Raw genomic sequence first — 55,084 nt, 5'->3', positions numbered from 1 at the left:
GATCAATCCGCATCGACCGACACCTCCGCGACCGCCAACGCGGCCGGCACGACCGACGCGAACGCGATGACCAACACCGCCGCGGCGGGTGCGCCGGCGACCGCAGCCAAGGTCGCCGCCGACGACACCACCACCACCGACGGGACGAAGCTCGCCAGCTTCAAGGGCGATGCGGTCCACGGCAAGGTCATCTTCACCCAGTGCCAGGCCTGCCACTCGGGCGATGCCGGCAAGAACATGATCGGCCCGTCGCTCCACGGCGTGATCGGTCGCAAGGCGGGCACCGAGGCCGGCTTCCAGTACAGCGACGCCAACAAGACCAGCGGCATCACCTGGACGCCCGACAAGGTGTTCCAGTATCTCCAGGCGCCGCAGCGCGTGGTGCCGGGTACCAAGATGACTTTCGCGGGCCTGCCGCAGGCGCAGGATCGCGCCGACGTCATCGCCTATCTCGAAACGCTCAAGTAAGCGCCAATCCGAGAGGAATAGGGGGCGCGGGCCGATCGGTCCGCGCCCCTTTTTTGTGCGCCGCGAAGGCGCGTCGACCGTCGCTCAGGCAGCCTGCGCCCCGCGTGCCAGTTCGCACTGCGACCAGATGTCGCTGAGCGCGTCGATCAGCCGTTCGACATCGCCGTCGTCATGCACCGGCGAGGGGGTGATCCGCAGCCGCTCGGTGCCACGCGGGACGGTCGGGTAGTTGATCGGCTGCACGTAGATGCCGTGGTTGTCCATCAGCCAGTCGCTGATCCGCTTCGCCTTGTGCGCGTCGCCGACCATCACCGGGATGATGTGGCTGGGGTTGTGGAGGTGCGGGATGCCGATCGCGTCGAGCTTGCGGCGCACGGTGGCGACCCGCTCGCGCTGCGCCTCGCGTTCGGCCTCGCTTTCCTTCAAGTGGCGGATGCTCGCCGCCGCGCCCGCCGCCAGCGCGGGGGGTAGCGCGGTGGTGAAGATGAACCCGCTGGCGAAGGTGCGGACGAAATCGCACAGGTCGGCCGACGCGGCGATATAGCCGCCCATCACCCCGAACGCCTTGCCTAGCGTGCCCTCGATCACCGTGATCCGGTCCATCAGCCCCTCGCGCTCGGCGACCCCGCCGCCGCGCGGGCCGTAAAGGCCGACCGCGTGGACCTCGTCGATGTAGCTCATCGCCCCGTGCTTCTCGCACACGTCGAGGATCTCGGCGATCGGGGCGATGTCGCCGTCCATCGAATAGACGCTCTCGAACGCGACCAGCTTGGGCACCTCGGGGCCATAATCGGACAGCTTGCGGTCGAGGTCCTCGGGGTCGTTGTGCGCCCAGATCTTGTACGGCGCGCGCGAGTGGCGGACCCCCTCGATCATCGAGGCATGGTTGAGCGCGTCGGAAAAGATCACGCAGCCGGGGATCTTCGCGCCAAGCGTCCCGAGCCCCGCCCAGTTCGACACATAGCCGCTGGTGAACAGCAGCGCCGCCTCCTTGCCGTGAAGGTCGGCGAGCTCGCGCTCAAGCAGGACGTGGTGGTGGTTGGTGCCGCTGATGTTGCGGGTGCCGCCGGCCCCGGCACCGCAGCTGTCGAGCACATCGTGCATCGCCGCGATCACCGCCGGGTGCTGGCCCATGCCGAGATAGTCGTTCGAACACCAGACGGTGACCGGGCGGGTCTCATCGTCGACGTAGCGGGTAGCGGCGGGGAAGCTGCCGCGATGGCGCTCGATCTCGGTGAACACGCGGTAGCGGCCTTCGTCGCGGACGGCGTCGAGCTCGGTCTTGAAAAACGCGTCGAAGTCCATGTCAGCCTTCCCCTCGGATGATCGTTCGTGACGGCAGCGCCCAGCCCCACAGTGCGCCGTCGCGCACGGGGAGGGCGAGAAACAGGTGCTCGAGCGCGCCGAGCGCGGCGAGCGCGAACAGCAGGCTCGCGCCGACCGCCCCGGCGCTTCCCGGCGCGGCCGACATCGCCGCCTCGGCGAGCCACGCGGCGATCGCGATCGCGGCGAGGATCGACCCGGCGAGCCACCCGCTCATCCGGCGCGGCCCGAAATAGCTTTTGAGATAAGCAAGTTGCGGGGGGAGCATCTCGGCGCTCATGTTGGGCACGCCGCGATAGATGTTGAGCTTGGTCGACAGCCGCATCGCCCACAGCAGCGCGAAGGTCATCGCAGCGACCTGGTTAGGCGCGGTCCAGCTCAGCGAGATCAGCATCAGCGCGGTGAGCGCGAGCGCGAGCTCGTGGTGGATCATCGCCGCCACTGCCTGCGAAAAGCGCCGCCAGCCGCGCGCCAACGGGTCGAGCGGCTCGCGCCGGCTTCCCGCCACCGCGCCGGTGAGGAAGGCGACCTCGAGCCACGACCAGACCATCAGCGCCCCGCCGAACGCGGCATAGACGGCGGGAATCGAAGCGACCCGCATCGACACGAAGATCACCACCAGCCCCGCGATCCCCGCCGCGCCGGCGAGCGCGAGGCTGCGCGGGAAGGTCTCGCGGTCGCGGTGGTCGATCCACGCCACCAGCCCGGTCGCGACGAACCAGATGGCGATCGTCACCAGCACCGGCAGGACATGGCCGCTCCAGCTTACCATGCGGGCTGGAGCCTGACCGTGGCGGGAAGCTCGTTGCGGTTCGCGCGGTGGAAGAAGAGGCCCGCGAACTGGACCGCGACGGTGGCCAGCCCGCCAGCGCGCTGGAACACGCCGACCAGCCCGCCGCGCGCCTTGCCCGCCTCGATCCGCCGCGCGCCGCCAAGCAGCTTCGTCATCCGCGCGCGGAAGGCGGGATCGTCGGTGTCGAGTTCGACCGGGAAGACCTGGCGGCAGATCTGCGAGCAGATCGAAAAGACGCGATAGTCGTAGTCGGTCGGATCGACCCCGAGCGCGCGGTAGAAGACCGGGCGCCCATGGTCGCGAACGAACATCGTCGCATAGACCGACAGCAGGAAGAAGCGCACCCAAAGCCTGTTTAGCCCGCTGAGCAGCTTGGGGTCGGCGCGCATCAGCATCGCGAACGCCTCGCCGTGGCGGAACTCGTCGTTGCACCATTGCTCGAACCAGCGGAAAATCGGGTGGAACTGCCGCTCGGGATGCGCGCTCAGGTGGCGATAGATGGTGATGTAGCGGGCATAGCCGATCTTCTCGCTCAGATAGGTCGCGTAGAAGATGAACTTGGGCTTGAAAAAGGTGTATTTCTTGGTCCGCGTGAGGAAGCCGAGGTCGATCCCGATCCCCGCGTCCTTCAGCGTGTCGTTGATGAATCCCGCGTGCCGGCTCTCGTCGCGCGCGAGCAGCTTGAACAGCTGCTTGACGTCGGGGTTCTTGGCCCGCTTGGCGATCTCGGCATAGAGGATGCAGCCCGAGAATTCGGCGGTCAGCGAGCTCACCAAGAAATCGATGAACTCGGCGCGAAGCTCGGGCTCGAGCGCCTCGATCACCCCGTCGAAGCTCTCGTCGCGGCGGAAGTGGTTCCTGTTCGGATCGCTCGCCATCTCGGCAATCAGCGCGTCCCATTCGCCGCGAACGGCCGATACGTCGGTCGAATCGAGCTTGGCGAAATCGGTGGTGTAGAAGCGTGGGCTCAGCACGGTGTCCTCCGCCGCCATGGCGAAGGTGTCGGGCTTTGACGGGATCGCGGTATGGGCGTTCATCGGGATAGCCTTCCGGAGCTGAAGCTGACTTCGTAGAGTTCGCGAAGGTCGAAATAGGCAACCGCGCGGGTCCAGGCGCGGCGGATCGGCCCGGCGCGGGTGACGGTGGCGACCCGCTCATAGATCGCGCTCCGCCCGAACTCGACGCGGACCGGGGCGCCGTGGATGCGGACCTCGTCGCCCGGGTAGATCGGCACGTCGCCGTCGAGCTCGACATGCGCGTGGAAATGCTCCTCGCTCTGCTCGACCGCGATCCGGCAGCCGATGTCGAAGCGGCGCGCCATCAGGCCGCCCCGCCCGGCAGGAAGCGCGCGAAGGCGGCGCGGTTGTCGGCGCCGAACGAACCGAGCTCGATCGTCCGCCCGGTGGCGGTGTCGCGAAGCGTCAACTCGCCGTCGCTCCACCGGGTCAGCGCGAACGGCGGGGCGGCGCCGATGCCGCGCATGTGCCGGTCGCGCGCCAGCCCGCGGAGCACGCCGCGGACGAAGCCGCCGCCGTCGCCTTCGCCGACCAGCGTGGCGATCGGCGCGCCGAGCGCCGCGTCGCTGACTACCACCGCGCCGTCGGCGCGATCCTCGAACCGGAGCTGCCGCACCTCGGCGGGGGCGACGTCGGCGCGCGCGCGCTCGACCGACGGCACCGCCTCGTGCGGCGCAAGCCCGAACGAGGTGGTCGCGGCGATCGCGAGCGAGGTCAGGACCAGCGCGAAGGCCATCGCCAGCGCCGGGCGCGGGACGGTGTTGGCATGGTCGTGGGCGTGGCTCATGCCGCCACCTCGCGCAGCGGGCGGGGAGCGATGTCGACTTGCGCGGCCGGGGCGGCGGGGATCGGGCGCTCGATCGGCCGGACCTCGGCCGAGGTGCGCGCGACCAGCGCGGCGACTTTCGCCGCGTCGGGCAGGGCACGGAGCATCGGCTGGGGGTCGGCAATCCGCCACGGGCGCGCGTGCGGCCACAGCATCGCATAGCCGATCCGGCGCGGGCCGGTCAGCGTCAGCGACAGGTCGCCGTGCCCGTCGGCACGCGCGCGCAGGTCGGCCGCGCCGATCGCGGCGAGCGGCACGTTGATGCAACTGTTGAGCGCGATGCCGATGCGAAGCACGATCCGGCGGTTGGTCAGCGTATAGACGGTGGTACGCGCGACCATCGCCGAAAACAGCGCGATCAGCCCGGCGACCAGCGCCGCCGCCGCGACCGTCATCCCCGCGCCGACCAGGCTTCCCTCGGCGAGCGAGACGAGCAGCAGCACCGCGAAATAGGCCGCGACCAGGCGCGCGTGGAGCGCGTCGCGGGCGAAGGCGCGCGCGTCGGGCGCACCCTGCCACACGATATGCTCGCCTTCGGGCAGGTCGCCGGGAAGCCCGCGGATCGGCTCATGGTCATATTCGGTCACAGCCACGGCTCCTGCCGCTTATCGTTGGCGTAGAGGTAGCCGGTGCCGAAATAGGCGACGATCCGCTCCTCCTCGTCGCGGGTGATCACCCCCGGCGAGGCGGGACGGGGGGCGCCGCCGAAATCCTTGGCGTTGATCGCGTCGATGCGGACCTTGTCGCGGCTGACCATCGCCATCGCCATCGGCGCGAGGATCCGGCCCGACGGGGTTTCGACCTCGAGATAGCGGAGGAGGTGCTCGGCGCGGTCGACCCACAGGTCGGTAATCACGCCTGCCTGCTCGTTGTCGGCGCCATACATCGGCAGCCCGCGCGGATCGACGCTCTTGGGAGCGACGGTGATCCCGTCGGCGCTGCCGATCGGGACGATCCGCGGCGCGCCGTGTGCGTCATAGTCGGGCCACTTGGCGCGTTGGGCGAAGGCGCCCGGGCCGACCCCGGCGAACAGCGGGTTGCCGACCGGCGAATAGGGGGCGCCGCCGAAATTCTCGCGCCGCTCGGCGGCGATGTCGACCGGCTCGCGCTTGTCGTTGGGCAGGCTGACCACGCCCTTGTCGAACGGCAGGACGTAATATTTGGTCTCGGCGGCGTAGAGCGGGCCGCCGACGCTCTCGGGCCGGCCGGTCAGCTCGTCCTCGAGCGGGTAGCCCTCGCGCCGATCCTCGCGCCGAAGCCAGAACAGGAGGCAGACGAAGAACAAGGTGAACGCGTAGACGGCAAGCGCCGCCAGGTCGATCGATCCGACTACATAGCCATTGTGCATCATGATGCTGTCCTTTCCCGCCCGATCATGTGGGGAATTGCGTGAGGCCGAAGCGGCCGTGAGAGAGCGAAGGCGAACCGCCGCCGACCCGGCCGACCAGCGGGCCGAGCACGACCAGCGCGCCGACGAGGAAGAGGATTTCGAACGCGTAGACGCTGGCATAGCCGGTCGTGCGATTGGCGAGCATCGCGCCGAGCTCGTCGCTCGCCGCCGCGCGCGAGATGAGGTCGCGCATCACCCCGCCGAGCGCGATCGCCACCCCCGCCGAGGTCGCCTGCACCGCGCCCCATGCGCCGAGCGCGATTCCGGCGGTGCCGTCCTTCGCCAGCGCCATCGCCGACACCAGCGTCCCGACCGAGAACAGCCCGAGCCCGAAGCCGATCCCCAGCGCGCCGGCGAACAGCAGCGCGACCTCGCCCAGCGGCGCGGCGAACAGCACCATCAGGAAGGCGGCGATCCCGCTGACCAGCCCGAAGCCCGCGATCCGCAGCGGAAGCACTTGCCGGTCGAGCAGCCGCGCCGCGAGCGCGAACCCGCCGAGCGTCCCGAACGCCCACGCCCCGGTCAGCCCGGTGGTCTGGCCGACCCCCATGCCGAGGATTTCGCCACCGAACGGTTCGAGCAGCGCGTCCTGCATCGCGAACGCCGCCGCGCCGAGCCCGATCGCCACCAGCAGGCGAAGCGTGTGCGGCTCGACCAGCAGCGTTCGCCACGCCTCGGCGAAGGGCAGCGCGGGCGGCGGGACAGCCCCGCGCGGCTGCAGGCTCTCCTGCTTCCACAGCGCGACGATGTTGATGACGAAGGTCAGCGCGGCGGTCCCCTGGATCACCTGGACCAGCCGGGTCGGGGTGAAGTCGGCGAGCAGCCGCCCGATCACCAGCGCGGTGATCATCATCCCGACCAGCAGCATGACGTAGAGCAGCGCCACCGCGCGCGGGCGCTTGGCGGGAGCGGCGAGGTCGGTCGCCAGCGCGAGGCCCGCGGTCTGGGTCGTCGCCAGCCCCGCGCCGGTCAGCACGAACGCCAGCCCGCTCGCCACCGCCCCGGGAAGGAAGGTCGCGGGCGATCGCATCAGCAGCAGCGCGAACGGCATGATCGCCAGCCCGCCGAACTGCATCAGCGTCCCGAACCAGATGTAGGGCACACGCCGCCAGCCGAGGATCGAGCGGTGCGTGTCCGACTTGTGCCCGATCAGCGCGCGCAGCGGGGCGAACAGCAGCGGCGCGGCGATCATCAGCGCGACCAGCCACATCGGCAGCCCGAGCTCGACGATCATCACCCGGTTAAGCGTGCCGTTAAGCAGCACCATCGCCATGCCGACGCTCACCTGGAACAGCGACAGGCGCAGCAGCCGAGCCAGCGGCAGGTCGGCGCTCGCGGCATCGGCGAACGGCAGCCAGCTCACCGCGACCCGGCTCCATTTCGAGGCGAGGCGAGCGTTGGCGAGCATCAGTCGCGCACCAGCTCGAACGCATGGCTCATGTAGAAGCCGCTGTTGACCCGGTGGCTCCGTGCGATCCGCCAGCCGGGCATCGGGCCGAGCATCGCGCGAAGCTTACCCTCGGCCACCGGCACGATCGCGGGCGAGCGGTCGGCGCGGGGGAACAGCTTGCCCGCGCGGTGCATCAGCGTCAGCAGCGGGGTCTTCGGCGCGACGGTGAACAGGATCGAGCGGCGGCAGCGCGGCGCGAGCGCCACGATCGCGGTGACGAGGTCGCGCGGCGAATAATGGATCAGCGAATCCATCGCCACGACATGGTCATAGTCGCCGAGCGCGGGATCGAGCATGTCGCCGGTGCGCCAATCGATCCGTCCCTCGCCCGGAAAAGACGGCGCGCGCCGCGCGGCGATGTCGACCAGCCCGCCGGCAACGTCGATCGCGGTGACCGACGCCCCGCGCGCGGCGGCGTCGACGCTGAGCGCCCCGGTCCCGCAACCGGCGTCGAGCAGCCGGACACCGCCGAGGTCGTCGGGCAGCCATCCGAGCAGCGCGGCGCGCATCGAATCGCGCCCGGCGCGGACGGTGGCGCGGATCCCGCTGACCTTCGCGTCGCCGGTCAGATCTTCCCACGCCTTGCGCGCCGTGCCGTCGAAATAGGCAGTCAACCGGTCGCGGCTGAGGTCGTAGGTGGAAGGCGCCTGGCTCGCCATCATTCGAACCCCAGGAAGTCGAAGATGTCGCGGTCCTTCATCGGCTTCGCCTCGACCGGGTCGACCCCGGCGTAAAGCAGCTCGGCCAGCCGCACATATTCCTCCTGCGCGGCCTTGACCTCGGGGGTCTCGTCCATCTCGAACAGCGTGCACTTCTTGAGCCGGCTGCGGCGGATCGCGTCGAGGTCCTTGAAATGCGCCAGCCGCTTCATCCCGATCGCGTCGCTGAACCGGTCGATCTCGTCGGTCTGGGCACTGCGGTTGGCGATGACCCCCGCCAGCCGGACCTCGTAATTCTTCGCCTTCGCACCGATCGCCGCGACGATCCGGTTCATCGCGAAGATCGAATCGAAGTCGTTGGCGGCGACCACCAGCGCGCGCTCGGCATGCTGGAGCGGCGCGGCGAACCCGCCGCACACGACGTCGCCGAGCACGTCGAAGATCACCACGTCGGTATCCTCGAGCAGGTGATGCTGCTTGAGCAGCTTGACCGTCTGCCCGACGACGTAACCGCCGCACCCGGTGCCCGCCGGCGGGCCGCCCGCCTCGACGCACATCACGCCGTTGTAGCCCTCGAACATATAGTCCTCGGGGCGCAACTCCTCGCTGTGGAACTCGACCGTCTCGAGCACGTCGATCACCGTCGGCATCAGCTTCTTGGTGAGGGTGAAGGTGCTGTCGTGCTTGGGGTCGCAGCCGATCTGGAGCACGCGGTGGCCGAGCTTGGAAAAGGCCGCCGACAGGTTCGACGAGGTGGTCGACTTGCCGATCCCGCCCTTGCCGTAGACCGCGAACACCTTGGCGGTGCCGATCCGGTCTTTGGGGTCGAGCTTGACCTGCACCGATCCCTCGCCGTCGGGCGGGGTGAAGGTCGAGCGGGGGTTGATCAGGTTCATGTCGGTTTCCTCATTCCGCCGCGATCACGCCTTCGAGGCGGTCTTCCAAATCTTCGCTGGCCAGCTTCAGCGCGGCGAGCGTCGCCGCGTCGGGCCGCCACAGGTCGCGCTCGCACGCCTCGAGCAGACGGCTGGCGACCCGCGCCGAGCTGACCGGGTTGAGCGCCGCCAGCCGCGCGCGCATCTCGGCGTCGAGCACGAAGGTCTCGCTGATCCGCTGGTAGACCCACGGCGCGACCTGGCCGGTGGTCGCCGACCAGCCCATCGTCGTCGTCACATGGCTCTCGATATGGCGGACGCCCTCGAAGCCGTGGCGAAGCATGGCCTCGTACCATTTGGGGTTGAGCGTCCGAGTGCGCGATTCGAGGTCGATCTGTTCGGCGAGCGTTCTCACCCGGGTCGCGCCCTGGGTCGAATCGACGATGTAGATCGGCGCTTCCGTGCCCTTGGCCCGCGCGATCGAGCGGGCGATGCCGCCGAGCCCGTCGACATATTGGTCGAGGTCGGTGACGCCCACTTCGACGCTCTCGAGGTTCTGGTAGGTGAATTCGACATCGCGAAGCGCGCTTCGCAGCAGGTCGCGCTGCGGCGCGGGCGCGCCCTTCACGCCATAGGCGAAGCCCTTGTGGGTTTCGAACGCGTTGGCGAGCTCGTCGGGGTCGGTCCACACCCCGCCGTCGATCAGCTGGTTGACGTTGGCGCCATAGGCCCCTTCCGCATTCGAGAAGACGCGCAGCGCCGCGGTCTCGAGGTCGCAGCCATGCTCGGCGGCGTGCGCCAGGCTGTGCTTGCGAACGAAATTCATCTCGGCCGGCTCGTCGGCCTGCGCCGCGAGCAGCGCCGCCTCGGCCAGCATCCGCGCCTGCAGCGGCAGGAGGTCGCGGAAGATCCCCGACAACGTCATCACCACGTCGATCCGCGGGCGTCCGAGCTCGGCCAGCGGGATCAGCTCGGCCCCGGCAAGCCGCCCGTATCCGTCGAGCCGCGGCCGCGCGCCGATCAGCGTCAGTGCCTGCGCGATCTGCACGCCCTCGCTCTTGAGGTTGTCGGTGCCCCACAACACCATCGCCAGGCTCTCGGGGAAGCGCGCCCCGCCTGCGACGTGGCGCGCCAGCAGGCTCTCGGCCTGGACCCGTCCCTGCTCGGTCGCGAAGCGGCTCGGCAGGCGGAAGGGGTCGAAGCCGTGAAGGTTGCGCCCGGTCGGGAGCACCTCGGGATTGGCAATGACGTCGCCGCCCGGCGCGGGGCGGACGTAAGTGCCGTCGAGCGCGTGGACGATCGCCCCGAGCTCGTCGCAGTCGGCGAGGCGGCGCTCGACGGTGGCGCGGTCGGTCGCGGGATCGGCCGCCGCGAGCGCGTCGACCATCGCCGAGAATTCCGGTCCTTCTGGCGGCGCGCCGAGCACGTGCAGCCCGTGGGGGATCAGCGTTCGCTCGAGCTCGTACAGCCGTTCGCCGAGCACACCCGGATCGCCGCCCTCGATGTCGAGCGCCTCGCACTGGTCCGCGATCGTTTCGGCCAGCGCCGCACGCTCGGCGGCGTCGGTCGCGGCGCGCCACCGCTCGACGCTCGCCTTCAGCTCGGCGAAGCCGCGATACAGCCCCGCCTGCGCGAGCGGCGGGGTGAGGTAGCTGACCAGTGTCGCCCCCGACCGCCGCTTGGCGAGCAATCCTTCCGACGGGTTGTTCGAGGCGTAGAGGTAATAGTTGGGCAGGTCGCCGAGCAGCCGTTCGGGCCAGCAGTCGCCCGATAGCCCCGCCTGCTTGCCGGGCATGAATTCGAGCGCGCCGTGGGTGCCGAAGTGGAGCACCGCCGCCGCGCCGAAATCCTCGCGGATCCAGCGGTAGAAGGCGGCGAAGGCGTGGGTCGGGGCGAAGTCGCCCTCGAACAGCAGCCGCATCGGGTCGCCCTCGTAGCCGAACCCGGGCTGGACCCCGACGAAGACGTTGCCGAACGTCGCGCCATAGAGGTGGATGTTGCGGCCGTCGCTCTGCGCGCGCCCCGGCGCGCGGCCCCACTGTGCCTCGATCGCGGCGAGGTGCGGCTCGCGCCGGACGTGCGCGTCGGCGGGGACCAGCGCGGCGACGTTGGCGTCGGCCCCGAACCGCTCGCGATTGCCCGCCAGGATCGCGTCGCGCAGCGCCTCGACGCTCTGCGGCGCGTCGACGGCGTAGCCTTCGCGGGCCAGCCGCTGAAGCGTCGCGTGGAGCGATTCGAACACCGCGAGATGCGCCGCGCTTCCGGTCGCGCCCGAATTGGGCGGGAAGTTGAACAGGACGATCGCCAGCTTGCGGTCCGCGCGCGCCGACCGGCGGAGCGCGACCAGTCTGGCGACCTTCGCCGCCAGCGCGCCCGCCCGCTCGGGATCGCCGCGCATCGCGCGCACTGCGCCGCCCTCGGCATCGCTGCGCCCGCCGAACACGCTCGGCACGGTCGCGCCGTCGAGTTCGGGGAGCGAGACCATCATCGTCGCCTCGAGCGCGAGCAGTCCCTGCCGCCGCTCACGCCATTCCTCAAGCGTCTGGAACTCGAGCGCGTGGGCGGCGATGTAGGGGAGGTCGAGCCTGGCCAGCGTCTCGACCGACGCCGCGCTGTCGTTATAGGCCGGCCCGCCGACCAGCGAGAAGCCGGTCAGGTTGACGATCGCGTCGATGCACGGCTTGCCGCCTTCGACGAAGAACTTGTCGATCGCCGGGCGCGCGTCGAGGCCGCTGGCGAAGGCCGGGACGACGTCGAGCCCCGCCGCCTCGAACGCCGCGATCACCGTGTCGTAATGGTGCGCGTCGTTGCCGAGCAGGTAGGAGCGAAGCAGCAGAAGCCCGACGCGGCCGCGCGCCTCGCGCTGGCGCGGGAGCAGCCGCACGCTTTCGCTGATCCGCTGCGCGGTGCGCGGGTGGTAGACGCCGACCTCGGGATATTCGATCGGCGCGGCCGCCGGGGTCGTGCCGCGGCGGCTTGCGCGCGGCCCGTCGGCGTAGCGGTCGACCAGCGCGCGGACCATCGCGACGACATTGTCCTCCGACCCCGCCAGCCAATATTGCAGCGTCAGGAAATAGGCGCGCACGTCCTGCGCGGTGCCGGGGATGAAGCGCAGGATCTTGGGCAGCCGGCGAAGCATCTTCATCTGCCCCGCGCCCGAGCTCGTGCCCGGCTTGCCGGATCCGCGAAGCCGCTTGAGCAGCGCGAGCGGTCCCTTGGCGGGCGCGTCCATCCGGTAGCCGCCCATGCGGGTCAGCTTGACGATCTCGCCCGCCGCCATGATCCCCAGCATCGCGTCGCACTGCTCGCGCCGCGCCTCGAGCGCCGGGCGGATCGCGCGGACATGGTCGTCGAGGAACAGCATCGTGGCGATGACGATGTCGGCCTCCCCGATCGCCGCCTTCGCCGCGTCGAGCCGCGCGGGATCGCGGTCCCAGTCGGAGGCGGCGTGGAGGCCGATCGAAATGCGCTCGGCGGCAAGCACTGCGTTGGCGCGGTCGACCGCGCCCTTCAGGTGATTGTCGAGGGTCACGATCGCGACCCGCACCGGGGGGAGCGCGCTACCGGGCATAATGCGCCTTGGCGTCGTAGAGCGTGTCGAGCGTGATCGGCGCGATCCCGCGCTCGGCGGCGAACGCCTCGGTGTTCCGCTTGGCCTTGCCGCGAACGAAGAAGGGGATCTTGCGCAATTCGCGCTCCGCGTCGTCGGACCAGTCGCCCGCCGCCGGAACCGCGATCTCGATCGGCGCGGCGGCGTGCGGGCCGAGGTGGCTCGCCCCGTTCGCGTCGGCGAATTCGAAATCGTCTCGGAACATCGTCAGCAGATGTTCCTCGAGCCCCATCACCAGCGGGTGGACCCAGCTGTCGAAGATCACGTTCGCGCCTTCGAACCCCATTTGCGGCGAATAGCGCGCGGGGAAATCCTGGACGTGGACCGGGGCCGAGATCACCGCGCACGGCAGCCCGAGCCGCTTGGCGATGTGCCGCTCCATCTGGGTGCCGAGCACCAGCTCGGGCGCGGCGGCGACGATCGCCTCCTCGACCGCCAGGTGATCGTCGGTGATCAGCGGCTCGACGTCGTACCGCGCCGCCGCCTCGCGCAGTTCGCGGGCGAATTCGCGGTTGTAGCAACCGAGCCCGCAGACCTTGAAGCCAAGCTCCTCGCTAGCGATCCGCGCGGCGGCGACGGCGTGAGTCGCGTCGCCGAAAATGAAGACGCGCTTGCCGGTGAGGTAGGTCGAATCGACCGACCGGCTCCACCAGCCCATGCGCGAGCCCGGGTCGGCCAGCGCGGGGGCGGGGTCGCCCCCGGTCGCGGCGGCGACCTCGGCGATGAACTCGCGGGTCGCGCCGAGCCCGATCGGGACGGTGCGGATCGTCGGCTGTCGGAACGTGCGCTCGAGCCAGCGCGCCGCCTCGCCCCCAACCTCGGGATAGAGCAGCACGTTGACGTCAGCCGCGCCGATCCGCACCAAGTCGGCCGGGGTCGCGCCGAGCGGGGCGACGAGGTTGACGTCGATCCCCAGCGCGTCGAGCAGCCGCGTCACTTCGATCACGTCGTCGCGGTGGCGAAAGCCGAGCGCGCTCGGTCCAAGCAGGTTGGCGAGCGGGCGGCGGCCCTCGCGCGGGGCGGGCGTCACGCGCGTGTCGGCAAGCGCGCGGACCAGCTGGTAGAAGGTCTCGGCCGCGCCCCAATTCTCCTTGCGCTGATAGCTTGGGAGCTCGAGCGGGACGACCGGGCAGGGCAGCTGCATCGCCTCGGCCAGACCGGCGGGATCGTCCTGGATCAGCTCGGCGGTGCAGCTCGCGCCGACGATCATCGCCTGCGGCTGGAAGCGCGCATAGGCATCGCGCGCCGCTCGCTGGAACAGGTCGGCGGTGTCCTTGCCAAGGTCGCGCGCCTGGAAGGTAGTGTAGGTCACTGGCGGGCGCTTCCCGCGCCGCTCGATCATCGTGAACAACAGGTCGGCGTAGGTGTCGCCCTGTGGCGCGTGGAGCACGTAGTGCAGCCCTTCCATCGCCGTCGCCACGCGCATCGCCCCGACGTGCGGCGGTCCCTCGTAGGTCCAGACGGCGAGCTGCATCGCGCTATACTCGCAATAGGTCGCGGCGGCGGAGCGGCCGCGCGAAGAGTTCGGCGAGATCGCCCGCCTGGTCGAACCCGTGGATCGGCGAGAACACCAGCTCGATCGCCCATTTGGTCGCCAGTCCCTCGCTCTCGAGCGGGTTGGCGAGCCCGAGCCCGCAGACGGTGAGGTCGGGCCGGTCGGCGCGGACCCGGTCGAGCTGCCTGTCGACGTCCTGCCCCTCGCTGATCCGGGTCTCGGGGGGAAGCTGCGCCAGCTCCGCCCCGACCAGCTGGCGGTTGAGATAGGGGGTGCCGACCTCGACCGGGATCATTCCCAGTTCGCTCGACAGGAAGCGCGCGAGCGGCACTTCGAGCTGCGAGTCGGGCAGGAAGCTGATCCGCTTGCCGTTGAGTTTGGCGCGGGCATCCTCGAGCGCGCGCATCGCGCGTTCGCGGCCCGGCGCGACCGCCTTGGTGAAGCAGGCCGGGTCGACGTCGAACGCGCTCGCCGCCGCACCGAGCCAGTCGGTGGTGCCCTCGGCGCCGAACGGGAAGGGGGCGTCGATCCGCGTCGCGCCGCGGCCTTCCAATGCGCGCACGGTCTCGGTCAGGAAGGGCTGGGCTAGCAGCACCCGCGTATTCGGCCCGACCGCGGGCAGCGCGCGCGACTGGCGAGGCGGGAAAAAGGAGACGCGCGCGATCCCCAGCTCGGCGAAAATCCGCGCGAACTGGTCCTCGACGATGTCGGGCAGGCACCCCGCGACGAGCAGCGCGGGCGCGGCATCGGCCGCCTCGGCGGGCATGTCGGGGACTAGCGCGGCAAGGCAGCTGTCCTCGCCCTCGGTAAAGGTCGTCTCGATCCCGCTGCCGGTGTAATTGACGATCCGCACCGCGGGCGAAAAGGTCGCACTTAGGCGTGTCGCCGCCTTGGCGAGGTCGAGCTTGATCACTTCGGACGGGCACGAGCCGACGAGGAACAGCGTCTTCACGTCGGGCCGCCGGTCGAGCAGGCGGCGCACGACGCGGTCGAGCTCGTCCATGCAGTCGGCCATGCCGGCGAGGTCGCGCTCCTCGATGATCGCGGTGGCGAAGCGTGGCTCGGCGAAGATCATCACTCCGGCGGCCGATTGCAGCAGGTGCGCGCAAGTGCGCGACCCGACCACCAGGAAAAAGGCGTCCTGCATCTTGCGGTGGAGCCAGACGATACCCGTCAGCCCGCAGAAGACTTCGCGTTGTCCGCGTTCGCGGAGCACCGGGGCGCGCTCGCCGATCGGGGCGATCGCGTTCATGCCGCCGCCTCCGCCAGTCGCGGCGCTTCGAGCCGGGCGGCGCGAAGCTTCAACAGGAACTGGGTCGCGTTCACGACGTAGGCGGCATAGCCGGCGAGCGCGACGAGCATCCGCTGCTCGGTCGTCCCGATCCCGCCGAACAGCATCACTAGGTAGGCGGTGTGCAGCGCCAACACGAGCATCGAGAAGACGTCTTCCCAGAAGAAGGCGCGCGCGAACAACCACTTGCCGAACACGATCTTTTCCCAGATCGAGCCGGTGATCATGATCGTGTAGAGAGTGATCGTCTTGGCCACGATCGAGGCATCGGCGAGCCCCGCGCCCTGCCCGGTCGCGAGATAACGAAGGACCAGCGCCAGGCTGGCGAGAAAGACGAAGAACTGGATCGGAGCAAGCACGCCCTGGACGATCGTCCAGCCCGACTCGTCGCGGCGGCGTCGCTCGTCGGGGGTGTAGAGCGCGGCGCGGCGGAAGGCGGTGGTCCGTCCTCCGTCGAAGGGCTCAAACCCGCCGTCGCGCCCCGTCATGCTCGCGGATACCTCCACTCGGCCAAGGCAGGAGCCTACGCCTCGCGCCGATGAAGTGTCAATCTGTGTTGACGACAGGCAAGCCTGACAACTTGGTTTGCATGGATAAGGAAAACTGCGTAGGGTCGACTGACCGGGGCAGAGTCGCGCATAAAGAAAATGCGACCCGTTTCGGCCTGACGCGATCCGCGCCGCCCCAGACCCGGGAGAGTCTGAATGGCCACGGCCTATGGCGTAGAAAAGGGAAGGTCCCGCCCGGCCACGCCGTCGCGAGGATCGCCCGCCCGCGTCTCCCCGGATCCGCTTCGCTCGAGTCTCGCCGCGCTTATCGAGGGCGAGATCATCCCCCGACTGATCGCCTCGCACCGCCCGGTCGAGATCGTTCGGCCGTCTTCCTCGCGCGCGGTTTCGCCGGTCGAGGCGGCCGAGTTCGCGCGGCTCCCGCTCACGCTCGAAGCCGACGAACTCGTCGACCGGGTCGACGCGCTGCTGTCGCGCGGGGTCGAGCCGGGATCGGTGCTGGTCGACCTGCTCGCGCCCTCGGCGCGCGAACTCGGGCGGATGTGGGAAGAAGATGAATGCAGCTTCGTCGACGTGACGATGGGGCTGTGGCGGCTCCAGCAGGTGATGCGCGAGCTCGCGTGGCGCGCCCCGCCCGCCACCGGCGCGTCGAACGACGGGCCGTCGGCGCTATTCTCGACCCTGCCCGGCGAACAGCACAGCTTCGGCACGCTGATGATCGGCGAAGTGTTCACCCGCGGCGGCTGGCGCAGCGAGGTGCTGATCGAGCCGACCCGCCACGACCTGCTCGCCGCGGTCGGCTCGCAGCCGTTCGACCTCGTCGGATTGACCGTCAGTCGCGACTGCCCTAGCGGCGAGCTTCGCAAGCTGGTGTCGGCGATCCGCGGCGTGTCGCACAACGGGCAGGTCAAGATCATGATCGGCGGGCGGCTGGTGAACCTCGACCCGTCGCTGGCCGACGAATGCGGCGCCGACGGCACCGCGCCCGACGCCTATTCGGCGCTCGCCTTCGCCGACCGGCTGGTCGACGCTGGTCGCCGCCTCACCCTGAACCCTCACTAGTCGAGAGGATCGATTGAGCGTCCCGGAACCGTCCATCGCTGGAAAGCAGCCGTTCCGTAATCCGGGCGCGATCGCCAGCGCTTTCGCGTCGCGCGAATCGGCGATGCTGGCGATGGCCGCGGGCGACGTCAGCCTGCTGCTCAACGCCGCCGGGCAGATCCTCGACGGGTCCGCCGACCCGGCCGATTTTCCCGGGCTGACCGACTGGATCGGACGCGACTGGGCCTCGACGGTTACGGTCGAAAGCCGTCCCAAGATCGCCGACATGCTTGCCGCCGCGCGCAGGGGTGAGCTCGCGCGCTGGCGGCAGGTCAACCATCCCTCGCCGCGCGGCGATATCCCGGTGCGCTACCTCGTCGTCGGGCTCGCCGAGAAGGGCGCGCTGCTTGCGATCGGCCACGACATGCGCGGGTCGGCCGAGCTCCAGCAGCGGCTGCTCCAGACCCAGCAGTCGCTCGAGCGCGATTACCTTCGCCTGCGCCAGACCGAGGCGCGCTACCGCCTGCTGTTCGACCTGTCGAGCGAGCCGGTGCTGATCGTCGACGCCGACGACTTCACCGTCCGCGAAGCCAACCCGGCGGCGCATCTCGCGCTCCACGCCGCGCCGGGGCGCCTCGTCGGCCAGAAGATCGCCGCGCTGTTCGCCCCCGCCTCGCGCGACCCGCTGATCGCCTTTCTCGGCGCGGCGAGCAGCGCCGGCACGGTCGCCCCGACCAGCGTCCGGCTCGCGCGCGGCGGCCCCGCGCTCGCGATCAGCGCGTCGGGCTTTCGCCAGCAGGGCGGGCGGCTGCTGCTCGTCCGGCTCGGGCGGCCGGACCAGAAAGCCGACCCGCGCGAGCGGGTCACGCTCGACGTCATCGACCGGATGCCCGACGCCTTCGTGCTGACCGACCGGGCGATGCTCATCGTCGCCGCCAACCCGGCGTTCGTCGAGCTCGCCGGCGCGGCGAGCGAATCGCAGCTCGTCGGCCGCGCGCTCGGCGACCTCGTCGGCCGCCCCGGGGTCGACCTCGACCTCGTCGAGGGCCAGCTCGCGCGCCACGGCGAGGTCCGCAACCTCGGCACGATCGTCCGCTCGGCGAACGCCGTCGACGAGGAGCCGATCGAGCTGTCCGCGGTCCGCGCCGGAAGCGACGACGCGCCCTATTTCGGCTTCTCGATCCGCCGCGTCGGACGCCGCGCGAGCGAGCTGCCGCCGAGCGCGCGTGACCTGCCGCGCTCGGTCGAACAGCTGACCGGGCTGGTCGGGCGGATGAGCCTCAAGGACATCGTCCGCGAAAGCACCGACCTGATCGAGCGGCTGTGCATCGAGGCGGCGCTGACCTATACCTCGGACAATCGCGCCTCGGCGGCCGAAGTGCTCGGACTCAGCCGGCAGAGCCTTTATGCCAAGCTCCATCGCTACGGGCTGGGCAACCTCGTCGCCGACCAGGACTGACTGTCAAAATTGTTTGACGCTATGCGCTGTCAGGCATAGCCTTCCCGAATGAGGCGGGTGACGATTTCGACGAGTCCAGCCGCGCCGCCGCGGCCCCGCGACGTCCTCCAGCTTCTCAAGCCGATCACCTGGTTCCCGCCAATGTGGGCGTTCATGTGCGGGGTCGTCTCGTCGGGCGGATCGATCGGCGCGCGGCTGCCCTTTTTCGTCGCCGGGCTTGCACTCGCCGGGCCCTTGGTGTGCGGCACCAGCCAAGCGGTCAACGACTGGTTCGACCGCCATGTCGACGCGATCAACGAGCCCGCCCGGCCGATCCCCTCGGGGCGGATCGCCGGTCGTTGGGGGCTCGCCATCGCCATGGTCGGCTCGCTCCTGTCGCTGCTGGTCGCCGCCGCGGTCGGGCCGTGGGTGCTCGCGGCGACCGCGTTCGGGACCGCCTCGGCCTGGGCCTATAGCGCCCCGCCGGTGCGCGCGAAGACCAGCGGCTGGCTCGGCCCGGCGCTGGTCGCGCTCAATTACGAAGGGTTGAGCTGGTTCACCGGCGCGGCGGTGATGGTCGGCGCGCTTCCCGGCGGGCACGTGCTGGCGATCCTGCTGCTCTACAGCGCGGGCGCGCACGGGATCATGACGCTGAACGATTTCAAGGCGGTCGAGGGCGATCGCGCGACCGGGGTGCGCTCGCTCCCGGTGATCCTCGGAATCCGCGGCGCGGCGCGCTGGGCCTGCGCGGCGATGTCGCTGCCGCAGGTCGCAGTGATCGCGCTGCTCGCGCGCTGGGGGCTCGACCTGTCGGCGGGAATCGTCGCGGCGCTGCTCGCGGTCCAGCTCGCGCTGATGCCGCGCCTGCTCGCCGACCCGGCGGGGCGCGCGCCGTGGTACGGCGCGACCGGCGTGTCGCTTTACGTGCTCGGGATGCTCGCCGCCTCGTTCGGGCTGGGAGGTTATTGGTGAGCGCGGGGCTCGGCTGGCCGTCGATCCTGCGTCTCGGGCTGGTGCAGGCGGCGATCGGCGCGATCGTGATGCTCGCGACTTCGCTGCTCAACCGGGTGATGGTGGTCGAATATGGGCTGTCGGCGGCGATCCCGGCGGGGCTCGTCGCCTGGCATTACGCAGTCCAGCTGTCGCGTCCGCTGTGGGGCCATCGGTCGGATCGCGGGCGACGACGGACCCCGTGGATCCTCGGCGGTATGGCGATGCTCGGCGCGGGCGCGATGGCGGCGGTCGGCGGCACCGTGCTGATCGACCAGGGCCGGTGGCTCGCGATCCCGCTGCTGGTCGGCGGGTTCAGCCTGGTCGGCGCAGGCGTCGGCGCGGCGGGCACCTCGCTGCTCGCGCTGCTGGCGAGTGAGGTCGCGCCGGAACGCCGGTCGGGCGCGGCGGCGGCGACATGGATCATGATGGTCGCCGGAATCGCGGTCGCGGCGGGAAGCGCGGGCGCGCTGCTCGACCCGTTCAGCGAGGCGCGGCTCGCGGCGGTCGCGGGCGGGGTGGTGGCGACGGCGCAGTCGATCTCGTGCGCGGCGATGTTCCGGCTCGAACCGACCGCCGCCCGTCCTGCCGAGGCGCCCGCCGCGCGCGCCTCGTTCGGCGAGTCGGTGCGCGAGACGCTGGCCGACCCCGACGCGGCACGCTTCACTGCCTTCATCTTCCTGTCGATGCTCGCCTATTCGATGCAGGACCTGATCCTCGAGCCGTTCGCCGGGCTGCTGTTCCACTTCACCCCCGCGCAATCGACCAGCCTGTCGGGGTTGCAGCATGGCGGCGTCCTTTGCGGGATGCTGCTCGCCGGGATCGGCGGAAGCGCCTTTACCGGGCGCCGCCCGGGCGCGCTTCGCGGCTGGATCGTCGGCGGCTGCCTCGCCTCGGCCCTCGCGCTCGCCGGGCTGGCGAGCGCGGCGCGGATCGGCTCGCCGTGGCCGCTCGACCTCAACGTCGTCCTGCTCGGCGCGGGCAATGGCGTGTTCGCGGTCGCCGCGGTCGGGGCGATGATCGGGCTTGCGGGCGCGGGCGGTAAGCGGCGCGAAGGCGTGCGAATGGGGGTCTGGGGCGCGGCGCAGGCGATCGCCTTCGGGCTCGGCGGTTTGAGCGGCGCGCTCGGTCTCGATCTCGCGCGCACCTTGATCGGCGTCGACGGTCAGGCCTTCGCCCTGGTTTTCTCGATCGAGGCGGCATTGTTCGTCGCCGCCGCGGCAATGGCGGTCCGCGCCGCGCGCGCGCCCGCGATGGAAAGGTTGGCACCGGCATGAACGCGAAGCTTTTCGACGTCGTCGTCGTCGGCGGCGGTCCTTCGGGCGCCACCGCCGCGTGGGACCTCGCGCGCGCCGGGCGAAAGGTGCTGCTGCTCGATCGTGCCGGGCGGGTGAAGCCGTGCGGCGGGGCCGTCCCGCCCAAGCTGCTCGAGGAATTCGAAGTCCCCGCCTCGCTGCTCGTCGCGCGCGCGCGCTCGGCGCGGATGGTCGCGCCGTCAAACCGCGCGGTCGACATGCCGGTCGGCGAGATCGGCTTCGTCGGCATGGTCGACCGCGAGCATTTCGACGAATGGCTCCGCGCCCGTGCCGCGCTCGCCGGGGCCGAACGGCGGAGCGGCACCTTCGATCATGTCGAACGGCGCGGCGGGCAGACGATCGTCGCCTACCGCGACGCGCGCGGTGGGGCGATCCACGAGGTCGCGACGCGGCTGGTGCTCGGCTGCGACGGCGCGCGCTCGGCGGTTGCACGGCAGAACATCGCGGGGGCCGAGCGGATCCCCTGCGTCTTCGCCTATCACGAGATCGTCCGCTCGCCCGCCGCGACGGCGCAGGGCTATGACCCCAGCCGCTGCGACGTGCTCTACCAGGGCCGCTATTCGCCCGACTTCTACGCGTGGATCTTCCCGCACGGCGAGGTCGCCAGCATCGGCACCGGCAGCGCCAACAAGGGCTTCGCGCTGCGCGAGGCGATCGCCGACCTGCGCGGCGAGCTTGGGCTGGCCGCGTGCGAGACAATCCGCAAGGAAGGTGCGCCGATTCCGCTGAGGCCGCTCGCGCGCTGGGACAACGGCCGCGACGTGCTCGTCGCGGGCGACGCCGCCGGGGTGGTCGCCCCGGCGTCGGGCGAAGGAATCTACTACGCGATGAGCGCGGGGCGTTACGCGGCAAGCGCGGCCGACGCTTTCATCGCAACCGGCAACCCGAAGGCGCTGCGCGCGGCGCGGCGCGGGTTCATGCGCGCGCACGGCAGGGTGTTCTGGGTGCTCAGGATGATGCAATATTTCTGGTACAGTAGCGACAAGCGGCGCGAGCGGTTCGTCGACATGTGCGCCGACCGCGACGTCCAGCAGCTGACCTGGCAGGCCTATATGCACAAGCGGCTGGTCCGCGCCCGCCCGCTCGCCCATGCGCGAATCTTCGTGAAGGACATGGGGCACCTCCTCGGACTGAAGTCGCTGCCGCAATGAGCGAGGGGAGGGCGCGTCCGAACTGGCTGCCCCCGGTGCTGGTCGCGGCGGTGGCGGCGATGTTCGTCGCCTTCCTCGGCGCGACGGTGACCGACCTCGGCGACTGGTACCAGCATTTGAAGAAGCCCGGCTGGACTCCGCCCGGCCCGGCGTTCGGGATCATCTGGACGATCGTCTTCACCACCACCGCGGTCGCCGGGGTGACCGCGTGGCGCGGGTCGAGGACCACCGCCTCGTCGGACCTGTTGGTCGGCATGTTCGCGATGAATGGCTTCCTCAACATATTGTGGAGCCTGATCTTCTTTCGCATGCAGCGCCCCGACTGGGCGTTCGGGGAGCTGATGCTGCTGTGGCTGTCGATCGTGCTGCTGCTGGTCGCCTGCTGGCGGCGCTCGCGGGTCGCGGGGCTGCTCATCCTGCCCTATCTCGCCTGGGTCACCGCCGCGGGCGCGCTCAACTGGCAGATAGTCGCGCTCAACGGCCCGTTCGGCTGAGGTGACCGACCGGCTCGGCGACCTGTTCGCGAACGGCCACGCGGTCGACATCGTCCTCGCGGTGATGCTGGCCGAGGCGCTGTGGCTGGTCGGCCGCGCCCGATGGCGTGCGCTCGACGTGGCGCTGCTGCTCGGCCCGGCGGTGCTGATCCTGCTCGCGCTCCGCGCTGCGCTGACCGGCGCTGGCTGGCCCGCGATCGCCGGGCTGCTCGCCGCGTCCCTCCCGCTTCACCTCGCCGACCTGGCGAGGCGGAGACGCGAGCGCTGACGTCTCAGGAAGGCCGCTGATTGGCAGCCGCTGACCCCTCGCCGCCGCTCCTAGTGGCCGGCGGCCTGCTTGATCGCCGCGCTCTTCGACGGCGGCGGGGCCGGCGGGGGAGTCACCGGCACCGGTGCCGCCGCGGGCACCGGGGCGAGCTTGGGGACGGTGACTTGATCGTAGGCACCGTGGGTTAGCGCGCGATAATCCTTCGACATCGCCACCCCGCCGAGCGGCTTGTTGAGCCCGCGGTGGCAGGTGGTGCAATTGACCTTGTACGGGTCGCCGCGCTCGCCCTTGCGATTGGCCGGGAAGACGTTCGCCAGCGTGGTGATGTACGCGCCGTTGATGTCGCGCACCATGCGGATCCCGTACCAGGCGGTCGCGCGCGGCGGGTTGCTGGTCGACCATTGCTGGAACGACTGGGCGTTGTGGCAATAGGTGCAGTTGACCCCCAGCGCCGAGGTGATGTGCATCATCAGCGCATAGGTGTCCTCGGTCTTCATCACCGACACCTGGTCGGCGGCGGTCGGATGCTCGGTCTTCGACACGACGCGAATGTCGCGCGGGGTCTTCAGCCCGGTCAGATATTCGGCGACCGCGATGTTGGGCAGCGACGAATAGGCCGAGTTGGAGGTCGGATTGTCCTGCCCATGGCGGTTGCCGACGATCGACTTGGGGTCGTCGGCGGGCAGGCTCCAATGCTCGCTCGGGATATATTGGCCGCGGTGGCAGGTGTAGCAGGTGACCCCGACCTTGCCGACGTGGGTGCTCCACTTCTGATTGATCGCGCGGGTCATCTGGAGCATCCGCCGCGCCACGACCTTCGTATATTTCTCGTCCGACGCCATGTTGGCCGGGTTGTGGCAGTAGTTGCAGCCTTCCTTCGGCGCGATCCACTGGGTCATCGCCGCCATCGTGTAGCTGAGCTCGTCGGCCGACACGTCGCCCAGCACCTGAAGATTCTGGTACTGGCTGCTCGCCGGCGCGCCGCCCGGGGCGGGTGGCGCGTAGGGCGGGGCGGGGACGTCGGCTGCGGCGGCCTTGAGGTTGTCGCGGATGGTGTCCATCCCGGTCCCGCGATAGCCGTTCTGGAGCGACCTCTTCTGGTGCAGGTCGCAGGCCGCGGTGCCGAGCAGGATGACGGCACCGACCAGCGTGAGCGAAGCGCTTCTCATCATTTGCCGAGGCTCCCCAGGCCGGCCGGGTCGACGACCCCGCTCGAAGGATAGGAGGGCGCGTAATGATGCATCTGCGCCCACAAATACCAGTTATCGACCACCGTGCCGGTCAAGAGGATGCCGATCCCGCCGGTCAGCGTGGTCAGCACCGCGAACCACCAGGCCCAGCGGTGGATCGATTCCATCGTCGCGTTGAACCCCATGGTCCAGCGCCAGAACAGCGCCGCGCGTTCCGACGCGGTGCCGCGGTCGGTGATCTGCTCGAGCTCGCGCTCGCCGCCGTAGCGCCCGACCGCGAGGATCGTCGCGCCGTGCATCGCGAACAGCAGCGTCGAGCCGTAGAGGAAGGCGATCGAAAGGCAGTGGAACGGGTTGTAGAAGAGGTTGCCGTAACGGATCGAAAAGGCCGCGGTCCAGTCGAGGTGCGGGAAGATTCCGAACGGCACCGCCTCGGCCCAGCTGCCCATCAGCATCGGCCGGATGAAGCCCAGCACCAGCATCAGCCAGATCGCGCTGGCGAAGGCCCAGGCGACGTGCGTCCCCATGCCCAGCGCGCGCGCCCGGCGATAGGTGCGCACCCACCACAGGATGACCGAGGTGGTCATGCAAAAACCGGCGATCTGCCACCAGCCGCCCTGCGCCAGCGGCACGAACAGCTTGAATCCCCATTGCGGGCCCGGCGGCTCGAGCGAAAGCCATGGCAGCAGCCGGACGAACTGCACCGGGTTCCAGTTGACCGAGGCGAGCATGTTGAGCCCGACGATCTCGAACGCGAGGAAGAAGAAGAAGATCGACGCCAGCCCGGTCGCGCCGAGGTAGAAGGGGCCAATCTGCGCCTGGCCGAGCTTGCCGGCGAGGTTGCTGAAAAACGTGCCCTTGCCGCGCTCTTCGTTGGCGGGAAGCGGCACCCCCATTTCGGGCGGGTGGCGCAGCTCGACCTGCGTGAAGATGTTCTGGTAGCGCGGCTGGTAAAGCCAGGCAGGAATGAGATCCATCGTCCGTCCCCTCACTTCCAGATCGGCAGGTTGAGCCACCAGGTCCACCACTCGGGCCAGCCCTTGGTCCACAGCGGCCCCGAGATCAGGATACAGATCGCGCTCCAGAATCCGGCGTTGAGCGCGAGCAGCAGCCCGAGCCGGTGAACCCCGAGCGTACCGATCGAATAGCCGATCAGGTCGCGGAAAAACGTGTCTTCATATTCGGGCGTCTTGACCAGCCCGGGCGTCCCGTCGTCGTTCTTCGGCGGGTTCGACGCCGACAGGATCAGCGAGCCGTGAAGCGCGAGCGCGAGCGTGGTGGTGAAGAAGAAGCTCACCGCCAGCATGTGCGCCGGATTGTAGTGGAAATGGAGATATTGGTAGCCGGTGTTCGACACCCAATCGAGATGGCTGAAGATGCCGTAGGGAAAGCCGAAGTGCCACGCGCCGAGCAGGATCGGGCGGATCACCACCAGCGAGAAATAGGCGAAGATCGCGAAGCCGAAGGCAACCGGGACATGATAGCCGATGCCGAGCTTGCGGCAGATTTCGACCTCGCGCAGCGCCCATGAGACGAAGCTCGTCAGCGCGCACATGGTGATGATCTGCCAGAAGCCGCCTTCCTTCAGCGGTGCGAGCGCGAGGCCGTATTTGAGGTCGGGCGGCGCGATCGAGATGAGGAGCGGGTTCCACGTCGGCCCCTGCGAGGCGGCGTAGAAGATCAGCAACGTGCCGAGCGTCGCGGCGATCAGCGTGACCACGCCGAAAAAGCCGACGTAGAAGGGGCCGACCCAGAAGTCGAACAGGTCCCCCCCGATCAGCGTCCCGCCGCGCACGCGATATTTCCGCTCGAAGCTGAGCAGCGCCATGAGTCACTCCTCCCCCGCCATCGTGGGCGGGATGGTTGGATGTACGCTTCGTCGGAGGCGACGGCGCGGAACGCCGCCGCCTCTCGCACACCGAACGGTCAGGCGGCCGGGGTTGCCGCGCCCGGTGCCGCGGCCGGCATCGCGCCGGGCGCAGCGGCCGTGTGGCCCTGCCGCGAATTCGGCCCGTCGAGCCAGTTATAGGTGTTGGTGCTGAGCAGGATGAAGTGAATCAGCAGGGCCAGCACGAACAGAAACGCACCCAGCGCCACCAGCGTGCGGCGCGGATCGAAAATGAGCCAGATTCTCCACATGGGTCTTATCCTTCGTTTGAGTCCGTCGTCACGACCGGCGCCACGCCGGTCCGCGCGGCGTTACAGCCAGGGGCGCCACATCCAGACGAGGAGGTGGGCAACGACGGCCACCGCGGTGAAACCGAGGAAGCTAGTCATGAAGAGCTTGTGGAATTCCTTGGCTTCTTCGGGGGTGAGGTAGGTCCTCAGTCCGAACCGGTCATCCCGGGGTGTTGGATCGTTCATACGTCCGTCTCCAGTTGCTTGGGTGTGCGAGAGGCGGCTTGCGCCTCCGGCGTCATCCGGCCGGCCTTTTCCGGCAGGATTGCGGGGCCCGCGGGGCGGGCGAGGGGTTGAAGGGGGGCTCATGCGGTCACTCCTTCGAGGTTGGATTCGGCAAGATCGGCGGCGGTGACCCGCGCGCTCCCGGCGCGGCGCGCGGCGCGCTCGGCGGCGTCGCGAATGCGCTTGGCGGCGGAGATGCGGACCAGCACCGGCTGCGCCTCGACCAGCGCGTCGAGCCGCGCCTTGGCCTCCTCGTCCCACGCCATTTCGCGATGGTCGCGGGCTGGCGTCGCCTCGACCGCGTCGAGCTGGGTCGCCAGCGGGATGATGTTGAACAGCGCGTCGAACAGCGCGTTGCACACTTCCTGCACGAGGTAGGTCGCGCCGGCATAGCCCATGAACGGCGTGCCGGTGTGGCGGCGGATCGCGGCGCCGGGGAAGCTCGCCGGGATAAAGATGGCGCGCCCGCCGACCTCGGCCGAATAGATGCGCTCGTTGATGCTGCCGAACAGCACCAGCGGCGGGGCCCTGTGGATCGCCGCGCGCACCGCCTGGTTGTCGGTCTTGACCCCCGCGGTCCGCCCGAAGGCGAAGTGACACGGCAGCCCCATTTCCTCCTCGAGGAAATAGCGGATCCCGCGCGCATAGGTCTCGTTCGCGACGATGCCGAAGCTGGCGGTGGCGAAGAAGTCCTGCGTGACCGACCGCCACAGGTCCCACAGCGGCTTGATCGTGCTGTGCTTCTCGCGCTCGATGAACGGCTCGGGATCGAGCCCCAGCGCCGCGCCCAGCGCGCGCAGGAACAGGGTCGTCGATTCGAGCCCGATCGGCGCCTGGAAATAGGGCCGCTCGAGCATTTCGCACAGCTTGCGGCCATATTCGCGGTAGAGGCAGACGTTCGCCTCGGCATCGGCCAGCTGCCGAACGTCGGCGAGGTGGCTGCCCAAGGGGAAGACCATGTTGATCTCGGCCCCGATCCCCTCGACCAGCCGCCGGATCTCGGCGAGGTCGGAGGGCATGTTGAACATGCCGTAGGCGGGACCGATGATGTTGACCCGCGGCTTTTCGCCTTCCTTGCGGGCTTTCGGGGCGGGGACGCTCTTGGTGCCGAACTCGGTCCACAACCAGGTCAGCGCGCGGTCGGCCGACTGCCACTGGTCCTCGTCGATCGTGCGCGGCAGGAAGCGCTTTATGTTGGTGCCCTCGGGCGTCACCCCGCCGCCGATCATCTCGGCGATCGAGCCGGTAACGACCACGGCGGGAAGCTCGGGATCGAGCGTCTGCCACGCGCGGCGCATCGCCCCCTCGGTCCCGGTGCGGCCAAGCTCTTCTTCGCCCAGCCCGGTTACGACGATCGGCAGTTCGTGCGGTGGCAGCCCGTCGGTATAGTGAAGCACCGAGGTCACCGGCAGGTTCTCGCACCCGACCGGCCCGTCGATGATCACCTGCAGCCCCTTGACCGCGGTAAAGGCATAGACCGCGCCCCAGTAGCCGCCGGCCCTGTCGTGATCGAGTACGAGCGTCATTGCCGAGCCTCCCCGTCCGTCACGATCGCGACGAATCGAAAAGCGCCGTGATCGAGGACGAGCGTCATGAGCCCACCGCTTCCGAAGCCTTGCGCGCGGCCTCGTTGAGCGCGGCATATTTCTTCTTGAATTGCGGCCGGTCCTCGGGGAGCCGGCCTTCTTCCCAGATGCCGGTCGCGTGCCCCGCGCCGACGCCCTCGAAGAAGCCGGTCATCCGGTCGAACCGCGCCTTGTTGGCGATCGCGGCATTGATCACCATCGGCAGGCTACCCGCGCCCGCGGGGCCCATCAGCGGGCGCGCCGAGATGAGGTTGGTGAAATAGAGCGCCGGGATCGCGCGGCTCTTGGCGTGCTGGACCACCGGGGTCGTGCCGATTGCGAGGTCTGGGCGGAATTCGTCGACGGCCGCCAAGTCCTGCTCGAGGCTCGCGCGATATTGCACCCGTACGCCCTTCGCCTCGAGCCACGCGCGGTCGGGATCCGACCAGGGGGTGCGCGGGCAGGCGGTGCCGACATAGGGTACCTCGGCCCCGCTCTCGATCAGCAGCCGCGCGACCAGAAGCTCGGAGCCTTCGTAGCCCGACACCGTCACGCGTCCGCGGATTGGGGTGGCGGCAAGCGCGCCGCGGATCGCGGGGACGAAGCGGTTCTTGGCCGCGTCGACGTGGTCCTGCGCGATTCCGCACGCCGCGCCGATCGCATCGAGCCATGCGGCGGTGCCGTCGACCCCGACCGGGGCCGATCCGACGATGCTCCGCCCGGCGGCGGTGAACTCGCGGATCGAGGCGGTGTAGAAGGGGTGCACCGCGGCGACCGCGGCGCAGTCGAGCGCGGCGTAGAGCTCGCGCCACTCGCGGGTCGGCACGACCGGCCCGGCGGCGAGCCCGAGCGGCTCGAGCAACTGCCCGAACACCACCGGGTCGGCGGGGAACATCTCGCCCAAGAGGGTGATCGTCGGTCGGTCGGCGCGGGTCGCGGGGGCGGCGACCGGGCCTTCCTGGACTTCCTCGCGCGCGTAGGCGAGCATCGCCCCGGCGAGCACGTCCTTCGCCTCGGCATGGGTCGGGATACCGAAGCCGGGAACGTCGATCCCGACGATCCGAACCCCGTTGATCTGCTTCTTCAGAAGCCGCAGCGGCACCCCGCTCGCGGTCGGGACGCACAGGTTGGTGACCACGATCACGTCGTAATGCGCGGGGTCGGCGAGCCCTTCGACCGCTTCCTTGATGTCCTCGAACAGCTTGCCGGTGACCAGCGTTTCCGAATTGAACGGGACGTAGCCGACCGATCGCCGCGCGCCGTAAAAATGCGAGGTGAAGGTCAGCCCGTAGACACAGCAGGCCGAGCCCGACAGCACCGTCGCGGTCCGCCGCATCCGAAGCCCGACGCGAAGCGAGCCGAACGCCGGGCACATCGACTGCGGCTGGTCGTGGGGACCTTGGGGGTAATCGGCGGCGTAGCGGTCGAGGATCTCGCTCTTGCCCGCCGCGCGCGCGGCTTCGCGCATCGTCTCCTTGCCCCCGTGGCAGCCGCCCGCGCCCTCGCCGCTGCCCGACGCGAGGTCGAGCCGGTCGGGCTGGCGGCCCATGTCGGGGGCGATGTCGCTCACGCCTCACACCGCATCGTAAATCACCTCGAGGCTGGGCTTCACCTCGAACACGCCGCCGCGCATGTCGGCCTGGGTCGCGGGAACCAGCTCGATGTCGCCGCCGACTTGGTCGGGGGAGAAGAGGCCGAGCAGCCCGTCCTGGTCGAGCGGGCGCGGCTGGCGCGGCGGGGCGCCGGCGACGTTCAGCGCCAGCTCCTCGAACAGGGGGCCCCATTCGCCGCCGGGCATGCCGATGATCTGGTAGTTGGCGCTCTTGCGGCGGATGTCTTCGTTGGCGGGGATCGCGCACAACACCGGAATGTCGACCGCGCTCGCGAATGCCTGCGCCTCGCCGGTGCCGTCGTCCTTGTTGACGATCATTCCCGCCACCCCGACGTTGCCGCCGAGTTTGCGGAAATATTCGACCGCCTTGCAGACGTTGTTGGCGACATAGAGCGACTGGAGATCGTTCGAGCCGACCACGATCACCTTCTGGCACATGTCGCGCGCGATCGGCAGGCCGAACCCGCCGCACACCACGTCGCCGAGGAAGTCGAGCAGGACATAGTCGAAGCCCCACTCGTGGAAGCCAAGCTTTTCGAGAAGCTCGAAGCCGTGGATGATCCCGCGCCCGCCGCAGCCGCGCCCGACCTCGGGCCCGCCGAGCTCCATCGCGAACACCCCGTCGCGCTGGAAACAGACGTCCTCGATGGTGACGTCCTCGCCCGCCAGCTTCTTCTTCGCCGAGGTCTCGATGATCGTCGGGCAGCTCTTGCCGCCGAACAGCAGGCTCGTCGTGTCGCTTTTCGGGTCGCACCCGATCAACAGCACGCGCTTGCCCTGCTGCGCCATCATGTAGCTGAGGTTCGACAGCGCGAACGACTTGCCGCTGCCGCCCTTGCCGTAGATCGCGATGATCTGGGTTTCCTTGGTCACCGGGCCGCTGTGCGGCGGATCGGGTTCCTGGCCGGCTTCGTCGCGAAGCGATTGAACGTCGAGCATCGTCATGCGGCATCGCTCCAGTCGAGGACCATCTTGAGGCAGTCGGGGCTGTCGAACGCGGCCGGGTAGGCGTGCCCCGCGTCCCACGCCGGCGACACGTCGCTGACCAGCCCGCCGAGGTCGAGCGTGCCCGCCTCGACCAACGCGGCGACCGCGGCGAGGTCGGCGGGCTTGAACTCGGCGGCGACGCGCAGCCGCGCTTCCTTGCGGAAGGCGGCGGGGAAGGCGAAGTGGAGCGGCCGGGCGTAGAAGCCCGCGAGCGCGATTTCGCCGCCCGGGGCAAGCCGTTCGATCAGCCCGTCGAGCGCGTCGGGATCGCCGCTGACGTCGCAGATCGCGCGATAGTCGCGGCGGTCGTCGTCCTTGGGCGCCGCGACCCGGTAACCGGCGGCGCCGGTGCGGCGTGCGGCGCGGGTTTCCCACACGATCGGCGCCTCGCCGCCCAGCGCGATCGCCAGCCGCGCGATTAGCCGCCCGAGCACGCCGTGCCCGACGACCAGCTCGGGCAGCGGCCCGGCGACCAGCGCGTGATGCGCGGTCGCGGCAAGCGCGAGCAGCACCCCGTCCGATCCCAGCGCTTCGGGAATGGCAATCGCGCGTGCCGATGCGACCACCAGCCGCTCGGCGGTGCCGCCGAACAGCCCGCGCGCGTCGCGATAACAATTGGCCCCGGGGACGAACACCCATTCGCCGATCCGCCCGCGCGCGTTCGCGCCCGCGTCGACGATCCGGCCAACCGACTCATAACCGGGGACGAGTGGATAACCCATGCCGGGGAAGGGCGGCATCTCGCCGGTCCACAGCAGCTTTTCGGTGCCGGTGCTGATCCCGCTCCAGCGGATCTCGACGGTGACGTCGTCGGCCCCGCCCGACACGAGCTCGAGCGCGCGGATCGACAAGCGTCCCGGGGCATCCAAGATCACCGCGAGCGAGTCCATCCGCCTCGAATGCCCTCCGTCGGCCGAGAACCCTGATGGTGCTCTGGCCCACTGTCACTCTACCTTGTCACCAGTCAGTGTCAATCAGGACTTACGCAAATGCGTGTCATTTGGTCGCGACGATCAGGCTGGTGATAACCGGCTGGTTGGTCGCAACCCGCTTCCAGCGAGCGAAGCCCGCGTCGTCGAGCATCGCCCCGATCTCCTCGGGACGCCTCGGCCGCCCCGACCGCATCGCCCACAAATATAAGCCGAAATAGGCATCGGCCATCGCCTCGGCCCCGCGCACGCCCGCCATCGGTTCGGCGATCAGCAGCATCGAACCGGGCGCCATTGCTGCACGGATGTTGCGCAGCAATTTTGCCGCCGGCTCGTCGTCATGGTCGTGCAGGATTCGCACCAGCGAGACGAGGTCGTAGCCGCGCGGCAGCGGGTCGGCGAAAAAATCGCCGGGGTGAGTCGCGACTCGCGCGTCGCCCGCCCCCGCGATCACCGCGGGCAGGTCGAACAGGCCACGGCGGAGCGAGGGAAAGGCATTTCCCACCGCGCCAAGGAACACGCCGTGCCCCCCGCCCACGTCGAGCAGCGCGTCGTGGCGATCGAACCGGTAAGCAGCGATCACCTGCGCCGCGACCATCGCCTGCGAGGCCGCCATCAGCGCCGAATAGCGGTCGGCGTCTGCGTCCGCCTGGTCTCGCGCATAATGCCAGTAGCGCGACAGTGCAGTCGGCGAACGCCGGTCGTCGGCGAGCAGCGCGAGCGGGTCGGCAAGATCGGCGTAAAGCAACGGGTGGTGGCGGATCATCGCCTGGATCCCCGCGTCGGCGTGAAGAACCGCGCCATCGTTCCCCAGCATCCACCACCCCGGCGCGACCTGCTCGGCGAGGTCGAGCGCGGCGCTTGCGCGGAGGAGCGTCCGCCGCGCGTCGGAGCCCAGCGTCGGAACGAGCCGCCTTTCCTCGACCGGGCCCCCGGCAAGCTGGTCGATCAGCCCCGACTCGACCGCCGCGAGCAGCACTTGGCTATAGGTGAACCCGGCGACACGATCGAACATCGCCCCCGCCCGCCGCCGCGCGATCCGCCGCACCAGCGGGGTGCGCGCCGCCCACGCCTGGAAGCGGCGCGACGCGATGACGCGGTTGCGCCATTGCCGCCAGCGGACCGCGAGTCCCAGCGAATTGGACAGCGCCATATGTCAATCTGATTGGACAGATGCTATCCCGGCGTCAATCGACCCCGAACCGCCGAGGAGGCAGATGCGGTCTCATACGGTCATCGTTGGCGCCGGGATCGGCGGCCTCGCCAGCGCCGCGCTGCTCGCCGCGCGCGGCCACGCGGTGACCGTGATCGAGAAGGAAGCGGTCCCCGGCGGCAAGGCAGGCACGCTCAACGTCGACGGTGCGCCTATCGACAGCGGCCCCACCGTATTCACGCTGCGCGACGTGTTCGACTCGCTGTTCCGAGAATGCGGCGCCGACCTCGACGAGGCGGTTGCCGCCCGTCCCGCCGACCTGCTCGCGCGCCATGCATGGAGCGATTCCGAGCGGCTCGACCTGTTCGCCAATCCGGCGCGGTCGGAAGAGGCGATCGGCGATTTCGCCGGGGCGCGCGCCGCCGCGGGCTACCGCGCCTTCCGGGCCGAGGCGGCGCGGATCTTCGCGATCCTCGACCGGCCGATGCTGCGAGGATCGAAGATGGGCTGGCCGGGCCCACTGATGTGGCGGATCGGGCTGTGGCGGCTTGGCGCGCTCGGCGCGATCCGTCCTTACGAGAGCCTGTGGAATGCGCTCGGCGGTCATTTCGACAATGTCCGCCTGCGCCAGATGTTCGCGCGCTACGCCACCTATTGCGGCTCCTCCCCGTTCCAGTCCCCCGCGACGCTGATGCTCGTCGCGCATGTCGAGGCGACCGGGGTGTGGCTGATCGACGGGGGCATCGCCGCGCTCGCCGCCGCGATCCAGAGGCTCGCCGAGTCGCACGGCGCGCGCTTTCGCTTCGGCCAGCCGGTGCGCGGCATCGACATCGCCAACGGCCGCGCGAGCGGGGTGACGCTGGCGAGCGGCGAGCGGATCGAAGCCGACGCGGTGATCGTCAACGCCGACCCCGCCGCGCTCGCCGCCGGCCGGTTCGGCGAGGCGGTGCGCCGCGCGGTCCGCCCGATGCCGCCCCGCCGCCGCTCGCTCTCGGCCTATGTGTGGACCGCGCACGCCCTGGCGCGGGGCTTTCCGCTCGCCCGCCACAACGTCTTTTTTTCGCCCGACTATCCCGCCGAGTTCCGCGACATCGCCGCCGGACGCCCGCCCTCGGACCCCAGCGTCTACGTCTGCGCGCTCGACCGCGACAACAGCGGCCGCGATTCCCGCGACGGGCCCGAGCGGCTCCAGATCATCGTCAACGCCCCCGCCGACGGCGACGTCCATCATCACTCCAGCGACGAGAGAGACTTATGCACCAAGGCCATGCGCAGGACGCTCGATCGCTGCGGATTGACGCTTTCGGACCCGTTTCCGCACCTCCTGCGGACGCCGAACGAGTTCGAAGCCTTCTCGCCCTCGACCGGCGGGGCGATCTATGGACCGGCCTCGCACGGATGGGCGGCCTCCTTCCGCCGGCAGGGCGCGCGGACGCGGATCCCTGGGCTCTATTGCGCGGGTGGAAGCACCCACCCGGGAGCGGGCGTGCCGATGGCGGCCTTGTCGGGGCGCCTCGTCGCGGACGCGGTGACGCGCGACCGCGCTTCGGCGCGCTCGTTCCACCCGGCGGCTACGGCTGGTGGTATGTCGATGCGCTCAGCGACGACGGAAAGCACGGCCTGACGATCATCGCCTTTCTCGGCAGCGTCTTTTCCCCCTTTTACAAGCGCGCCGGGGCGGCCGAGCCGACCGACCATGCCGCGCTCAACGTCGCGCTCTACGGCCCGCGCGCGCGCTGGACGATGACCGAGCGGCGGCGCGAGGCGGTGAGCCGCGAGCGCGACTCGCTGGCCATCGGCCCGAGTTCGCTGCGCTGGACCGGCGACGGGCTCCTGATCGACATCGACGAGCGCGACAAGCGCGTCGGGGTGCCGTGGCGCCGCCCGGTGCGCGGGCGAATCCGGCTGGTTCCCGAGGCGGTCAACGCGCGCGCCTTTTCGCTCGACGCCGAGGGACGCCACCGCTGGCACTGCATCGCCCCGCGCGCGCGGATCGAGGTCGACATCGCCGAGCCCGGCCTGTCGTGGCGGGGCAGCGCCTATCTCGATTCGAACTTCGGCCGCGAACGGCTCGAGGAGGGGTTCCGCGTCTGGCACTGGTCGCGCGCGCACGGCGCGTCGGGGGCCAGCGTCTGCTACGAGGGCATCCGCCGCGACGGCTCGCCCTTCGCCAGCGCGCTCCGGTTCGCCGCTGACGGCACCCCGCAGCTGGCCGAGCTGCCGATGGTGGCGCCGCTGCCCGACACGCTGTGGCAGATGCAGCGACAGGTGCGCGCCGATCGCGGCCATGCCTCGCTGGTCAGGACGTGGGAGGACGCGCCCTTTTACGCGCGCTCGACCGTGGCGATGCGGCTTCGCGGCGAGCCGGTGACGGCGGTGCAGGAAAGCCTCGACCTCGACCGGTTCGTCAACCCGGTCGTCCAGTTCATGCTGCCCTACCGGATGCCGCGCGGCTAGGGCAGGCTCCGCTCCCACCGGATCGCGTCGGCGACGATCCGATCGAGATCGTCGTACCGCGCCGTCCAGTCGAGCGTGTCGAGCAGCCGCCGGTTGCCCGCGACCAGCACCGCCGGATCGCCCGCGCGGCGGCCCTCGACGCGGATGTCGAGCCGCATCCCCGACACGCGCTCGGCGGCGGCGAGCACCTCGCGCACCGAAAAGCCCCGGCCGTAGCCGCAGTTGAGCAGCAGCGGCTCGCCCGGCCGCGCGACCAGCGCCTCGAGCGCGGCGACATGCGCCTCGGCAAGGTCGCTGACGTGGATGTAATCGCGAACGCAGGTCCCGTCGGAGGTGTCGTAATCGTCGCCGTAGACCGCGACATGGCCGCGCTTGCCGCACACCGCCTCGGCGGCGATCCTGACGAGGTGGGTCGATCGCCCGCCGGCCTGCCCCGACCGCCCCTCGGGATCGGCCCCGGCGACGTTGAAGTAGCGCAGCGCTCCCCACGCCAGCCCGTGCGCCGCGCCCGCGTCGGCGAGCATCCGCTCGACCATCAGCTTCGACGCGCCATAGGGATTGATCGGCCGGGTCGGGTCGTTCTCGTCGATCGGCACCCGCACCGGCTCGCCATAGACGGCGGCGGTCGAGGAAAAGAGGAAATGCCGCACCCCGCACGCCAACGCCGCGCCGATCAGCGCGTGGCTCGCCAGCGTGTTGTTGGCGTAATAATCGAGCGGCCGCGCGATCGAGTCTGGCACCACGATCGAGCCCGCGAGATGAACCACCGCTCCGACCCGATGGGCGCGAAACACCGCCTCGACCGCCGCCCGGTCGGCGACCGAGGCCTCCACCAATTCGACAACGTCGGGAACCAGCCGCCGAAGCCCGGTCGACAGGTCGTCGATCACCACCACCGGCCAGCCGTGGTGCCGAAGCGCGAGCACGACGTGGCTGCCGATATAGCCGGCGCCGCCGGTGACGAGGACGCTCGACTCAGTCATCGTCGCCCGTCGTAAGCCGCGCGAACAGCTCGAGATAGGCGTCGGCGACCGCCGCGACGCCGAACGGCGCCGTCGCGCCGGCCAGCGCCGCGCCGTCGGGCGCGGGCCGGTCGAGCATCGCGTCGATCGCCGCCGCCAGCGCGCTCGCCGCGCCGATCGGAACCACCGTCCCGCGCTCCGGTGCCGCGAGCAGCTCGGCCGCGGCGGGGGTGCAGTCGGTGGTCACTACCGGCCGCCCCGCCGCCAGCGCCTCGACGATTACCGCGGCATAGCCCTCGTGCCGCGACGACAGCACGAACAGCCGCGCCGCGTCGAGCCACGGGCGGATGTCGGCGACATAGCCGGGCAGCGCGACCCGGTCGGCCAGCCCGAGCTCGGCGATCCGCGCCTCGACCAGCGGCCGCTCGGGCCCGTCGCCGACGATCGCGAGCCGTGCGCCGGGGTGGCGGACCCGCGCGAACGCCTCGACCAGCGCGCGAAAATCCTTTTGCGGAACGAACCGCCCTGCCGCGACGACCAGCGGATCGCCGCCGGGCAGCGGACATGGCGGCGGCGCGCCTTGGTCGAGCACGGGCAGCGGGATGACGACCGCCTCGCGTCCCAGCATCGCGCGGAGTTCGCCCGCGGTCCGCTCGGCGAGCACCACCAGCGCGTCGGCCCCCGCCAGCCGCCGCCGCGCCAGCCACGCGAAGCGGCGCTGCCCAGCCGGCCCGCGATCCTTCTTGTGAAGCGCCGAGCTGACCTGAGCGACGATTGCCGGGCGGCGCGCCGGGTCGATCGAGTCGATCGCCGCGACCACCGGCCAGTGGAAATTGCCGGGCACGAACAGCGCGTCGACCGGCTCGGCATCGAACCGCGCCGCCGCCGCCTTCGCCAGCCGCCGTCGCGACCCGATCGCCCGCGCGATCCGCGGGCGTGCCTCGATCACCTTGACCTTGGCGTCGACCAATGCGCCCGCCGGCCCGCCGGCTTGGCCGACGAACAGCGTTACCGCGTGGCCGCGCGCGGCCCACTGGTTCGCCAGCCGGACCGCGACCCGCTCGGTTCCGCCGAACGCGAAATCGTGGAGGACGATGCCGATCCGCATCCGCTCCTGCCTCGCCTACGCCGACCGGTCGAGAAAGGCGCGGATCGCCCCCGCCGCGCGGATCGACGAGGGCGTGTCGGTGAGGTCGATGCTCTCGGCGAACAGCGCGCGCTGCGCTGCCTCGTACCGGGGCGGCTCGGCGGCGGCGCGGGCGAGCGCCCCCGCCAGCGCGTCGGCCCCGCCGATCACCTCGCCCGCGGTCCAGTGGCGGTAGTTGGCGTCGCCCGCCCAGTCGATCCCGTGTGAATTGACGAAGATTGCCGGGCGCGGGGTCCGGATGAACTCGTAGAGCTGGCTGCTGACGTCGCCGAGGTAGAGGTCGGCGGCGCGGGTATAGCGCATGTCGGTCGAGGCCGGGCTGCCGAGGTCGACGTGGATGTTCGGCGCATCGACGATTCGCCGTTCGACCGAGCCTGGAAAGGCGAGGCTGAACCGGTCGATCGACGCCGCCACCCGCCGCTCGAACAGCATCACGTGCGGCGCGAAGATGAGGTTCCACTGGGGGTTCGCCGCGAACCAGTCGAGGATCGCCCGCCCGTCACGGTACCACGACGACAAGTGCGGCGACACGTGCGGGTTGTACAGCACCGTCGGCCGCCCGTTCGCCGCCAGCTTGGCCGGCAAGCCGCCGGTCGCGGGCAGGTCGAACTTGGGATAGCCGACCATCGCCAGCCGGTCGGGGGTCAGGCTCGTCTCGGCGAGCAGCCGGTCACGGATTTTCGGCCCCGACACCAGCACCAGGTCGAACAGCGCGCTCGCCGGGTCGAACCCGACTGCGCGATCGCCCGCCCCGTGGCGGGTATGGATCAGCCGCACCCGGTCAAGCCCGTAGCGGGTGCGCAGGATGGTCGAGGTCTTCTCGGTCACCACCAGCGCGTCGAGCCCGGCGAACCAGTCGAGATGGTCGCGGTAGAGCGCCAGCTTTGCCACCGGCGCCAGCCGGTTGAGCGCGCGCAGCATCCCCGACCCGAACCGCTCGCGTGGCCGCAGCGACACCGCCTCCAGCGCGGGCCCGCCGATCAGCCCCGACAGCCGCTCGACCTCGGCCGCCAGCCGGTCGTTGGTGGTCGCGACGATCACCTCGAGCGCCGGGTCGGCGGCTTTCAGCGCCTTGGCCACCGGCAGGCTGTGGGCGACCTGGTGGATCTGGTCGTGGTTGAACAGGAAGCCGATGCGCATGGGTCCGGACGCCAGGGATACGGGTCGTTCGCCGACGGTTTCGGCGCCGGGCCGAATAGGCGCTTGGCGGCGACGATTCAAATGTGAATATGGGCCGATGGCCGCCGTCCCCCTCGACCGATCGTTCGGCACCCGGCGAATCTTCGGCAATCTGGGGCTGCTGATCGGGGGCAAGGCGGGGGCGGGGCTGCTCAGCCTCGTCTATCTGGTGATCGTCGCGCGCTCGCTCGGGGCGCACGATTACGGCGTGCTGGTGCTGATCCAGGCCTATATCACGCTGGTCGGCGGGATCATCGCCTTCTCGGGCTGGCACGGAGTGGTGCGCTACGGCTCGCTTGCGCTCGAACGCGGCGACCGGTCAGGGTTCGTCCGGCTGGTCCGCTTCCTCACCCTGGTCGAACTCTCGTTCGGCATCCTCGCGATTCTCGCCGCGATCCTGCTCGCGCGCTGGGCCGGCGCACGGCTCGGCTGGCCGCCCGAGGCGGTCGGCTTCGTGCCCCTGTTCAGCCTCGCAACGCTCGCCAACGTCCGCTCGACCCCGATGGGGATCCTCCAGCTCGAAGGCCGGTTCGACCTCATCTCGGCGCACCAGCTGTTCAACCCGGTGGTCCGGCTGGTCGGCAGCCTGCTCGCGTGGCTCGGCGGCGGCGGGCTCCATGCCTTCCTGCTCGTCTGGCTGCTGTCGGGGATCGCCGAATGGGTCGGCATGTGGGGCTTCGGCCTGTGGCAGCTGCGCCGGATGAAGCTCGGCGTCCCGCTGCTCGGCCCGGTCCGCGGAACGGTCGCCGAGAACGCCGGGCTGCTGCCGTTCATCACCACCACCAATTTCGACATCACCCTGCGCGAACTCGCGCCGCGGCTCGTGCCGCTGTCGATCGGCTGGTTCGCCGGCCCGGCGGCGGCGGGGCTGTTCACCCTCGCGCAGAAAGCGAGCACCATCCTCGAACAGCCCGCGCTGCTGCTCGGCCAGGCGAGCTACGCCGTGCTGGCGAAATTCGCCGCCGCGCGTGACTATGCCCACCTTCGCCACACCGTGTGGCGCAGCGCGGCGGGCGCGCTGCTCGCCTCGGTGCCGGTGCTGGTGGTGCTGGCGCTGACCCGGGACCGGCTGCTGACGCTGATCGGCGGCAGCAGCTTCGCCGGCGGGGCGCTGCTGATGCTGCTGCTCGCCGCGGGCCGGGCGATCGCGATGGCCGCCCCGCCGATCTCGTCGGCGCTGATCGCGATCGGGCTGCCGTCGCGCTCGATCATAGTCAACCTGCTCGCCAATCTGTTGCTGCTGCCGCTGCTCTTCGTCCTGCTCGACCGGTTCGGGCTTCAGGGGGCAGGCTGGCACGCGGTGATCCAGTCGCTGGTGGCGACGGTGGTGCTCGCCGCGATCTTCCAGCGCGCCGCGCGGCGCCTCGGCTGATGGACTTGTGGCGCTGCGGCTATGTCGAGGCGAGCCTCGAGGACGTGATCGCGGCGGGCGGGCTGGCCGGGTATGCGCCGCGCTGGCTGCCCTCGCCGCCGGGGCGCCACCGCTTCCTCGCCGACCCGTTCGGAAGCGCGCGCGGCGACACGCAGCATGTATTCGCCGAGGCGCTCGACTATCGCGACCGGCGCGGGCGGATCGTCGGCTTCACCCGCCACAGCGACGGCCGGCTTGAGCCGCACGGCACGGTGCTCGAAGCGCCGTGGCACCTGTCCTACCCGGTCCTCGCCGAGGAGGCGGGCGAACTGTTCATGCTTCCCGAAGCGCATCGCGGCGGCGGGCTGTGGCTCTACCGCGCGACCGATCTTCCGACCGGCTGGACTCGCGATTCCCGGCTCGGCCTGCCGTTCGTCCCGGTCGACGCCACCCCGCTTCGCTTCGGGGATCGCTGGCTGCTGCTGTGCGCGCGCGCTGGCGCCCCGGCCGACGAGCTCCACCTTTTCGAAAGCGCGCGGCTGGCGGGCCCGTGGCGGCCGCACCCCGCCAGCCCGCTGCGCACCGGCAACGACGGCTCGCGCCCCGGCGGGACTGCGCTGGTCCGCGACGGCGCGGTGCTCCTGCCCGTACAGGACAATCGCGAGACCTATGGCGGCGCGCTTCGCCTGCTGACGATCATGGCGATCGGGACCGACCGCCCCGCGATCTCGCTCGGCCCGCGCCTGACCCCGCCCGCCGACACGGGCGGGCACGACGACGGGCTTCACACCCTCGCGGCGTGCGGCCCGATCACCCTGTTCGACGTCAAGCGGATCGACCGCTCGCTCGGCGGCCGACTGATCGGCGCGCTCGGCAAAGTTCGCCGAGCCGCCGCACGATCTCGCCCGCGCGCGCCTCGAACAGGTCGGCGCTGAACCGCTCCAACAGCCGCGTTCGCCCTGCCGCGCCCATCGCGTGAAGCCGCCCGGGCGCGACGAGCGCCGTCTCGATGGCCGCCGCGAGCGCGACCGGATCGCCTGGCGCGACCAGCGCGCCGGTGACCCCGGGCACGACCGAATGCGCCATTTCCCCGACCGCCGAGGCGACCAGCGGCAGCCCCGCCTGCATCGCCTGGTGCGCCGCGACCGCGCACCCCTCGGACCGCGACGGCTGGAGGTAGAGGTGTAGCCCGGCGAGGAAGTCGAGCGGGTCGTCGATGAACCCGGCCAGCGTGACGCGCTCTTTGAGCCCGGCCGCGCCGATCGCCGCCTCGAGTCGCGCGCGCGCGTCCCCCTCGCCGCCGATCGCCAGCGTCCACGGGGTCGTGCTGCTCACCCGCGCCAGCGCCTCGACCAGCACGTCATAGCCCTTGACCGGGTGGAGCCGCCCGAGCGAGCCGAGCCGCACCGGCTCGCCCGGACTCCACGGCGCGGCGTGCGGCGCCTCGGGGTCGGCGCGAAAGATCGGCCATTCGACGATCCGGTCGGGCGCGATCCCGATCGCTCCGCGACAGAAATCGGCCACCGCCGCGCTGTCGGCGACCCACAGCGCGCTGCGCCGCCGCGCCAGCCGCATCAGCCTGAGGTTCGCGGGCTTGAGGAAGGCAGCGTGCTGCCAGCTCACCACCGGCACCCCGAGCGGCCGCGCCGCCGCCTGCCCGAGCAGCGTCGCGCGGGTCAGCGAGGTCCACACCGCGTCGGGCCGCCGCTTGGCCAGCTCGGCCTTGAGCCAGCGATAGGCCGACCAGTGGTCGGCCGTGCCGCCCGCGCGCACCGTGACCTCGGTCCCGCCGGCGCGGATCGCGGCCTCGGCGCGCCCGTCGCGCCGCGCCAGCGCCAGCACGCTCACCTCGGCCCCGTGCCGCGCCAGCGCGGCGACGATCGACGGCACCGGGAAGGCCGCGCCGCCGCCCTCGAGCGAGTTGATGACATAGGCGATCCGCATTCGTCCGCCTCCCTCGCGCTCACATCCCGTTGCGGCGATAGACGAGGCGGTAGCGCTTGCCGGTCCGCTCGGCCAGCACGAGGTGATAGTCGCGCGCCAGCGTCGCGCGGACCATTGCATAGGTCTTGAGGTTGCCCTCCTCGAACGGACGGTCGTCGAGCACGATCGTCTCGGGCCGCGCGGCGAGGATCCGCGCTTCCTCGGCCTCGGGATCGACGCCGAGCGCGGCGGCGCTGTCCTCGTTGGCCATGTTGAGGTGGCCGGGAAAGATGAAGCGCGTCGGCAGGCAGCTCTGGGTCAACCGGTAGAGCGCGGGATAGCCGTCGTAGACGTAGAGGCAGCCGCCGTGGGTCGGCCGCGCGGCGGCGGCGACCGCCGCGGCCTCGCGCGCGCCGCCCTTGTTGCGCTCGAGCTTGGCGAGCACCAGCTGGCCGATCAGCGCGGCGACCAGCAGCCCGGCGACCGCCGCGATGCGCCAGCCCCTGGAGTCGCGCAACCGCTCGGCGCTGGCGATCACCGCCGGGACCAGCATCGGCGCGGCATATTGCGGGGTGGGAAAGCTGCGCATCGCCAGCATTCCCAGCAGCGCGGCGACGAACCAGCCGCGCGCGAAGCGGGCGGTTGGGGGGGAGGGGGCGGCGGGGGAGGGGAAGCGCCGGGGCCAGAAGGCCATCAGGAAGAAGGGCGACATGATCCCCAGGATCGCCGCCAACCCCTCCACGCTGACCTGCCAGCGGTCGCCATGCTTGCCCCACATCGATACGAAATTGGCGAACAGATACTCGCGTCCATGCCCGATCGCGGCGTACCAGCCCCACGCCAGCGCGGTGGGGGCGAGCGCGGCGGCGACCCATGCCGTCGCCTGCCCGGCGAGCCGCGCGGGGGCCGCCCCCGCCTGCCGGCTCGCCTGGAGCAGCGCCAGCCCGAAGAAAATCCCCTCGAACAGCGCGGTATATTTGATCTGGATCGCGATCCCGACCAGCAGCATCGCCGCGACCCCGCTCGCCGTGGCCACCGCCACGCCTTCGTTGCCTCGCCGCCACGCCCGCTCGACCAGTAGCGCCGCCGCGACCATCGGCAGGTTGAAGAACACCGGAGCCTGCCCGCCCTCGCCCTCGACGAACACCAGCCAGACGAGATAGGCGATTGCCGCCGCCAACCCGCCAAACTCGCCGCCGCTCCGGCGCGCGAAGCGCCAGATCAGCAGCGCGGTTGCCCAGACGAAGCCGAGCGCGACCATCTGCGCCTCGATCGTTCCCTCGCCGCCGAGCAGCCGCGCTCCCGCATAGATCAGGAACAGCCCGATCGGTTTGCGATCGAAGATGGTGACGAACGGCAGGTCGCCGTGGACCATCCGGTCGCCGACGACGAGGTAGAATTGCTCGTCGAACCCGACCACCGGGTTGCCGAAGGTGCGCCAGCGGACCGCGACCGCGACCAGCAGCAGCGCCGCGACCAGCGCCGAACGGCGCCATTCGGGCGCGGACCGACCGGGCATCGCCGCCGCGCTCAAGCCTCGGCGAGCCCGTCGACGCGCGCGGCGAACGCCGGCCGCGCCCGCCCCGACGCGTGTCGCGCCGCGACCGCGCGGAACACCGCCTGGTAGGCGCTCGCCCCCGCCTCGATGGTGTAAGCGTCGGCGTCGAATGCGTAGGCAGCGCGCGGCGGCAGGCTCGCCGACATCGCGCCGATCGCCGCGGCGAAGGCATCGACGTCCCCCGGCGCGACCATCATCGCCGCCGGATAATCGTCGACCAGCCCGGCTACCCCCGGCCCGCAGTCGGTCGCGATCACCGGCAGCCCGATCGCCAGCGCCTCGATCAGCACCGCCGGCGCGCCCTCGTAACGCGACGACAGCAGCAACACCTCGTGCCGCACCAGCTCGCACGCCGCGTCGCGCACATAGCCCGCGAAGCGCACCCGCTCCGCGATCCCCAGCTCGCCGGCCAGCCGCTCGAGCGGCTCGCGCGCGCAACCGGTGCCGTAGATGGTCAGCCGGTCCTGTTCGCCCGCGCCCGCCGCGAACGCCGCGAGCATCGTCGGATAATCCTTTTGCGCGACCAGCCGGCCCATCGCCACGAATGCGCGTCCCTCGCGCGGTGCGGGGGCGGGGAGCGCGCGCAGCCGCTCGACCTGCGCGCGGGTCAGCGCGGGGTCGGGGATCACGCTGATCCGCTCGGGCGCGACCAGCCCGTCGAGCTGCGCCGCCATCGCCGGGTGGATCGCGACCCAGTGGTCGACATAATGGATCTGCATCCGCCGCCACAGCGCGTACCACCAGCGCCCGCGCGGGCCGAGGTCGGGGCGAATCAAATCGTTGCTCAGCTTGGCGACCACCGGCGGGCAGTGGCCGGGCAGGAACTGCTTCATCACCGCCGCGACCACCGTGTAGGTATTGCCCGCGCAGAACAGCAGGTCGGCGCGGCGCTTCAGCACCCACGGCAGGATCGCACGGATCGTCCAGATCGCCTCCGACCAGCCCGACCAGAAGCGCCGGCGCGGCGTGTCGTAAGCGAGCCCGGCGGCCAGCTCCCCGCCCAGCGGCCCGTCGGGCAGCCCGATCAGCAGCGGCGCGTCGTGCCCGGTCTCGCGCCAGCGCCGGACCAGCCGAAGCGCGACCCGCTCGACCCCGCCGGGGGCGAAATTATGCAGATAGGTCAGCACGCGCGGCGCCGACTCGCTCGGCTGGGGAAGGGCGGGATCGCGCGGCATGACAGGCGCGAAGCGCCCTAGTCAGCTTCGCCCGCCGCGGCAATCCGCCTTGTCGCGGCGCCCGATCATCAGGACTCCATCATGTCCTCCGCGCTCGGCCCGGCCGATCAGGCCTCGCCCGACAGGGCAACACAGGATCGAGGAGGATCGATATGAGGAAATTGCTCGCCGCCATCCCGGCCGCCGCGCTCGCGCTCGTCGCCACGCCCGCCGCCGCGCACCACATCAATTATCTCGACACCCCGTTCGACAGCTTCAGCAGCTGCAACGTGTTCAACAAGCAGCTCAGCAACGACGACGACTTCCTGCTCGACGCCTTTCCCGGCGTCTTCTCGAGCGAGGGCGAGGTGCGCAGCTTCCTCAACAAGGCCTTCACCTGCCAGCAGTCGGGGGACAGCTGGTACATCACCGACCACCGGCTCGAAGTGCTGCAGAGCGACTGGTGGGCCAACCGCAACAACTAGGGGGCGGGGGAGGGGCCGGCGCCGCGCCGGGCAAGATAGTCGGGCGTGACCCCGGCCTCGTCCCAATAGTCGCTAAGCCCGATCCGCTCGCAAAGGTCGCCGAAGCGCGGATCGTCGCGGACCCCGGCGAACACCGGGGTGAACAATATCTGGGTCAGCCGGCCGTGCTGCTCGTTGAGCCGCGGCTGCTCGCCCGCCACCTGCAGCGGCACCGGGCGGTCGCCGTCGCGCAGGTAATAGGCCCACGCGACCGCGAACAGATCGTCGATCCGCCCCAGCAGCGACAGGCCGAACATCGCCTGGATCGCCGGTGACGGCCCGGCGGCGGCGAAGGCGCGCGCGCGCTCGACCGCGCGCTCCCTTCCATCGTCTCCCGGTTCGATCGCGGCACCCACCGCGTCGCGCAAATAGGCCAGCATCGGCGGCGCGAACGCGGGCCGCACCGGTCCGTCGAGCATCGCCAGCGCCGCCGCGGCGCGCGCCGTGAAGGCGAAGGTCCAGAACCGCGCCAGCCACGCTGCGGGATGACGCGGATGAAGCTGCACCGCCGCATCGGCGGCATGGTCCATCGTCGTCAGGTCGCCGAAGGACCAGTTCTGGTAGACCGTCTTGTAGCCGTGAAGCGCGGCGAGCGGGTCGCGCGCGATCAGCGGACGCCGGCGCTCGATCGCCGCGCGGACCTGCCCGGTCGCCATCTCGAGCACGGCGAGGTCGTTGTGCGGGACCGGGTGGGCGGGATTGGCGTCGCACAGGACGCCCAGCCGCCGCGCGCTGTCGCTCCAGCGGCCATAGAGCGGCGCGACGCTGACCAGCGCGGTCGCCGCCTCGACCTGCCCGGAATCGATCGCCAGCGCTTGCCCCGACGCGCGCTCGCACGCCAGGACATGGTCGTCCGCCTCGGTGGGCGCGGCATATTCGGCGGCGTGGCGGTAAAGCATCGCCAGCCAGCCCCACAGCGCGGCATCGCCCGGAACCGCCGCCGCGGCGCGCTCGATCAGCGCGATGGCGACCGGGTCGGGCTGCGGCAGCGCCAGCCGCCAGCTGTCGAGCGCCTGTCCCAGCGCCTGCGCGCGCGTCGCCTCGGGCGCCTGCGCCGCCGACGGGCGCAGCCGGAGCGAATAGCCCTGCGCGGGGACGGTCGCGATCTCGATCGACTCGGCACCGACGTCGCCCAGCCGCCGCCGAAGCACCGCGACCAGCCGGTTGAGATTGTCGTCGCCGACCGCGGGCGAAGCCCACAGCGCCTCGAACAGCGCGCGCCTGGGCACCAATTGGCCCGCGCGCTCGGCCAGCGCCAGCAGCAGCGCCATCACCAGCGGCTCGACCGAGACCGTGCCCGCCGGCCCGGCGAGCGCGCGCTCGGCCGGGTGGACGGTCAGTTCGGCGATCTCGATCCGCACGCGCGACGTCCCCCCGCTGCCGCGCGCGCCTCATCGGCCCCGGCGCGCCGCGACGCGGGAAATCATGTCATAGAAAGGGGACGATGGGCAATCGCGACGGGATCGTTCCTGACCGGCGGCGCGCGCGTGGGATAGGGGCCGTCACGGAGGAAATCCGTGACGTCGGTCCTGTCCGTCTGCGCGGCAGGCCGTCCGAGCCTCGCCGGCTCTTCGCGCTGCTCCGGCGACGCTTTGCGTCGGCGTCGCTGCGCTTGGCGGCTCGCTATTTCTTCGTGCGCTTGCCGCGCTTGGTGCCCAGCCCGATCGACTTGGCGAGCGTGCGGCGCTGTTCGGCATAGTTGGGCGCGACCATCGGATAGTCGGCGGGAAGTCCCCACTTGGCGCGATACTGGTCGGGGGTCATCGAATAGTGGGTCATCAGGTGCCGCTTGAGCATCTTGAGCTTCTTACCGTCCTCGAGGCAGACGATGTAGTCGGGCTTGATCGATGAACGGATCGGCACCCGCGGCTCGGGCTTCGCCTCGGGCGCGGCGCTGGTCCCGCTGAGCCCGGCGAGCGCGCCATGAACGTTCTGGATAAGATGCGGCAAGTCGTTGACCGCGACGCTGTTGTTGCTGACGTGCGCCGCGACAATATCGGCGGTGAGCGTGATCAGCGTATCGTCGTTGTGGAGGTCGTTCATGGCTTTTCCGTTCCCGAGCTGACAAGAAAAACTACGCAATTTCGGCTTTGCGTTCCGGTTATACTAAAGAATATTATTTAAAGGCGAAAGCAAAAGCTGCTTATCGCAGGTTAAGTCCTGCCTTCGAGGACCAGCGTAATCGCGTCGTGCCGTTCGCCCGACGGGCCGCTGTAATAGTCGCGGCGGCGCCCGGCGGGCCGGAAACCACTGGCGCTATAGAGCGCGATCGCCGGATTATTGTCGCGCATCTCGAGATGCAGCCGGCGCGCCCCCTCGGCGTGCGCGCGGGCGACGAAATCGTCGAGCAGCGACTGGCCGAGCCCATGGCGCTGCGCTTCGGGCGCGACCGCGATCAGCAGCAGCTCGGCCTCGTCGGCGATCGTCCGCGCCAGGCTGAACCCGGCGACCGGGTCGCCCGCCAGCCGCATCGACACACCCATCATCGGCAGGATCCCGGCGCATTGCGATCGGGTCCAGCCCTCGCCGTAGCGCGGGTCGAACGCGGCGCGCATGATCCGGTCGACCGCGTCGAGATCGTGCTGCGTGCCGTCGCGGATCGGCACCGCGGCCTGCGCCATCCCGGGGCCCGGATCGCGCGGCGCGCTGCTCATGCCGCGCGCGCCTTGGCGTCGGGCGCGCGGGCATAGGCGGGGCGCGGCGGCAGCGATTGCTCCTCGACCGGCAGCCGAAGCGCGTTCGCCGCGCTCGGCAGCAGCTCGGGACCCGCACCGCCCCCAGCCTCGCCGCGCGCCGCGACCAGCGCCGCTGCGCCGCCGCCGACCACGGGCAGGTGAGGGAAGCGCGCCGCGGCCTCGGCCGGGGCGAGGCTCGCCACCGCCTCGGTCGGGCGGCGCTCGGCGTCGAACGGCTGGACGAACAATTCGCCGTGCCCGCCCGCGACCGCGACCAGCAGCGAGCCCGGCGGCCCGCCCGCCGCGACCAGCGCGAGCGAATTCATCCCGTGCACCGGCACACTCCAGCCGATCCCCAGCCCCTCCGCGCAGGCGATCCCGACGCGGATGCCGGTGAAGCTGCCCGGTCCGACCCCGACCAGGATGCGGCTCGGTACATGGCCGCCCAGCAGTTCCGCAATCATCGGGGCGAGGCGCTTGTCGTGGCCGCGTCCAATCAACTCGTCGGCGCGCGCCACGACGTCGCCGTCGGGCCCGATCAGCGCGGCGGTGCAGGCGGCGGTCGACGTGTCGAGCGCGAGGATCATCGTTTGATTAACGTCACAATCGCGGGCGTCGGGCAACCCCGAATCAGACCGCCTCGATCGTCTCGACCTCGGGGACGTAATGCTTGATCAGCCCCTCGACCCCGCGCTTAAGCGTCACCGCCGACGACGGGCAGCCCGCGCAGGCGCCGTGCATCGACAGGTAGAGCTTGCCGTCCCTGTAGCCGCGATAGCTGATGTCGCCGCCGTCGGCCGCGACCGCCGGGCGGACGCGGGTGTCGAGCAATTCCTTGACCTGCTCGATGATGTCGGCATCGGCCGGATCGTCCTCGAACGACAGCGGCGCGGGGTCGGGCGCGACCTCGATTCCCGCCGCATCGCCCCCGGCGAAAAGCGGCGCGCCGGTGACGAAATGGTCGAGCAGCAGCCCGACCACATCGGCCTCTAGCTCGGGCCAGTAGGCGGGGTTCTTGACCGACACCGACACGAAGTCGCGCCCGTAATAGACCCCGTCGACCACCCCGGTCGCGAACAGCGCGGCGGCGAGCGGGCTCGCCTCGGCCGCCTCGGCGCTGGCGAAATCGCGGCCGCCGGTGGGCAGCACGACCTGGCCGGGCAGGAACTTGCGGGTCGCCGGGTTGGGCGTCTTTTCGATGTCGATCTGCATGGCGCGCGATGTGGTCGCTTCGCCCGCCCTAATCAAGCGTCGCCGGGCACCTGCCAGCTGTCGTCGATCATCTTGATCAGCGCGGAAAAGTCCTTGCCCGCCCCACCACGCTCGACGAACCGCTGGTACAATTCCTCGGCCTCGCCCCCCATCGGCGTGTAGGCCCCGGCTTCCTTCGCCGCTTCCATCGCCAGCTTCAGGTCCTTCAGCATCAGCGCCGCCGCGAACCCACCCTCGTAGTCGCGGTCGGCAGGAGTTTCCGGCCCGACGCCGGGGAGCGGGCAATAGCTGGTCATCGACCAGCTCTGCCCGCTCGCCTTCGACGAGATGTCGAAGAAGGTCTGCGGGTCGAGCCCCAGCTTCTGCGCCAGCACGAACGCCTCGCAGGTCCCCGCCATGGTGATCCCGAGCAGCATGTTGTTGACGATCTTGGCCGCCTGGCCCGATCCCGCCGCCCCGGCATGGATCACCGCCTTGCCCATCTTCTCGAGATAGGGCTGCGCCTTGGCGAACCCTTCGTCGCTGCCGCCGACCATGAAGGTCAGCGTCCCCGCGTCGGCCGCCGCGATCCCGCCCGACACAGGCGCGTCGACCATGGTGTAGCCCGCGCCCGCCGCCTGCGCCGCGACCGCCTTGGCGGTGGCGACGTCGATCGTCGAACAGTCGATCAGGATCGCCGAGCTCGGCGCCTTGCCGATCACGCTGTCGGCATAGACCCCGGCGACGTGCTTGCCCGCCGGAAGCATGGTGACCACCGCGTCGACCCCCGCGACCGCTTCCCCGGCGCTGGCGGCGATCGACGCGCCGTTGCCCCGCGCCCGCTCGATCGCCGCCTCGGCGAGGTCGAAGGCGACCACCTCGTGCCCGGCCTTGACCAGGTTCGCGGCCATCCCGCCGCCCATGTTGCCCAGCCCGATGAACGCGACTTTCTTCATTTCTGAGACGCCTTTAAAAATTGTATTCCCAAAACATAAATTGCCGAAAGAACAACAATGGCCGCGGCAAAGCTCAACTGCGCCTGCCGACTAGCGAATAAACCGCGTCGGAAAGCGCTCACCGCCCAAGGCAACAGGACAAGCGAAAACGCGACGGCAAGAGCGATCGCTATTTGTCCTAGCCCTCGCTTCACCTCACTTCCCGGTCCAGTTGCCCGGCCGCTTCTCGACGAAGGCCGCCATGCCTTCCTTCTGGTCGGCCGTGCCGAACAGCCCGTGGAACAGCCGCCGCTCGAAGTTGATGCCCTGCGCCAGCCCCATGTCGAAGGCGGCGTTGACCATTTCCTTGTTGGCGATCGCGGCGAGCGGGGCCATCCCGGCGATCTCGCGCGCGACTTTCAGCGCTTCCTCGACCAGGGTCGCGGCGGGGACGACCCGCGCCACCAGCCCCGACCGCTCGGCCTCCTCGGCGCCCATCATCCGCCCGGTCAGGCACATTTCCATCGCCTTGGCCTTGCCGACCGCGTGCGCCAGCCGCTGCGACCCGCCCATGCCCGGCGTGACGCCCAGCTTGATCTCGGGCTGGCCGAACTTGGCATTGTCCCCGGCAATGATGAAGTCGGCCATCATCGCCACCTCGCACCCGCCGCCGAGCGCATAGCCCGCCACCGCCGCGATCCACGGCTTGCGGGTGGCGGTGACCTTTTCCCAGCCCTTGAAGAAGTCGGATGCGTACATGTCGGCGAAGCCCTGGCTCGACATCTCTTTGATATCGGCCCCCGCCGCGAACGCCTTTTCGCTGCCGGTGAGGACGAGGCAGCGCTGCCCCGCGTCGGCGTCATAGGCCGCGAAGGCGTCGATCAGCTCGCTCAGCACCTGCGAATTGAGCGCGTTGAGCGCCTGCGGGCGGTTGAGCGTGACCAGCGTGACGCCGTCGTTCTGCTCGACCAGGATGGTTTCGTAGGTCATCGGGTCACTCCTCAGGAATCGAAAGGCCGCCATTCTTCCTCGACCGGAAGCGGCTCGAAAAACGCCTCGACGTCGCGCTCGCCGATCGCCTGCGGGACGGTCGGGTGCCAGTTGGGCCGGCCGTCCTTGTCGATCAGCAACGCGCGCACGCCCTCGGCGAAATCGGGATGGCGGATCAGCCGCACCATGATCCCATATTCCATCCGCATCTCGTCGACGAAGTGGAGCTGGTAGGGGCTTTCTTGGAGCAGCTTGAGGCTGACCTTGCACGCCATCGGCGACTTGCCGCGGATCGTCGCGGCTTCCTTGGCCGCCCACGCGTCGCCCTCGTCGGCCCCCGCGTCGAGCGCGTCGAGAATGTCCTCGAGCCGGTCGGAGGCGAAATAGCGGTCGATCTTGCCGAGATTCCCCGCGATCCGCGCGGCCGGCACCTCGTCCTCGCTCAGCTCGTCGAGGATCGCCTGGACGCGGAACGGCTGCGCCATGATCCGCTCCTTGGCCTCTTCGAGCCGGTCGGAGCGGATGTAATGCGTCGCCAGCCGCAGCTTGAGGCACTCGGCCCCGTCGAGCCGCGCGCCGGTCAGCGCGAGGAACTGCGCCAGCCGCCCGCGCAACCGCGACAGGTAACGCCCGCCACCGACGTCGGGGAAAATGCCGATCGTCGTCTCGGGCATCGCCAGCACCGTCCGCTCGGTCGCGACGCGGTAGCGGCACGGGCAGGCGATGCCGACCCCGCCGCCCATGGTGATCCCGTCCATGAACACCACGCCGGGCTTGGGAAAGGTATATTCGAGGTGGTTGAGCCGATATTCGTCGAAGAAGAATTGCGCGCTGTCGGGCGCGTCGGGGTCGCGCGCGATGGCGACTACGTCGCCCCCTGCGCAAAAGCCGCGTCCGTCCGCATGGTCGATCAGCACGATCCGAACGTCGGGATCGTCGCGCCATTCGTGGAGCGCGTGCGCCATGTCGCGCACCATCTGCCGGTTGAGGCTGTGCAGCGCCTTGGGCCGGTTGAGCCGAAGCCGCCCGGCCAGCCCTTCCTTGTAGGTCAGCACGTCGCGCGTGTCGGCGTCGCTCGCCATCACGGCATCATCGCGTAACTGCCGGGGGCGGGCTCGATCGCGTCCTCGATCTTGCGCGCCGCGACCGCCTTGCCGCTGCCCTTCGCCGCCAGCCAGCGCGTCCACCACGGCCACCAGCTTCCCTCGTGCTTTGTCGCGCCCGCCAGCCAGTCGCTGGCGCTTTCGGGCCTGTCGTCGCGGGTCCAATAGCCATGCTTGTTGCGCGAGGGCGGGTTGATCACCCCGGCGTTGTGGCCGCTGCCGCCGAGCACGAAGTCGGCGCCGAGCAGCCGCGCCCCGCGATAGACCGCCTCCCATGCCGAGACATGATCGTCCTTCAGCGCGATCACCAGCATCGGCGTCGCAATCTTGGCGAGGTCGATCGGCGTCCCCTGCACGTCAAACCCCGCCGGCTCGACCAGCTTGTTGTCCTTCAGCAGCGCGCGGTTGTAGCTCTTGAGGAACCCCGCCGGGATCCGCGCCCCGTCCTCGAACCAGGTCAGCAGGTCGCTCGGCGGCGCGTCCTTGCCCAGCAAATAATGGTTGACCACGCTCGACCAGATCAGGTCGTTCGCGCGCATCGCCGCGAACAGCCGCTGCAGCTCGACGCTGTCGATATAGCCCTGCCCCTCGAGATGATCCTCGAGCGCCGCCAGATGCCCTTCGTGAACGAACGCCGACCAGTCGCGCATGTCGGAGAAATCGACCAGCGACCCGATCAGAGTCGCCGAATGGACCTCGTCCGAGCGCTTCTTGGCGGCCAGCCACGCCACCGCGATCGCCGCCAGAGTCCCGCCGAGGCAGAAGCTGAACAGGTCGGGCGCGTGCCCCGTCCGCCGCTTCGCCTCCTCGATCGCCGCGACGATGGCGAGGACATAGTCGCCAACGTCCCTGTCCTTGTGCTGCGGCCCCGGGTTGACCCACGAGACGACGAACACGCTCCGCCCCTCGCCGACCAGCCACTTCACGAACGACTGCGAGGGCGCGAGGTCGATCATGTAGTAACGATTGACCAGCGGCGGCACGTAGAGCAGCGGCTCGGCCGCGACCGTGTCGGTGGTCGGCGCATATTGGATCAGCTGGAACAGCTCATGCTCATAGACGACCGATCCCGGCGTCGCGGCGATCGTCTCGCCCTTGACGAACGCGGTGTCGTCGGTGCGGCGGCGGACGATCCCCTGTCCCGCCGCGACGTCCTCCATCAGGTTCCTGAACCCTTCGACCAGGTTCGCGCCGTTGGTCTCCTTGGTCCGCCTGACCACCTCGGGGTTGGTCACGGCGAAATTGGCGGGCGACACGGCGTTCAGATACTGGTCGAGCAGGAAGCGCTGGGTCGCCTTGGATCCTTCGTCCCCGCCGCCGAGGTCGACCATATGCCGCAGCTGCGCCGAGGCGAGCAGGTAGCTGTCGCGAAGTCCGCGAAACCACGGGTCCTCCTGCCATTCCTTCGCCATGAACCGCCGGTCGCGCGGCGCCTCGCCGGCCTTGCCGGTCAGCGCGCTCGTCCAGAAATCGCCCCATTGCTGCGCGGCGTCGATCTGCACCTTGAGCAGGTCCTGCGGCCGCGCCGCGAACCCCATCATCGCCTCGCCCGCCGCCTCGGCCAGCGCGAACGGATCGAACGGCAGGGTGGGCTTCTTCGCGGCCATTACTGGCGGGTCAGTTCGCGGCCGACGATCATCCGCATCACCTGGTTGGTGCCTTCCAGGATCGAATGGACGCGAAGGTCGCGCCAGAACCGCTCGACCGGGTAATCCTGCAGATAGCCGTAGCCGCCGTGGAGCTGGAGCGCGCGATCGACGACGCTGCTGCCGGTGTCGGTCGCGAAGCGCTTGGCCATCGCCGCGAACTTGGTCTTGTCGGGCGCGTTGGCGCTGACCTTCGCCGCCGCGACGTACAGCAGCTGCCGCGCCGCCTGAAGCTCGGTCTCCATGTCGGCCAGCATGAACTGCGTGTTCTGGAAATCGGCGATCGCCTTGCCGAACTGCTTCCTGTCCTTGGTGTAATTGACCGCCTCGTCGAGGCAGCGCTGCGCCCCGCCCAGCGAGCAGGCGCCGATGTTGAGCCGCCCGCCGTCGAGCCCCATCATCGCGATCCGGAAGCCCTCGCCCTCGGCGCCGATGCGGTTGGCGAGCGGCACGCGCACCTCGTCGAAATTGACCTGCGCGGTCGGCTGCGAATGCCAGCCGAGCTTCTTTTCCTGCGCGCCGAACGACACCCCCGCCATGCCCTTTTCGATGACCAGGCACGAAATGCCTTTCGGCCCGTCCTCCCCGGTGCGGACCATCGTCACGTAAATCTCGTTCTCGCCCCCGCCCGAGATGAACGCCTTCGACCCGCTGACGACATAATCGTCGCCGTCGCGAACCGCCCTCGTCTTGAGCGCCGCGGCATCCGACCCGCTCGACGGCTCGGTCAGGCAGTAGCTGCCCATCCTCTCCATCGTGATCATCGACGGGAGGTACTTCGCCTTGACCTCGTCGGACCCGAACCGGTCGATCATCCACGCCGCCATGTTGTGGATCGAGATGAACGCGCTGGTCGACGGACAGCCATAGGCCATCGCCTCCATGATCAGCGCCGCCTCGAGCCGTCCCAGCCCGATCCCGCCGCTCTCCTCGCTGACGTAGATCGACCCGAAGCCGAGCTCGGCCGCGGCGCGGATCGTGTCGCGCGGGAAGATGTGCTTCTCGTCCCATTCGGCGGCGTTGGGGGTGATCGCGTCGGCGGTGAATTTTTGCGCCATCTCCTGGATTTGGCGCTGATCGTCGGTCAGGTCGAACTGCATGCCGCGCGCCCTAGCAAGCGACCGCCGGAGCCGCAATCGCGCGCGCGGCTCAGGCGCACCGCTGGTAGGTCAGGTTGACCGGCGGTTCCTGCCCCCGCTCGGCGTCGGTCCGCCGCTGCAGCCGGTCGCCCGCCAGCGCTAGCCGCTCGTTGCGCTGCCACTCCTGTCCCTCGCCGCTGAACGCGTAGCGCGCGTCGAACCGGGTCGCGGTGCTGGCGATCACCCGCATCGGCACGCCGCGCGACTCGTAGAAGCGAAGCTGGTCGGCCGCGATCGTCAGCAGCCCCTTGGCATCGCCGCGGGTCGAGGTGCAGTCGGCGCGCCCGAGCCCCCAGCGCCCGTGGAACGCCGACGGGATCTTGATCCCGCCCGGCGCGCCGGGGGCGGCACGGCCGGGAATCGGATGGATGCTGTTCATCACCGGGCCGCCATCGCCCGCCGTGCCGTTCTCGGCGGCGCTGGCGGCATTTTCGGCCTTCAGCGTGTTCGCGTCGGGCACGTCCTCGTCGGGCGGCACAACCTCGAAATTGTCGGTCGCCGGGGTGGCGGCGTCATTGTCGGTGGCATTGTTCATCGGGTCCGCCGCCTTGTGGCAGCCGGCACTCGCGACGAGCAGCAGGGCGGGGAGGGCGAGGGGGAGGATTTTCATGAAGGACTAACGCCTCCGCTCTTCGTCGGTGCCATCGACCCCGCCCGCCGAGCGCTTGCAGCGCCCGGCGTGGTTCGCCGCTCGACCATCCCCCGGATGGAGTCGCAGCGATCACCCGCCCGCCGAGCGCTTGCAGCGCCCGGCGTGGTTCGCCGCTCGACCATCCCCCGGATGGAGTCGCAGCGATTACCCGCCCGCCGAGCGCTTGCAGCGCCCGGCGTGGTTCGCCGCTCGACCATCCCCCGGATGGAGTCGCAGCGATTACCCGCCCGCCGAGCGCTTGCAGCGCCCGGCGTGG

The 55,084-nt window shown here is 70.3% G+C and carries 54 protein-coding genes (1 of these 54 cut by a window edge); 13 read left to right on the top strand and 41 right to left on the bottom strand.

The features are described from left to right. Positions 1 to 468, top strand: partial view of a c-type cytochrome gene (locus ABDK56_RS10375; protein ID WP_349808200.1) — the 3' portion only. 81 nt of this gene lie to the left of the window's left edge; only the last 468 of its 549 coding nucleotides appear in the window; the start codon falls outside the window, past its left edge; the stop codon is at positions 466 to 468. Between the two features lie 84 nt (positions 469 to 552). On the opposite strand, the gene hemA is transcribed toward ABDK56_RS10375, so the two are convergent. The 14 genes from hemA to bchF are packed head-to-tail and all read right to left on the bottom strand — an operon-like array spanning position 553 to position 15,684. Continuing rightward, positions 553 to 1,773: a 5-aminolevulinate synthase gene (hemA, locus tag ABDK56_RS10370; RefSeq protein ID WP_349808199.1), complete on the bottom strand. Its 1,221-nt coding sequence runs from the start codon at positions 1,771 to 1,773 to the stop codon at positions 553 to 555. Position 1,774: 1 nt separating this feature from the next. Then, positions 1,775 to 2,563: a putative photosynthetic complex assembly protein PuhE gene (gene puhE, locus ABDK56_RS10365; RefSeq protein WP_349808198.1), complete on the bottom strand. Its 789-nt coding sequence runs from the start codon at positions 2,561 to 2,563 to the stop codon at positions 1,775 to 1,777. Continuing rightward, a complete protein-coding gene (acsF, locus tag ABDK56_RS10360) occupies positions 2,557 to 3,621 on the bottom strand; it encodes a magnesium-protoporphyrin IX monomethyl ester (oxidative) cyclase (protein ID WP_349808197.1) in 1,065 nt (354 codons plus the stop codon). Before acsF ends, puhE begins: the two co-directional genes overlap by 7 nt. Beyond that, on the bottom strand, positions 3,618 to 3,905 hold the full coding sequence (locus ABDK56_RS10355) for an O2-dependent cyclase accessory protein (RefSeq protein WP_349808196.1): 288 nt from the start codon (positions 3,903 to 3,905) through the stop codon (positions 3,618 to 3,620). The genes acsF and ABDK56_RS10355 overlap by 4 nt, the downstream gene beginning before the upstream one ends. Then, positions 3,905 to 4,387: a photosynthetic complex assembly protein PuhC gene (gene puhC, locus ABDK56_RS10350; RefSeq protein WP_349808195.1), complete on the bottom strand. Its 483-nt coding sequence runs from the start codon at positions 4,385 to 4,387 to the stop codon at positions 3,905 to 3,907. Before puhC ends, ABDK56_RS10355 begins: the two co-directional genes overlap by 1 nt. Then, positions 4,384 to 5,013, bottom strand: a complete 630-nt coding sequence (puhB, locus tag ABDK56_RS10345) for a photosynthetic complex putative assembly protein PuhB (RefSeq protein ID WP_349808194.1) — start codon at positions 5,011 to 5,013, stop codon at positions 4,384 to 4,386. Before puhB ends, puhC begins: the two co-directional genes overlap by 4 nt. Then, complete coding sequence (gene puhA / locus ABDK56_RS10340) at positions 5,010 to 5,777, bottom strand: photosynthetic reaction center subunit H (RefSeq protein ID WP_349808193.1); 768 nt, start codon at positions 5,775 to 5,777, stop codon at positions 5,010 to 5,012. Before puhA ends, puhB begins: the two co-directional genes overlap by 4 nt. Before the next feature lie 22 nt (positions 5,778 to 5,799). Further along, complete coding sequence (locus ABDK56_RS10335) at positions 5,800 to 7,224, bottom strand: BCD family MFS transporter (RefSeq protein WP_349808192.1); 1,425 nt, start codon at positions 7,222 to 7,224, stop codon at positions 5,800 to 5,802. Further along, a complete protein-coding gene (gene bchM / locus ABDK56_RS10330; protein ID WP_349808191.1) occupies positions 7,224 to 7,925 on the bottom strand; it encodes a magnesium protoporphyrin IX methyltransferase in 702 nt (233 codons plus the stop codon). The genes ABDK56_RS10335 and bchM overlap by 1 nt, the downstream gene beginning before the upstream one ends. Continuing rightward, entirely contained in the window at positions 7,925 to 8,821 is an 897-nt protein-coding gene (bchL, locus tag ABDK56_RS10325; RefSeq protein WP_349808190.1) for a ferredoxin:protochlorophyllide reductase (ATP-dependent) iron-sulfur ATP-binding protein, read from the bottom strand. The genes bchM and bchL overlap by 1 nt, the downstream gene beginning before the upstream one ends. A 10-nt stretch (positions 8,822 to 8,831) precedes the next feature. Next, positions 8,832 to 12,371 carry a cobaltochelatase subunit CobN gene (locus tag ABDK56_RS10320; protein ID WP_349808189.1) on the bottom strand — a complete coding sequence of 1,180 codons (3,540 nt, stop codon included), beginning with the start codon at positions 12,369 to 12,371 and terminating at the stop codon, positions 8,832 to 8,834. After that, positions 12,361 to 13,884: a ferredoxin:protochlorophyllide reductase (ATP-dependent) subunit B gene (bchB, locus tag ABDK56_RS10315; protein ID WP_349808188.1), complete on the bottom strand. Its 1,524-nt coding sequence runs from the start codon at positions 13,882 to 13,884 to the stop codon at positions 12,361 to 12,363. The genes ABDK56_RS10320 and bchB overlap by 11 nt, the downstream gene beginning before the upstream one ends. 4 nt (positions 13,885 to 13,888) lie before the next feature. After that, positions 13,889 to 15,157, bottom strand: a complete 1,269-nt coding sequence (locus tag ABDK56_RS10310) for a ferredoxin:protochlorophyllide reductase (ATP-dependent) subunit N (RefSeq protein ID WP_349808187.1) — start codon at positions 15,155 to 15,157, stop codon at positions 13,889 to 13,891. Continuing rightward, positions 15,154 to 15,684 carry a 2-vinyl bacteriochlorophyllide hydratase gene (gene bchF / locus ABDK56_RS10305; protein ID WP_349808186.1) on the bottom strand — a complete coding sequence of 177 codons (531 nt, stop codon included), beginning with the start codon at positions 15,682 to 15,684 and terminating at the stop codon, positions 15,154 to 15,156. Before bchF ends, ABDK56_RS10310 begins: the two co-directional genes overlap by 4 nt. A gap of 216 nt (positions 15,685 to 15,900) precedes the next feature. On the opposite strand from bchF, the gene ABDK56_RS10300 reads away from it, so the two are divergent. Genes ABDK56_RS10300 through ABDK56_RS10270 form a run of 7 tightly spaced genes read left to right on the top strand, consistent with a single transcriptional unit; the run spans position 15,901 to position 22,403 of the window. Further along, the gene (locus tag ABDK56_RS10300) at positions 15,901 to 16,767 is read left to right on the top strand and encodes a cobalamin B12-binding domain-containing protein (protein WP_349808185.1); all 867 of its coding nucleotides are present in this window, start codon (positions 15,901 to 15,903) and stop codon (positions 16,765 to 16,767) included. Between the two features lie 13 nt (positions 16,768 to 16,780). Further along, positions 16,781 to 18,205 carry a transcriptional regulator PpsR gene (ppsR, locus tag ABDK56_RS10295; RefSeq protein ID WP_349808184.1) on the top strand — a complete coding sequence of 475 codons (1,425 nt, stop codon included), beginning with the start codon at positions 16,781 to 16,783 and terminating at the stop codon, positions 18,203 to 18,205. Between the two features lie 48 nt (positions 18,206 to 18,253). After that, the gene (gene chlG / locus ABDK56_RS10290; protein WP_349808183.1) at positions 18,254 to 19,156 is read left to right on the top strand and encodes a chlorophyll synthase ChlG; all 903 of its coding nucleotides are present in this window, start codon (positions 18,254 to 18,256) and stop codon (positions 19,154 to 19,156) included. After that, positions 19,153 to 20,451 carry a BCD family MFS transporter gene (locus tag ABDK56_RS10285; protein ID WP_349808182.1) on the top strand — a complete coding sequence of 433 codons (1,299 nt, stop codon included), beginning with the start codon at positions 19,153 to 19,155 and terminating at the stop codon, positions 20,449 to 20,451. Before chlG ends, ABDK56_RS10285 begins: the two co-directional genes overlap by 4 nt. Continuing rightward, entirely contained in the window at positions 20,448 to 21,641 is a 1,194-nt protein-coding gene (locus tag ABDK56_RS10280) for a geranylgeranyl diphosphate reductase (RefSeq protein WP_349808181.1), read from the top strand. The genes ABDK56_RS10285 and ABDK56_RS10280 overlap by 4 nt, the downstream gene beginning before the upstream one ends. Then, positions 21,638 to 22,135: a TspO/MBR family protein gene (locus ABDK56_RS10275; RefSeq protein WP_349808180.1), complete on the top strand. Its 498-nt coding sequence runs from the start codon at positions 21,638 to 21,640 to the stop codon at positions 22,133 to 22,135. The genes ABDK56_RS10280 and ABDK56_RS10275 overlap by 4 nt, the downstream gene beginning before the upstream one ends. A 1-nt stretch (position 22,136) precedes the next feature. Further along, complete coding sequence (locus tag ABDK56_RS10270; protein WP_349808179.1) at positions 22,137 to 22,403, top strand: hypothetical protein; 267 nt, start codon at positions 22,137 to 22,139, stop codon at positions 22,401 to 22,403. A gap of 50 nt (positions 22,404 to 22,453) precedes the next feature. Here the strand turns inward: ABDK56_RS10270 and pufC are convergent, their stop codons facing one another. The 10 genes from pufC to ABDK56_RS10220 form a co-directional block, all read right to left on the bottom strand. Then, positions 22,454 to 23,575, bottom strand: a complete 1,122-nt coding sequence (gene pufC / locus ABDK56_RS10265; protein ID WP_349808178.1) for a photosynthetic reaction center cytochrome PufC — start codon at positions 23,573 to 23,575, stop codon at positions 22,454 to 22,456. Then, positions 23,572 to 24,570, bottom strand: a complete 999-nt coding sequence (pufM, locus tag ABDK56_RS10260) for a photosynthetic reaction center subunit M (RefSeq protein WP_349808177.1) — start codon at positions 24,568 to 24,570, stop codon at positions 23,572 to 23,574. The genes pufC and pufM overlap by 4 nt, the downstream gene beginning before the upstream one ends. Positions 24,571 to 24,581: 11 nt before the next feature. Beyond that, positions 24,582 to 25,421, bottom strand: coding sequence for a photosynthetic reaction center subunit L (pufL, locus tag ABDK56_RS10255; RefSeq protein WP_349808176.1), 840 nt, complete (start codon positions 25,419 to 25,421; stop codon positions 24,582 to 24,584). A 98-nt stretch (positions 25,422 to 25,519) separates the two neighbouring features. Next, positions 25,520 to 25,732, bottom strand: a complete 213-nt coding sequence (gene pufA / locus ABDK56_RS10250; RefSeq protein WP_349808175.1) for a light-harvesting antenna LH1, alpha subunit — start codon at positions 25,730 to 25,732, stop codon at positions 25,520 to 25,522. 60 nt (positions 25,733 to 25,792) lie between these two features. Further along, a complete protein-coding gene (gene pufB / locus ABDK56_RS10245) occupies positions 25,793 to 25,957 on the bottom strand; it encodes a light-harvesting antenna LH1, beta subunit (RefSeq protein ID WP_349808174.1) in 165 nt (54 codons plus the stop codon). A gap of 119 nt (positions 25,958 to 26,076) precedes the next feature. Continuing rightward, entirely contained in the window at positions 26,077 to 27,522 is a 1,446-nt protein-coding gene (bchZ, locus tag ABDK56_RS10240) for a chlorophyllide a reductase subunit Z (protein ID WP_349808173.1), read from the bottom strand. Positions 27,523 to 27,586: 64 nt separating this feature from the next. Further along, complete coding sequence (bchY, locus tag ABDK56_RS10235) at positions 27,587 to 29,110, bottom strand: chlorophyllide a reductase subunit Y (protein WP_349808346.1); 1,524 nt, start codon at positions 29,108 to 29,110, stop codon at positions 27,587 to 27,589. A gap of 24 nt (positions 29,111 to 29,134) precedes the next feature. Then, positions 29,135 to 30,118, bottom strand: coding sequence for a chlorophyllide a reductase iron protein subunit X (locus ABDK56_RS10230; protein WP_349808172.1), 984 nt, complete (start codon positions 30,116 to 30,118; stop codon positions 29,135 to 29,137). Further along, entirely contained in the window at positions 30,115 to 31,050 is a 936-nt protein-coding gene (bchC, locus tag ABDK56_RS10225) for a chlorophyll synthesis pathway protein BchC (protein WP_349808171.1), read from the bottom strand. The genes ABDK56_RS10230 and bchC overlap by 4 nt, the downstream gene beginning before the upstream one ends. Before the next feature lie 106 nt (positions 31,051 to 31,156). Beyond that, entirely contained in the window at positions 31,157 to 32,242 is a 1,086-nt protein-coding gene (locus ABDK56_RS10220) for a methyltransferase (RefSeq protein ID WP_349808170.1), read from the bottom strand. A 64-nt stretch (positions 32,243 to 32,306) separates the two neighbouring features. Here ABDK56_RS10220 and crtD point away from each other — a divergent pair, with 64 nt between their 5' ends. Both crtD and ABDK56_RS10210 read left to right on the top strand, forming a co-directional pair. After that, positions 32,307 to 33,866, top strand: a complete 1,560-nt coding sequence (gene crtD, locus ABDK56_RS10215; RefSeq protein ID WP_349808169.1) for a 1-hydroxycarotenoid 3,4-desaturase CrtD — start codon at positions 32,307 to 32,309, stop codon at positions 33,864 to 33,866. Next, positions 33,863 to 34,699 (top strand): carotenoid 1,2-hydratase family protein, encoded by an 837-nt coding sequence (locus ABDK56_RS10210; RefSeq protein WP_349808345.1) that lies wholly within the window; start codon positions 33,863 to 33,865, stop codon positions 34,697 to 34,699. The genes crtD and ABDK56_RS10210 overlap by 4 nt, the downstream gene beginning before the upstream one ends. On the opposite strand, the gene galE is transcribed toward ABDK56_RS10210, so the two are convergent. From galE to ABDK56_RS10195, 3 genes are read right to left on the bottom strand one after another with little or no spacing between them, the layout of a single operon-like run. Next, positions 34,696 to 35,682 carry a UDP-glucose 4-epimerase GalE gene (gene galE / locus ABDK56_RS10205; RefSeq protein WP_349808168.1) on the bottom strand — a complete coding sequence of 329 codons (987 nt, stop codon included), beginning with the start codon at positions 35,680 to 35,682 and terminating at the stop codon, positions 34,696 to 34,698. The two genes, ABDK56_RS10210 and galE, sit on opposite strands and share 4 nt — an antisense overlap. Next, the gene (locus ABDK56_RS10200; protein WP_349808167.1) at positions 35,675 to 36,769 is read right to left on the bottom strand and encodes a glycosyltransferase; all 1,095 of its coding nucleotides are present in this window, start codon (positions 36,767 to 36,769) and stop codon (positions 35,675 to 35,677) included. The genes galE and ABDK56_RS10200 overlap by 8 nt, the downstream gene beginning before the upstream one ends. Positions 36,770 to 36,784: 15 nt before the next feature. After that, on the bottom strand, positions 36,785 to 37,948 hold the full coding sequence (locus tag ABDK56_RS10195) for a CDP-glycerol glycerophosphotransferase family protein (protein WP_349808166.1): 1,164 nt from the start codon (positions 37,946 to 37,948) through the stop codon (positions 36,785 to 36,787). A gap of 97 nt (positions 37,949 to 38,045) precedes the next feature. On the opposite strand from ABDK56_RS10195, the gene ABDK56_RS10190 reads away from it, so the two are divergent. Continuing rightward, on the top strand, positions 38,046 to 39,359 hold the full coding sequence (locus tag ABDK56_RS10190) for a lipopolysaccharide biosynthesis protein (protein WP_349808165.1): 1,314 nt from the start codon (positions 38,046 to 38,048) through the stop codon (positions 39,357 to 39,359). After that, positions 39,359 to 40,273 carry a glucosamine inositolphosphorylceramide transferase family protein gene (locus tag ABDK56_RS10185; protein ID WP_349808164.1) on the top strand — a complete coding sequence of 305 codons (915 nt, stop codon included), beginning with the start codon at positions 39,359 to 39,361 and terminating at the stop codon, positions 40,271 to 40,273. Before ABDK56_RS10190 ends, ABDK56_RS10185 begins: the two co-directional genes overlap by 1 nt. Here ABDK56_RS10185 and ABDK56_RS10180 read toward each other — a convergent pair. Genes ABDK56_RS10180 through ABDK56_RS10170 form a run of 3 tightly spaced genes read right to left on the bottom strand, consistent with a single transcriptional unit; the run spans position 40,164 to position 43,994 of the window. Continuing rightward, entirely contained in the window at positions 40,164 to 41,282 is a 1,119-nt protein-coding gene (locus ABDK56_RS10180) for a glycosyltransferase family 4 protein (protein ID WP_349808163.1), read from the bottom strand. The two genes, ABDK56_RS10185 and ABDK56_RS10180, sit on opposite strands and share 110 nt — an antisense overlap. Positions 41,283 to 41,301: 19 nt before the next feature. Then, on the bottom strand, positions 41,302 to 42,780 hold the full coding sequence (locus ABDK56_RS10175; protein WP_349808162.1) for an ArnT family glycosyltransferase: 1,479 nt from the start codon (positions 42,778 to 42,780) through the stop codon (positions 41,302 to 41,304). An 11-nt stretch (positions 42,781 to 42,791) separates the two neighbouring features. Continuing rightward, positions 42,792 to 43,994: a glycosyltransferase gene (locus ABDK56_RS10170; protein WP_349808161.1), complete on the bottom strand. Its 1,203-nt coding sequence runs from the start codon at positions 43,992 to 43,994 to the stop codon at positions 42,792 to 42,794. A 152-nt stretch (positions 43,995 to 44,146) separates the two neighbouring features. On the opposite strand from ABDK56_RS10170, the gene ABDK56_RS10165 reads away from it, so the two are divergent. Continuing rightward, positions 44,147 to 44,458 (top strand): hypothetical protein, encoded by a 312-nt coding sequence (locus ABDK56_RS10165; protein WP_349808160.1) that lies wholly within the window; start codon positions 44,147 to 44,149, stop codon positions 44,456 to 44,458. On the opposite strand, the gene ABDK56_RS10160 is transcribed toward ABDK56_RS10165, so the two are convergent. The 11 genes from ABDK56_RS10160 to ABDK56_RS10110 form a co-directional block, all read right to left on the bottom strand. After that, complete coding sequence (locus ABDK56_RS10160; protein WP_349808159.1) at positions 44,455 to 45,858, bottom strand: winged helix-turn-helix domain-containing protein; 1,404 nt, start codon at positions 45,856 to 45,858, stop codon at positions 44,455 to 44,457. The genes ABDK56_RS10165 and ABDK56_RS10160 overlap by 4 nt on opposite strands. A 262-nt stretch (positions 45,859 to 46,120) precedes the next feature. Further along, complete coding sequence (locus ABDK56_RS10155) at positions 46,121 to 46,540, bottom strand: Ros/MucR family transcriptional regulator (RefSeq protein WP_349808158.1); 420 nt, start codon at positions 46,538 to 46,540, stop codon at positions 46,121 to 46,123. A 110-nt stretch (positions 46,541 to 46,650) separates the two neighbouring features. Continuing rightward, on the bottom strand, positions 46,651 to 47,151 hold the full coding sequence (locus tag ABDK56_RS10150) for a GNAT family N-acetyltransferase (RefSeq protein WP_349808157.1): 501 nt from the start codon (positions 47,149 to 47,151) through the stop codon (positions 46,651 to 46,653). Further along, positions 47,148 to 47,759, bottom strand: coding sequence for a tRNA (adenosine(37)-N6)-threonylcarbamoyltransferase complex dimerization subunit type 1 TsaB (gene tsaB, locus ABDK56_RS10145; RefSeq protein ID WP_349808156.1), 612 nt, complete (start codon positions 47,757 to 47,759; stop codon positions 47,148 to 47,150). Before tsaB ends, ABDK56_RS10150 begins: the two co-directional genes overlap by 4 nt. A 43-nt stretch (positions 47,760 to 47,802) precedes the next feature. Then, positions 47,803 to 48,384 (bottom strand): NifU family protein, encoded by a 582-nt coding sequence (locus ABDK56_RS10140; protein WP_349808155.1) that lies wholly within the window; start codon positions 48,382 to 48,384, stop codon positions 47,803 to 47,805. 32 nt (positions 48,385 to 48,416) lie between these two features. After that, positions 48,417 to 49,319, bottom strand: coding sequence for a 3-hydroxyisobutyrate dehydrogenase (gene mmsB / locus ABDK56_RS10135; protein ID WP_349808154.1), 903 nt, complete (start codon positions 49,317 to 49,319; stop codon positions 48,417 to 48,419). Positions 49,320 to 49,514: 195 nt separating this feature from the next. Beyond that, complete coding sequence (locus tag ABDK56_RS10130; RefSeq protein ID WP_349808153.1) at positions 49,515 to 50,288, bottom strand: enoyl-CoA hydratase; 774 nt, start codon at positions 50,286 to 50,288, stop codon at positions 49,515 to 49,517. A gap of 11 nt (positions 50,289 to 50,299) precedes the next feature. Continuing rightward, a complete protein-coding gene (locus ABDK56_RS10125; RefSeq protein WP_349808152.1) occupies positions 50,300 to 51,370 on the bottom strand; it encodes an enoyl-CoA hydratase/isomerase family protein in 1,071 nt (356 codons plus the stop codon). After that, on the bottom strand, positions 51,370 to 52,998 hold the full coding sequence (locus tag ABDK56_RS10120; protein ID WP_349808151.1) for a PHA/PHB synthase family protein: 1,629 nt from the start codon (positions 52,996 to 52,998) through the stop codon (positions 51,370 to 51,372). The genes ABDK56_RS10125 and ABDK56_RS10120 overlap by 1 nt, the downstream gene beginning before the upstream one ends. Beyond that, on the bottom strand, positions 52,998 to 54,137 hold the full coding sequence (locus ABDK56_RS10115; RefSeq protein ID WP_349808150.1) for an acyl-CoA dehydrogenase family protein: 1,140 nt from the start codon (positions 54,135 to 54,137) through the stop codon (positions 52,998 to 53,000). The genes ABDK56_RS10120 and ABDK56_RS10115 overlap by 1 nt, the downstream gene beginning before the upstream one ends. Before the next feature lie 49 nt (positions 54,138 to 54,186). Next, positions 54,187 to 54,786, bottom strand: a complete 600-nt coding sequence (locus tag ABDK56_RS10110) for a hypothetical protein (RefSeq protein ID WP_349808149.1) — start codon at positions 54,784 to 54,786, stop codon at positions 54,187 to 54,189. Positions 54,787 to 55,084: the final 298 nt, after the last annotated feature.

It is taken from the genome of Sphingomonas sp. ASV193, assembly GCF_040203355.1.
Taxonomy (GTDB): domain Bacteria; phylum Pseudomonadota; class Alphaproteobacteria; order Sphingomonadales; family Sphingomonadaceae; genus Sphingomicrobium.
The sequence above is the reverse complement of the archived record's forward strand: the minus strand, read 5'-3'. Positions and strand labels throughout refer to the sequence as shown.

Coding starts and splice junctions, on each gene's coding strand:
- ABDK56_RS10190 (WP_349808165.1), top strand. CDS start 38,046: ATGGCCGCCGTCCCCCTCGACCGATCGTTCGGCACCCGGCGAATCTTC.
- bchZ (WP_349808173.1), bottom strand. CDS start 27,522: ATGACGCTCGTACTCGATCACGACAGGGCCGGCGGCTACTGGGGCGCG.
- tsaB (WP_349808156.1), bottom strand. CDS start 47,759: ATGATCCTCGCGCTCGACACGTCGACCGCCGCCTGCACCGCCGCGCTG.
- ABDK56_RS10125 (WP_349808152.1), bottom strand. CDS start 51,370: ATGGCGAGCGACGCCGACACGCGCGACGTGCTGACCTACAAGGAAGGG.
- ABDK56_RS10220 (WP_349808170.1), bottom strand. CDS start 32,242: ATGGCGCTGTCCAATTCGCTGGGACTCGCGGTCCGCTGGCGGCAATGG.
- ABDK56_RS10275 (WP_349808180.1), top strand. CDS start 21,638: ATGAGCGAGGGGAGGGCGCGTCCGAACTGGCTGCCCCCGGTGCTGGTC.
- ABDK56_RS10175 (WP_349808162.1), bottom strand. CDS start 42,780: ATGCCCGGTCGGTCCGCGCCCGAATGGCGCCGTTCGGCGCTGGTCGCG.
- ABDK56_RS10150 (WP_349808157.1), bottom strand. CDS start 47,151: ATGAGCAGCGCGCCGCGCGATCCGGGCCCCGGGATGGCGCAGGCCGCG.
- galE (WP_349808168.1), bottom strand. CDS start 35,682: ATGACTGAGTCGAGCGTCCTCGTCACCGGCGGCGCCGGCTATATCGGC.
- mmsB (WP_349808154.1), bottom strand. CDS start 49,319: ATGAAGAAAGTCGCGTTCATCGGGCTGGGCAACATGGGCGGCGGGATG.
- pufL (WP_349808176.1), bottom strand. CDS start 25,421: ATGGCGCTGCTCAGCTTCGAGCGGAAATATCGCGTGCGCGGCGGGACG.
- bchB (WP_349808188.1), bottom strand. CDS start 13,884: ATGCAGCTCGCCGTCTGGACCTACGAGGGACCGCCGCACGTCGGGGCG.
- ABDK56_RS10310 (WP_349808187.1), bottom strand. CDS start 15,157: ATGAACGCGATCGCCCCGATCGGCGAGCGCGCCCCGGTGCTCCGCGAA.
- ABDK56_RS10195 (WP_349808166.1), bottom strand. CDS start 37,948: ATGCGCATCGGCTTCCTGTTCAACCACGACCAGATCCACCAGGTCGCC.
- hemA (WP_349808199.1), bottom strand. CDS start 1,773: ATGGACTTCGACGCGTTTTTCAAGACCGAGCTCGACGCCGTCCGCGAC.
- bchL (WP_349808190.1), bottom strand. CDS start 8,821: ATGAACCTGATCAACCCCCGCTCGACCTTCACCCCGCCCGACGGCGAG.
- ABDK56_RS10115 (WP_349808150.1), bottom strand. CDS start 54,137: ATGCAGTTCGACCTGACCGACGATCAGCGCCAAATCCAGGAGATGGCG.
- bchY (WP_349808346.1), bottom strand. CDS start 29,110: ATGGGCCGCCAGCCCGACCGGCTCGACCTCGCGTCGGGCAGCGGCGAG.
- pufB (WP_349808174.1), bottom strand. CDS start 25,957: ATGAACGATCCAACACCCCGGGATGACCGGTTCGGACTGAGGACCTAC.
- crtD (WP_349808169.1), top strand. CDS start 32,307: ATGCGGTCTCATACGGTCATCGTTGGCGCCGGGATCGGCGGCCTCGCC.
- ABDK56_RS10335 (WP_349808192.1), bottom strand. CDS start 7,224: ATGCTCGCCAACGCTCGCCTCGCCTCGAAATGGAGCCGGGTCGCGGTG.
- bchF (WP_349808186.1), bottom strand. CDS start 15,684: ATGACGGGGCGCGACGGCGGGTTTGAGCCCTTCGACGGAGGACGGACC.
- ABDK56_RS10300 (WP_349808185.1), top strand. CDS start 15,901: ATGGCCACGGCCTATGGCGTAGAAAAGGGAAGGTCCCGCCCGGCCACG.
- ABDK56_RS10355 (WP_349808196.1), bottom strand. CDS start 3,905: ATGGCGCGCCGCTTCGACATCGGCTGCCGGATCGCGGTCGAGCAGAGC.
- acsF (WP_349808197.1), bottom strand. CDS start 3,621: ATGAACGCCCATACCGCGATCCCGTCAAAGCCCGACACCTTCGCCATG.
- puhE (WP_349808198.1), bottom strand. CDS start 2,563: ATGGTAAGCTGGAGCGGCCATGTCCTGCCGGTGCTGGTGACGATCGCC.
- ABDK56_RS10120 (WP_349808151.1), bottom strand. CDS start 52,998: ATGGCCGCGAAGAAGCCCACCCTGCCGTTCGATCCGTTCGCGCTGGCC.
- ABDK56_RS10140 (WP_349808155.1), bottom strand. CDS start 48,384: ATGCAGATCGACATCGAAAAGACGCCCAACCCGGCGACCCGCAAGTTC.
- ABDK56_RS10165 (WP_349808160.1), top strand. CDS start 44,147: ATGAGGAAATTGCTCGCCGCCATCCCGGCCGCCGCGCTCGCGCTCGTC.
- puhA (WP_349808193.1), bottom strand. CDS start 5,777: ATGATGCACAATGGCTATGTAGTCGGATCGATCGACCTGGCGGCGCTT.
- ABDK56_RS10110 (WP_349808149.1), bottom strand. CDS start 54,786: ATGAAAATCCTCCCCCTCGCCCTCCCCGCCCTGCTGCTCGTCGCGAGT.
- pufA (WP_349808175.1), bottom strand. CDS start 25,732: ATGTGGAGAATCTGGCTCATTTTCGATCCGCGCCGCACGCTGGTGGCG.
- bchM (WP_349808191.1), bottom strand. CDS start 7,925: ATGGCGAGCCAGGCGCCTTCCACCTACGACCTCAGCCGCGACCGGTTG.
- ABDK56_RS10130 (WP_349808153.1), bottom strand. CDS start 50,288: ATGACCTACGAAACCATCCTGGTCGAGCAGAACGACGGCGTCACGCTG.
- bchC (WP_349808171.1), bottom strand. CDS start 31,050: ATGGACTCGCTCGCGGTGATCTTGGATGCCCCGGGACGCTTGTCGATC.
- ABDK56_RS10280 (WP_349808181.1), top strand. CDS start 20,448: ATGAACGCGAAGCTTTTCGACGTCGTCGTCGTCGGCGGCGGTCCTTCG.
- pufC (WP_349808178.1), bottom strand. CDS start 23,575: ATGATGAGAAGCGCTTCGCTCACGCTGGTCGGTGCCGTCATCCTGCTC.
- ABDK56_RS10320 (WP_349808189.1), bottom strand. CDS start 12,371: ATGCCCGGTAGCGCGCTCCCCCCGGTGCGGGTCGCGATCGTGACCCTC.
- chlG (WP_349808183.1), top strand. CDS start 18,254: ATGAGGCGGGTGACGATTTCGACGAGTCCAGCCGCGCCGCCGCGGCCC.
- ABDK56_RS10155 (WP_349808158.1), bottom strand. CDS start 46,540: ATGAACGACCTCCACAACGACGATACGCTGATCACGCTCACCGCCGAT.
- pufM (WP_349808177.1), bottom strand. CDS start 24,570: ATGGATCTCATTCCTGCCTGGCTTTACCAGCCGCGCTACCAGAACATC.
- ABDK56_RS10230 (WP_349808172.1), bottom strand. CDS start 30,118: ATGACGATGCTCGACGTTCAATCGCTTCGCGACGAAGCCGGCCAGGAA.
- ABDK56_RS10180 (WP_349808163.1), bottom strand. CDS start 41,282: ATGCGGATCGCCTATGTCATCAACTCGCTCGAGGGCGGCGGCGCGGCC.
- ABDK56_RS10185 (WP_349808164.1), top strand. CDS start 39,359: ATGGACTTGTGGCGCTGCGGCTATGTCGAGGCGAGCCTCGAGGACGTG.
- ABDK56_RS10170 (WP_349808161.1), bottom strand. CDS start 43,994: ATGCCGCGCGATCCCGCCCTTCCCCAGCCGAGCGAGTCGGCGCCGCGC.
- puhC (WP_349808195.1), bottom strand. CDS start 4,387: ATGAGCCACGCCCACGACCATGCCAACACCGTCCCGCGCCCGGCGCTG.
- ABDK56_RS10200 (WP_349808167.1), bottom strand. CDS start 36,769: ATGCGGATCGGCATCGTCCTCCACGATTTCGCGTTCGGCGGAACCGAG.